38 protein-coding genes and 1 pseudogene are annotated in these 42,845 nt (G+C 33.8%); 4 read left to right on the top strand and 35 right to left on the bottom strand.

Translation table 11 applies throughout. The features are described 5' to 3' along the window. Positions 1 to 398: 398 nt before the first annotated feature. The 4 genes from L2586_RS23610 to L2586_RS23600 all read right to left on the bottom strand — a co-directional run bounded on the left by L2586_RS23610 (position 399) and on the right by L2586_RS23600 (position 4,968). A complete protein-coding gene (locus L2586_RS23610; protein ID WP_235295472.1) occupies positions 399 to 1,691 on the bottom strand; it encodes an aminotransferase class V-fold PLP-dependent enzyme in 1,293 nt (430 codons plus the stop codon). 429 nt (positions 1,692 to 2,120) lie between these two features. Then, positions 2,121 to 3,206, bottom strand: a complete 1,086-nt coding sequence (locus L2586_RS23605) for a Fic family protein (protein WP_235295471.1) — start codon at positions 3,204 to 3,206, stop codon at positions 2,121 to 2,123. A gap of 645 nt (positions 3,207 to 3,851) precedes the next feature. Then, positions 3,852 to 3,980, bottom strand: coding sequence for a hypothetical protein (locus L2586_RS24585; protein ID WP_262914220.1), 129 nt, complete (start codon positions 3,978 to 3,980; stop codon positions 3,852 to 3,854). Positions 3,981 to 4,068: 88 nt separating this feature from the next. Beyond that, a complete protein-coding gene (locus L2586_RS23600) occupies positions 4,069 to 4,968 on the bottom strand; it encodes a LysR family transcriptional regulator (RefSeq protein ID WP_235295470.1) in 900 nt (299 codons plus the stop codon). A 93-nt stretch (positions 4,969 to 5,061) separates the two neighbouring features. Here L2586_RS23600 and L2586_RS23595 point away from each other — a divergent pair, with 93 nt between their 5' ends. Continuing rightward, on the top strand, positions 5,062 to 5,658 hold the full coding sequence (locus tag L2586_RS23595; protein ID WP_235295469.1) for an NAD(P)H-dependent oxidoreductase: 597 nt from the start codon (positions 5,062 to 5,064) through the stop codon (positions 5,656 to 5,658). Positions 5,659 to 5,738: 80 nt separating this feature from the next. Here L2586_RS23595 and L2586_RS23590 read toward each other — a convergent pair whose 3' ends face one another. Then, the gene (locus L2586_RS23590) at positions 5,739 to 6,158 is read right to left on the bottom strand and encodes a winged helix-turn-helix transcriptional regulator (protein WP_235295468.1); all 420 of its coding nucleotides are present in this window, start codon (positions 6,156 to 6,158) and stop codon (positions 5,739 to 5,741) included. A 91-nt stretch (positions 6,159 to 6,249) separates the two neighbouring features. Between L2586_RS23590 and L2586_RS23585 the strand changes: the two genes are divergently transcribed. Further along, on the top strand, positions 6,250 to 6,693 hold the full coding sequence (locus L2586_RS23585; protein ID WP_235295467.1) for an SRPBCC family protein: 444 nt from the start codon (positions 6,250 to 6,252) through the stop codon (positions 6,691 to 6,693). Between the two features lie 135 nt (positions 6,694 to 6,828). Here L2586_RS23585 and L2586_RS23580 read toward each other — a convergent pair whose 3' ends face one another. The 11 genes from L2586_RS23580 to L2586_RS23530 form a co-directional block, all read right to left on the bottom strand. Continuing rightward, positions 6,829 to 8,001, bottom strand: coding sequence for a serine hydrolase domain-containing protein (locus tag L2586_RS23580; RefSeq protein ID WP_235295466.1), 1,173 nt, complete (start codon positions 7,999 to 8,001; stop codon positions 6,829 to 6,831). Between the two features lie 116 nt (positions 8,002 to 8,117). Then, on the bottom strand, positions 8,118 to 8,264 hold the full coding sequence (locus tag L2586_RS23575; protein ID WP_235295465.1) for a hypothetical protein: 147 nt from the start codon (positions 8,262 to 8,264) through the stop codon (positions 8,118 to 8,120). 155 nt (positions 8,265 to 8,419) lie between these two features. Continuing rightward, on the bottom strand, positions 8,420 to 9,217 hold the full coding sequence (locus L2586_RS23570; protein WP_235295464.1) for a hypothetical protein: 798 nt from the start codon (positions 9,215 to 9,217) through the stop codon (positions 8,420 to 8,422). 86 nt (positions 9,218 to 9,303) lie between these two features. Then, positions 9,304 to 9,936: a class I SAM-dependent methyltransferase gene (locus L2586_RS23565; RefSeq protein ID WP_235295463.1), complete on the bottom strand. Its 633-nt coding sequence runs from the start codon at positions 9,934 to 9,936 to the stop codon at positions 9,304 to 9,306. 88 nt (positions 9,937 to 10,024) lie between these two features. Beyond that, positions 10,025 to 11,011 carry a PDDEXK nuclease domain-containing protein gene (locus L2586_RS23560; RefSeq protein ID WP_235295462.1) on the bottom strand — a complete coding sequence of 329 codons (987 nt, stop codon included), beginning with the start codon at positions 11,009 to 11,011 and terminating at the stop codon, positions 10,025 to 10,027. 267 nt (positions 11,012 to 11,278) lie between these two features. Continuing rightward, the gene (locus tag L2586_RS23555; RefSeq protein ID WP_235295461.1) at positions 11,279 to 13,135 is read right to left on the bottom strand and encodes a T9SS type A sorting domain-containing protein; all 1,857 of its coding nucleotides are present in this window, start codon (positions 13,133 to 13,135) and stop codon (positions 11,279 to 11,281) included. 348 nt (positions 13,136 to 13,483) lie between these two features. Next, positions 13,484 to 14,380, bottom strand: coding sequence for an alpha/beta hydrolase family protein (locus L2586_RS23550; RefSeq protein WP_235295460.1), 897 nt, complete (start codon positions 14,378 to 14,380; stop codon positions 13,484 to 13,486). A gap of 164 nt (positions 14,381 to 14,544) precedes the next feature. After that, positions 14,545 to 15,894, bottom strand: coding sequence for an amidohydrolase family protein (locus tag L2586_RS23545; protein WP_235295459.1), 1,350 nt, complete (start codon positions 15,892 to 15,894; stop codon positions 14,545 to 14,547). A gap of 309 nt (positions 15,895 to 16,203) precedes the next feature. Further along, positions 16,204 to 17,484, bottom strand: coding sequence for a hypothetical protein (locus L2586_RS23540; RefSeq protein ID WP_235295458.1), 1,281 nt, complete (start codon positions 17,482 to 17,484; stop codon positions 16,204 to 16,206). Positions 17,485 to 17,965: 481 nt separating this feature from the next. Further along, complete coding sequence (locus tag L2586_RS23535) at positions 17,966 to 18,802, bottom strand: alpha/beta fold hydrolase (RefSeq protein WP_235295457.1); 837 nt, start codon at positions 18,800 to 18,802, stop codon at positions 17,966 to 17,968. 1 nt (position 18,803) lies between these two features. Beyond that, positions 18,804 to 19,625 carry an alpha/beta fold hydrolase gene (locus tag L2586_RS23530; RefSeq protein WP_235295456.1) on the bottom strand — a complete coding sequence of 274 codons (822 nt, stop codon included), beginning with the start codon at positions 19,623 to 19,625 and terminating at the stop codon, positions 18,804 to 18,806. Between the two features lie 70 nt (positions 19,626 to 19,695). On the opposite strand from L2586_RS23530, the gene L2586_RS23525 reads away from it, so the two are divergent. Beyond that, positions 19,696 to 20,145, top strand: a complete 450-nt coding sequence (locus L2586_RS23525; RefSeq protein WP_235295455.1) for a winged helix-turn-helix transcriptional regulator — start codon at positions 19,696 to 19,698, stop codon at positions 20,143 to 20,145. Between the two features lie 411 nt (positions 20,146 to 20,556). Here L2586_RS23525 and L2586_RS23520 read toward each other — a convergent pair whose 3' ends face one another. The 7 genes from L2586_RS23520 to L2586_RS23490 form a co-directional block, all read right to left on the bottom strand. Then, positions 20,557 to 21,873, bottom strand: coding sequence for an APC family permease (locus L2586_RS23520; protein WP_235295454.1), 1,317 nt, complete (start codon positions 21,871 to 21,873; stop codon positions 20,557 to 20,559). Positions 21,874 to 22,264: 391 nt separating this feature from the next. Continuing rightward, complete coding sequence (locus tag L2586_RS23515; RefSeq protein ID WP_235295453.1) at positions 22,265 to 22,924, bottom strand: DUF4386 domain-containing protein; 660 nt, start codon at positions 22,922 to 22,924, stop codon at positions 22,265 to 22,267. Between the two features lie 290 nt (positions 22,925 to 23,214). After that, the gene (locus L2586_RS23510; RefSeq protein ID WP_235295452.1) at positions 23,215 to 23,808 is read right to left on the bottom strand and encodes a hypothetical protein; all 594 of its coding nucleotides are present in this window, start codon (positions 23,806 to 23,808) and stop codon (positions 23,215 to 23,217) included. A gap of 92 nt (positions 23,809 to 23,900) precedes the next feature. Beyond that, positions 23,901 to 24,446 (bottom strand): hypothetical protein, encoded by a 546-nt coding sequence (locus L2586_RS23505; RefSeq protein ID WP_235295451.1) that lies wholly within the window; start codon positions 24,444 to 24,446, stop codon positions 23,901 to 23,903. Positions 24,447 to 24,456: 10 nt separating this feature from the next. Then, on the bottom strand, positions 24,457 to 25,494 hold the full coding sequence (locus L2586_RS23500) for a serine hydrolase domain-containing protein (protein ID WP_235295450.1): 1,038 nt from the start codon (positions 25,492 to 25,494) through the stop codon (positions 24,457 to 24,459). 86 nt (positions 25,495 to 25,580) lie between these two features. Continuing rightward, entirely contained in the window at positions 25,581 to 26,681 is a 1,101-nt protein-coding gene (locus tag L2586_RS23495) for an acyltransferase family protein (protein WP_235295449.1), read from the bottom strand. 23 nt (positions 26,682 to 26,704) lie between these two features. Further along, complete coding sequence (locus L2586_RS23490) at positions 26,705 to 27,301, bottom strand: ankyrin repeat domain-containing protein (protein ID WP_235295448.1); 597 nt, start codon at positions 27,299 to 27,301, stop codon at positions 26,705 to 26,707. A 234-nt stretch (positions 27,302 to 27,535) separates the two neighbouring features. On the opposite strand from L2586_RS23490, the gene L2586_RS23485 reads away from it, so the two are divergent. Then, on the top strand, positions 27,536 to 29,623 hold the full coding sequence (locus L2586_RS23485; RefSeq protein WP_235295447.1) for a helix-turn-helix domain-containing protein: 2,088 nt from the start codon (positions 27,536 to 27,538) through the stop codon (positions 29,621 to 29,623). Positions 29,624 to 29,751: 128 nt separating this feature from the next. Here the strand turns inward: L2586_RS23485 and L2586_RS23480 are convergent, their stop codons facing one another. The 12 genes and pseudogenes from L2586_RS23480 to L2586_RS23430 form a co-directional block, all read right to left on the bottom strand. Further along, positions 29,752 to 30,735 (bottom strand): SRPBCC domain-containing protein, encoded by a 984-nt coding sequence (locus L2586_RS23480; protein ID WP_235295446.1) that lies wholly within the window; start codon positions 30,733 to 30,735, stop codon positions 29,752 to 29,754. Then, positions 30,732 to 31,052: an ArsR/SmtB family transcription factor gene (locus L2586_RS23475; protein WP_262914219.1), complete on the bottom strand. Its 321-nt coding sequence runs from the start codon at positions 31,050 to 31,052 to the stop codon at positions 30,732 to 30,734. The genes L2586_RS23480 and L2586_RS23475 overlap by 4 nt, the downstream gene beginning before the upstream one ends. 2 nt (positions 31,053 to 31,054) lie before the next feature. Continuing rightward, the gene (locus tag L2586_RS23470) at positions 31,055 to 31,621 is read right to left on the bottom strand and encodes a dihydrofolate reductase family protein (RefSeq protein ID WP_235295445.1); all 567 of its coding nucleotides are present in this window, start codon (positions 31,619 to 31,621) and stop codon (positions 31,055 to 31,057) included. A gap of 160 nt (positions 31,622 to 31,781) precedes the next feature. Continuing rightward, complete coding sequence (locus tag L2586_RS23465) at positions 31,782 to 33,344, bottom strand: serine hydrolase (protein WP_235295444.1); 1,563 nt, start codon at positions 33,342 to 33,344, stop codon at positions 31,782 to 31,784. A gap of 775 nt (positions 33,345 to 34,119) precedes the next feature. Next, positions 34,120 to 34,869 carry a hypothetical protein gene (locus L2586_RS23460; RefSeq protein WP_235295443.1) on the bottom strand — a complete coding sequence of 250 codons (750 nt, stop codon included), beginning with the start codon at positions 34,867 to 34,869 and terminating at the stop codon, positions 34,120 to 34,122. 79 nt (positions 34,870 to 34,948) lie between these two features. After that, positions 34,949 to 35,287 (bottom strand): hypothetical protein, encoded by a 339-nt coding sequence (locus L2586_RS23455; RefSeq protein ID WP_235295442.1) that lies wholly within the window; start codon positions 35,285 to 35,287, stop codon positions 34,949 to 34,951. Between the two features lie 96 nt (positions 35,288 to 35,383). Continuing rightward, the gene (locus L2586_RS23450; RefSeq protein WP_235295441.1) at positions 35,384 to 36,106 is read right to left on the bottom strand and encodes a DUF6090 family protein; all 723 of its coding nucleotides are present in this window, start codon (positions 36,104 to 36,106) and stop codon (positions 35,384 to 35,386) included. An 873-nt stretch (positions 36,107 to 36,979) separates the two neighbouring features. Beyond that, a complete protein-coding gene (locus tag L2586_RS23445; RefSeq protein ID WP_235295440.1) occupies positions 36,980 to 37,978 on the bottom strand; it encodes a hypothetical protein in 999 nt (332 codons plus the stop codon). Between the two features lie 439 nt (positions 37,979 to 38,417). Next, entirely contained in the window at positions 38,418 to 39,458 is a 1,041-nt protein-coding gene (locus tag L2586_RS23440; RefSeq protein ID WP_235295439.1) for a ligand-binding sensor domain-containing protein, read from the bottom strand. 103 nt (positions 39,459 to 39,561) lie between these two features. Further along, complete coding sequence (locus tag L2586_RS23435) at positions 39,562 to 40,008, bottom strand: helix-turn-helix domain-containing protein (protein WP_235295438.1); 447 nt, start codon at positions 40,006 to 40,008, stop codon at positions 39,562 to 39,564. Between the two features lies 1 nt (position 40,009). After that, positions 40,010 to 40,198, bottom strand: a pseudogene (locus tag L2586_RS24905) (type II toxin-antitoxin system HigB family toxin); the annotation flags it as partial. Between the two features lie 795 nt (positions 40,199 to 40,993). Then, a complete protein-coding gene (locus L2586_RS23430) occupies positions 40,994 to 42,262 on the bottom strand; it encodes a thrombospondin type 3 repeat-containing protein (RefSeq protein ID WP_235295437.1) in 1,269 nt (422 codons plus the stop codon). Positions 42,263 to 42,845 lie beyond the last annotated feature (583 nt).

The raw sequence follows: 42,845 nt of genomic DNA, 5'->3' as shown, positions 1-42,845 counted from the left end.
TTTTTTTCTAATCTCTTGTCACCATAGAGACTAGTAGAAGATGTAGTTTTCATTATTTATACTTTTTAGTCCTCACTAAATATATAAAAAATTTATAATATATAAAAAGATGTGTCCTAATGACAGACCCTATTCTTTCGGTATATAATACTAAATATCCCTTAATGCCTGCTTGATTTTCTAGAAATCTTCTTCTAGTATTTCTGCTCCAAAAGTACTACGAATAATTTTTAACCAGCTTTCAGATTCTTGAAAGTGCTGTCTGGAAACGTAACCCGGTTATATTTAAAGGTTCTATGTTTTTATTCCTAGTTTTTTTTAGAATTGTTGATCGTTCATTAATTACTCCGTAAAAACCAATCCACCTCTAAGCTAAATTTCTAATCTAGGATGTAACTTTAATCATTAATTTTTTCCAGTGCACGGATACATTGTTTCACTTCCTCTTCTGTATTGATAATACAAGGAGTTAAGCGAGCATAAATCGTTTTATATGGAGTAGTACTTCCGATAATATTAATTTTATGAAGTTTCTGTATGACCTTTTCTGCATCCATACCCTTTACCTCGAAACTATTAATTCCTGATGAAAGCGAATTCGATAGTGGAGTGTGAAGATGTACATGTTTAATATTTCGCATCCCTTCTTTCATCATCGTATTTAGTGCATGCGTACGATTTTGTATTTCTTTTTTACCAATCTCCAAATGGTATTCAAAAGCCTCTTTTAATGCCCACCGATGTTCAAAAGAATGAAATCCTCCTGGTGTTATCTTGGAATTAAAACTCAACTCTTCTTCTGGCATTACTCCCATCCACATAGGATAAGCTATACTAAATGGTGGAATAATCGGGTTCACCATATGCCATGCATCCTTTTTTGCCCAAAGTATACCTGTTCCTCTAGGCCCAAAAAGCCATTTATGAGTACCAGCCGCTAAGAAATCACAGCCTAATTCAGCTACCGTAATGTTCTCAACACCAAATCCATGCACTCCGTCTACACAAAAAAAAATTCGGTCTGATTCAGCTCTAGATTTATTGGCTTCTTTAATTACTGCTGACATTTCCTTTATGGGTAATTTAACACCTGTACTGGAATGAACAAAGGTAACTGCAACGATTCGAGTTTTAGGAAGGATGGCTTTTTTGAGATTCATTAATACCTCATCTTTGCTGGTCTCTGCAGGATTTTTATAAAGCACCACTTGTCTTATCGTTGCTCCATTTCGTTCTGCAGCAAACTCTAATGCTTTTTCTGTCGAATAATGATCATGCGTAGTGGTTAGAATATCGTCCCCTGGTTTTAACTTTAAGCCTGAATATAAGATTGCCAAGCCCATTGTAGTGCTATCTGTTAACGCAATCTCATCGGGACTAGATTCAAGATATTTTGCAGCAGCTTCTAGAACTTCTTCTTCTTTAGTTATTTCGTTATGATGTAAATATTCAACTGTGTTTTCATCTAATCCCATACGATGGGTATCAATTGCTTTTCGAACTTTAGAAGGATGAGATGCTAGTAAGAATTGCGCCATCTGAATTTTGTCAGTATTGAGCTGAAAATCTGCTCTTACAGCATCCCATTTTTCGAGTGTAGCAGTTTTAGTTAAGCGGTTTCCTATCGTAGGAAGTACAGAAGCAGCACCTATAGTGTACCCTGCTTTAAAAAGAAAGTTACGTCTGTCCATTTGTTTTTGATTTTTTGGTGGAGTCTAAATTTAAATAAAATTTATCTCAAATATTACTAAAACTCTTCAATAACAAATTGGATGACGACATTTGGCTTTCATGATATAGTTCCTGTTTATCTTCATCAAATACTTTCTTCAAAACGACCCAGTAGAAATGCAACAAGATTGTGTGAATACTACCTTCGGGTAACTCGGACATGAAACTCCCCAATGCTAAACTACAGTAAGGTACAATAGCTTCATTCAGCTTGGCTGAAATACTTCCAAATTCCGAAAATTCAGGCAATACGGACCTAAGAAGGGAAATATAAATCTTCTTCAGAAGAGGGCTTATATTTATTATAAAAAACAACGGATAGCTAACGGCTCTGCTGCATCCTGAGTACAAGCGATAGCGGCGTATTCCGAGATCGCATCCTGTTAGACTTAGTGACTTTTCTTAAGTAGGGTAATTAGTTCTTTATTAATATATATGACTTCTTTACCAACTTTTTTACTTTCTAATATTCCAATTTCTTTTAGTTTTCTCAAGTATCTGGATGCGGCTTTTCGCTCAACACCTAATTTGCTCGTGATATATTCAATTTTGGTGTAAGGTTGTTCAAAGATATTCTCAACTAATTCTTTTGAATAGATTTTCGGAGCATTTTTTTTGACTTGCGAAATTGTTGATTTTAGTAGTTCTCGAATCGATTGGATTTGAGCAATTGTTTGTTTTGATGTAACTTCTACTGCTTTTAAAATATAAAGAATCCAATTTTCCCATTCTTCACTCTTGTTCACAGCGTTTAGAAGTCGATAATAATCACCTTTATTTTTAATGATATAAGAACTTAAATAAAGGATAGGAATCTCTAATAAATCGTTTAGTATCAGATAAAGGATATTCATAATTCTTCCAGTTCTTCCATTTCCATCGTAGAAAGGGTGTATGCTTTCGAATTGATAATGCAGTATTGCGAGATTGATTAAGGGTGATAATTCTGACTCTGGTTCGTTGAAGTGATTTATGAAATTTGTTAATAATTCCTCAATCTCCTGTTTGTCCTGAGGAGGAGTATAAACTACCTCACCAGTTTGATCATTTTTCAGAACTGTTCCTGGAGTTGAACTAATTCCTGCATTGTTTTCGATAAGATCTTGTTGGATTTTGATTATATCATTTACTCTGATAAATCCTTGTTTTTGTACAATTTCATAGCCAAGGAATATAGATCGTCTATAATTGACAACCTCTTTTATTTCAGATTTAATTTGAGTTTTGTTGGAGGTTAATGCCTCATAAAGCTCATCTGTACTTGTAATTATATTCTCTATTTCAGAGCTGTCTTTTGCTTCCTGTAAAACAACAGCGTTTATAAGCATCTTTTGATTGGGAATTGTTTGTGCTATTCCCTTAAGTTCGGCAATGGCTAAAGATGCTTTTGCAGCACTTCTTAATATTTTAATTGTTTCAACTTTATCTCTTTCTGGAGGAAGTTTGGATAATTTATATGGTGCTCCTTGTCCCATGTTAATTCTTTATGCGACAAATATAGCAAATTTGGTACACATTGATGCATGATGGTGCATATTGGTACATGCTGGTGATTATCCAATTAAGTCTAACGCTCTCATCTACCCACAATTTAATATAAATCACTCCAACTTCCTCAATACTTCTACTAGTCTAATTGTGTCCATAAGCTAAGTTATTAGTCGACCATTAAAACATTGACCATTAAAAAAATCCATCTTACTTATTCTTAAGTATAGGAATTATTCTGTCTTGCAAAACTCTCCATGTTGATTTTTCTGGTTTATCATTTATATTCCAGCCGTTAAAGACGATGATTAAATTGTATTCAGGCGCTACCATTACATACTGTCCGCCATATCCGTTTCCTCCATAAATTTTACTTTTCCCTTCTGAGTGTTCAGGAACCCACCATTGTCAGTTTTTAACACACATGGGTAAATAACGGACTATTACTATTTTGTTAGCGCATTATTTAAAGGTAGATAGTGTAAAAAGAATTCTCATTAGCGTTTATGTAAATGAACTGTGGCGCGTTTCGTCACGAACCTCTCTAAATAAAAACTGGCTATGGAAAATATTGCTGAATTTCCAAGGGTCGACTGACCAAGCCCTTGTTTATGTAAGATGTTGTGCTTTCGTTATTTATTAATTTCTTGTTCAATTTCAATTAATATGGTTTCAATTTCATTTTTTAATCCGCCAAAAAACTTTGTGCCTGCAGCAGATTTGAAATCTTGATTTCCAATTATATTCATAATTTCAACCATATCATTTATTATTCTATAGTATATCGAATCGGCCCCACAAGGTCATCTTAAATTTATGGTTTTCTCATCGCTTCTTGTACTGCATTCATTACATTTTTGATGTAAAAATATTCTTAATTGTATCTAATTCTTTTTTGTATTTCAAATCTGTTCTTGATGCAAAATATAAGGTATTTTCCGTTTTTACTTTTCCTTCCCAAACTAAAGTTATTTGGTTTCTTAAAATTTGCTCTTGACATAAAAAATCTGGAACTAATGCAAGACCGTTTCCATTGTTTAAACATCTTATAATAGAAGTAATATTCGGTAAAATATAGTTTGGCTTGAAAGCGGGTTTCTTATTAAAATTCTCAAACCAAAAACGTCTGAAATGTTCCATTTCGTTTGATGAACTATACCAAACATTTTGAAGTAGTTCGTCTTCCAAATTCCTTAAATTTTTCGATTTAATGTGTTTTTGTATTTTAGTTATATTCGTTTTATTTCCTGCTATTAAAACGATTCTTTCTTTGGAAAACGGAGTATACTCAACTAGTGATTTTTTTTCATTCTGTCTTTTAGGTGTTATTACTAAATCCAAAATGCCATTGTTTAGGTCTTTTATTAAATCCGTATGTGCGCCAAATCTAGCTACTAGGTCAAAGTCTAGTTTGGGAATTTCGGGCTCAATAATAAGTTGAAACATTTCAGAACACATTCCAATGTTGAGAGATGGATTTTTTTCTTGTGTTGTTTTCTTAAAATGCTGTTCTGCTATTTCAAGCTTTTCTAAAGATTCAATAATATATTCATATAAAAATTTCCCGTCTTCTGTTGGAATCATTTTTCTCGAAGTACGTTCAAATAGTTTTTTGCCAACATAAGCTTCCAGTGCATTCAAGTGTACACTAACTCCGGGTTGGGAAGCATATAAAGCAATAGAAGCTTTAGTTAAAGTTCCGTTTTCATATATTTCTTTAAATGTTCTGTACCATTCTAAATTCACCATAGCTATTAAAATATTTATACAAAGGTATGATTTGTATTATTTTTACAATAATAAATATTGCTATAATTTTGCCTCAAATAAAATAAGAGACAAATGAAAAAAATATTTATAATTAATGGAAGTCATCCATTTGCGCATTCTGGTGGAAGATTTAATGAAACACTTTTCACTAATACTATTTCATATTTTGATAAGCTTGAAGAATTTGAAGTAAAATTTACTCAAGTAGGTGAAAATTATGAGGTAAAAGAAGAAGTAGAAAAATTTAAGTGGGCAGATATAGTGATTTATCATACTCCAATTTGGTGGTTTCAATTACCTTTTGGGTTTAAAAAATATATAGATGAAGTTTTTACGGAAGGTCATCAAAATGGAATTTATGTAAGTGACGGAAGAAGTAGAAAAAATCCAAACATCAATTATGGAACTGGTGGTTTAATGCACGGAAAGAAATATATACTTACTACAAGTTGGAATGCACCCAAAACCGCATTTACATTAGAAAATGAATTTTTTAATCAAAAAAGTGTAGATGAAGGTGTTATGTTTGGATTTCACAGAATGAATGCATTTACAGGAATGGAATTATTAGCAACACATCATTTTCACGATATGGAAAAAAATGCAGATGTTCCTTTTGAATTGGATAAGTACAGTACTTTTTTAAATGATTTAATGAATAATTTGTAATTATCTGGATTCGGTTCGAAAAAGCAGTATAACGGAAAAGCATACCTGACGGAGTCGAGCGATAGCTGACTCTGGCATGGTCATGCAATGTTGTGGGTAGTTATTAATCTATTTTTTATTTCTTCAACTGTTTTATCGTAATCAGAATCTATCTTCTTTTTGAAACCCTTTTCCGCATTATTCTTTTCGGTATACTTGGCACCCCAACGATATATATCCATAACAATAGGAACAAGGTCAAGACCTTTTTTTGTCAAGGAATACAAATAGGCAGACCTATTATTTAAATCAACTTCTTTTTTAATAATTCCGTTTTTTAAGAGTCTATTAAGTCTATCTGTAAGAATATTTGTTGATATACTTTCTATACTCACCAATTGATTGAAGTGCCGATTGTCAAAAAAAATAAAATCGCGCAGAATTAACAGAGTCCATTTATCTCCGAAAATGTCCAGAGATAATGTTATTGGGCAATCTGACCTTCTTTTTTGTCCTTCCATTTTTCAAAGTTACAAAAAAGCACTTGCATAATAAAAGTTCTTTTATATATTAGCACTTGTAAAATGCAAGTGCTAATTAAAAATAAAATCTATGTCTTATGCAACAAGTGTTTCAATTAAAGCAAGTTCAGAAGCTATATTTAATGCAATAACCCAATCAGTTCAAGAATGGTGGGGTAACACCAATTCTGTCGTATCAAAATTAGATGATGAGTTTACGACAAGTTTTGATAAAACTTTTTGGAAATTTAAAATTTTAGAATTTAAGTCGAATTCGAGAATTGTTTGGCAATGTATTGATGCAAAGCATATTCATACTGGTTATGATGGAATTGAAGGGGAATGGATTGGAACAAACGTTGAATGGAATTTGGAAGAGAAAAGTCAAAATGAAACCATTTTAAATTTTGCTCATAATGGACTCGTTCCAGAATTAAATTGTTACGAAATATGTTGGCCTGCTTGGGAAAGGTTTGTTACTCAAAGTCTCAAAAGTTTTGTTGAAACTGGAAAAGGAATGCCACATTTGTCTTAATTACCCACAACTCACTCATCTACCCACAATTTAATATAAAACACCCTACTTTCTCAATACTTCTATAAATCTGATTGTGTCCATAAGCTAAGTTATAAATCGCCCTTAAAACATTGACCATTAAAAAAATCTATCTTACTTATTCTTAAGTATAGGAATTATTCTGTCTTGCAAAACTCTCCATGTTGATTTTTCTGGTTTATCATTTATATTCCAGCCGTTAAAGACGATGATTAAATTGTATTCAGGTGATACCATTACATACTGTCCTCCATATCCGTTTCCTCCATAAATTTTACTTTCCCCTTCTGAATGTTCAGGAACCCACCATTGATAACCATATCCTCTTTTGCTTTTGTCGTTAGCATGGACAACCGGGCTGGTCGAAACTTTAACCCAGCTTTCAGAAACAATTTGTTCTCCATTCCATTTTCCGTCATTCAGCATTAACGTACCAATTTTAGCCAAGTCTTCTGCCTTAAGATACAAACCTCCTTCTGTATCAATTTCTCCATTAGGCGTTTCTTTCCAATAGTATTCGGTAATGCCGAGTGGCTCAAATAATTTTTCTTCTGCCCAAGCGTCTATTCGTTTGCCTGTGATGGTTCTAATGATTTCTCCTAGCAGCACAGTTGCTCCACCATTATACACAAATTGGGTTCCTGGCATGGTATCCATAGGTTTACTCAATACATATTCTACCCAGTTGTCACTTGATTCTAGTATAAAACAGTCATTAGTATTGTCATTATGATCAGTTTCTTCATTCCATTGTAATCCACTTCTCATGGTCAGCAAATCCTCTATCGTTATATTTTGTTTTCGTGTATCGGGAAAGGATGTATTATAGCCGGTCAACAAAGGCATTGCTTTGTCGCTTACATCGTATTCTTCATTCAAATCCAACGCAATACCGAGAAGAATTGAGGTGATACTTTTGGTTACAGATTGAAGGGTGTGCAATTCACTTTTCTTGTAGTAAGGGTGCCAACTCGTATTGTTGAAATTGTATTGACGATTGGTTGTGTCATATTTCTGAACAATGGTTTCATAGTCCTGTTCGTATGCATAATCTGCCAATAACTCTTCATTTTGTATGAGCATAAAGCGGTCAATTAGTCCATATTCCCCGTGCTTTATTTCTGAATGAATAGAATCAATCACAGCGGAATGGACATTCTGGGAACTTCCTTTTTGAAGGTCAATGATAGACTCTTTGTCTTTATTTTGTGGGTTACAACCAATTAGAACAATTGCAAATAGAATGGAAAAGGTTAGTGATTTGGTTTTACTTAGAGTTGTTTTCATCGTTTTAATGTTTAATGGGTATAAACTTATGAATTAATAGCGTTAATGAAAACAGTGTTGAAGAACTTATAATCCATTATACGTATTGCTTCATATGTATAACTTTAGGACAATGATTAATTCACATTCAGGAAGAACCTGATATTCTGTTTAGTATTATTGAAAAGATCAACCATTCGATCTTGGCTTAACCAAACGGTTTGATCATCAATTTTTGATTGGTTATGACCTAATTCATATGGAACTATTTCAGTGCTGTCCATAACCCAAAGTTAATATTATGATCTAAAATTTATATCGGTGTATATTTATTGATTTGGACTTATAGGTAACGTGCAATGGTAGACGACGTGCGCTGCGAAGCAAACGTAATGCACAATCTACCTAAAGTTGTGCTCTCGTTATTTTTTTGACTTATTTATTCATCTTTCATATAATATTTTAACGCCTTGATTTCATTAAGATTTAGATAATCTCCCTCAAGGTAGTATTCAAGTGCCAATTTTAAATTTTGATTAGACGCTTCAAGTCCCTTAAAACATTCTATCGCCCAGGATGTTTTATGTCTTAATTCGTAGAGTATTTGGTTGAATTCCGATGTGTTATATTGAGCAATCAATTGATCTCTATCTAACAATTCTACTTCATACATAATGAATTTATATCGTTCGGCACTGAACGATTCATCCACATTGTTAATGTTTTTCTTAAAAAAGAATGGTCGTAATGTACCGATTTTCATTAAATTCCATTCTTCAATTGCTTCTACCACCAATTGTTCTCTCCATAATATATCCCTAAACAGTTCTTGAATTTTGGCATTATTAATTTGGTCAAATTTTGATTCATAATTATCAGTTATTAATGATCTAAATGAATGTGTCCAAATCAATAAATTAATATTTAAAGTTGAATCATCTGGGATTTGTTTTCTTGACTGCTCGTAGAGAGTAAAATTTAAGTCTTGGTATATTTCAAACCAATTTAGTTGTGTTTTCGTGGCATTAGAAGCCTCATCTAAATCCAGAATAGTGGCTTTATAAAATTTTTTTACACTTTCTTCAGCTTTTCTTTCATCATTTTTATTGTTAATCTGTAGTGCTATTAAAATTCCAATAACAACAAGAACTATTTCGCCAATCGAATAGATTAGATATTTGCTGAATTTATTTTCAGAGATTAGTTTTTGGCGAATTTTTCTAAAGATTTTTATCATTGGTCAATGGTTTGTTATAATGTAACACAACGGTCAGTAAATGAGGCGTAGCCTACCTATAAGCGGCTATGATTTCATATACGGTGTTAGCGCCTTTTACTTTTTATTCCTGTAGCTACAAATAATTTGCCTCCTACTTTATTCTCTTTAACAGGTAGATATTCATAATGAAAATTAGTTGTCTTCTTCTCAAGTGTTTGCCATATTTTTCGATTCAAATCTGCTTTTGCAATTTTTTCAACCAACCAAGTATTGAAGTTTCTTTTTTCTGCAAAGACATCCACAATCACAATTCTCCCGTTTTCTTTTAATATATCAAGCATCTTATCTAAAACTACCTCCCATTCAGGAATAACAGAAAGCCCTAATACACAAATAATTCTATCAAAACTTAAATCCTTATTAATCTGTTTTTTAATGAACTCTGGAGTCAATTCTCTTGCATCTGCTTGAAATAATGTAATATCATTCCAGTTATTTTTCTTAATAAGAGATTGCCCTTTTCTCAGCATTCCTTCTGAAAAGTCAGTCCCGTAAATTTCTAATTCTTCATTGGTCGCTTTTATATGCTTAAAATTGGCTCCTGTTCCACAAGCAATATCAATAAGATTCTGTCCTGATTTTAAGTCCAATAATTCAATTGCCCTTACTCTACTTTTAAAGTATAGTTTCTCTAATGAAGAGTCATAAATATTTGAAAATACGTCATACCATTTCATAATCTTCTTTTTCTAATTGCAGATTGCGCGGATTAGCTGAATCCTGAGGACGACCGAAGGAAGTCTTCAGTGATCTCGGCCTGTTCTACTACGTTGTTTTGTTTCTTATTTCTTTTCTTTTTATACGCTCGCGTGCTTCCATTAAAGATTGATGTAATTTATCTTCTAACACTTTTTTAGGTGGCAATTCCGTCCAATATTCCGCAACCATTATTCCATCTTTATGCATTTGAAGGAGTTCTATTTGTTCTTTACTCGCTTCAGCACATAGTATTAATCCAATTGGAGGTTCTTCATCTTCTTCTTTCTCATATTTATCCAACCATTTTAAATACAATTCCATTTGGCCTTTATGTTGTGCTTTAAATTTCCCGATTTTCAATTCAATTGCTACCAACCTTTTAAGTCTTCGATGGTAAAAGAGTAAGTCAAGATAGAAGTCTTCTCCGTCAATTATCATTCTTTTTTGTCTCTCTATAAATGAAAAGCCATTTCCTAATTCTAAAATGAAGTGTTCTAATTCTTTGAGAATTGCTTTTTCTAAATCATATTCTAGATAGCCATCTTTGAGTTCTAGAAAGTCAAGTAAATATGGATCTTTAAAAATTCCTTTATATTGGTTTGAAGTTTTTGTTAGTTGGAGGTCGGCATTATTGCTTCTTTCGAAGGATTTTTTAGCAATTTGTTTTCTCAATTCTCGTACACTGTATCCATTCTCAATTGATTGAATTGCATAAAAAGTTCTCGAATCTACTGATTTGATAGGAATAAGGCTTAAAAAATGAGACCATGACAATTGTCGTGACAGTGTAACGACTTTTTCAAAATCGCTAAATTGTTGAGCAAATTGGATCATTCTTCTAAGATTCTTTTCTTCATAATTCCTCCCGAATTTAGATTCTAATTGTCGTGATACTGTCGCGACAATTTGCTTTCCATATTCAGCTCTTGAATTTTGAAGTGTACTGTTTAAAACTTTATTCCCGATTTTCCAGAATAGAATTGTCAGTGAACTGTTCGCGTATGAAACAACATAAGATTTGGTATTTTCTACCAGATTGATCAATTCATCCAAAAGTTCTTGATGATCTGTGTTCTGTATATCTTTCATGAATTGGATTTGCAATTATATTCATACGAAGATATTGAAATCATTTTAATGTGATAATGTCTTTTAATGGAGTAGAACGGTTCTGATGCATCCGGAGTACAAGCGATAGCGCAGTATTCCGAGATCGCATCCTGTTATCTCTCGGATTTCTTCTTTGCTTTTATTGTTATTTATTATTTTCATAATTTTAATTTAGATCATAAATTATTCTATTTAACAATTAACAGTTGGTCACTTAATTATTTTCTTAACTATAAAGCCATCTGACGATTCTAAGCGCAGTAAAAAAAATCCACTACGTAGGAAATCAAGATCATTTATTGTTTCATTCATTACTTGGCCACTTTTAAGATGTCGTCCATCAAAACTTAATATCGAATAAACTATTCCATTTTCAACTCCATCCAAGTGTATCGATGTTGTGAATGGGTTAGGATAAATATCGAATTCCTCATCGGATGCTAAATCACTTACTCCGACAGAGGCTCTTTGCCTTGCTAAAAAATTAATACTATGAACATCCAAATTTGTTTGAAAACTACCCCCAATAAATAGTTCACTATCTAAGTATGATAGAGTGTTCACTGCTTTATCAAAAATCGCAATGGGTTCAATACGATTGCTAACTATGTCGTAGGTTGCAAGATGACTTCCATTTGTTAATCCAAGCGAATAATCAAAGTCACCCCCAAATACGAATTTGTTTCCTGAATCATAAGCGATTGTATTAATCGAATAAGAATCGTTTCCGTAATCATTCACATATAATGGTTGTAATGTTGAATTAAAATATCTACTTATACATATCGTATTTAAATCAACTTGATTGCTGCATGTTCCTCCAAAAATTATCGCGCCACCTATATTTACCACAACGTTTACTGTATCACTGATATCATCACTAATTCCAAACCAGAGATCAGAATAATTTGCTTTAAATAGCACATTATTCACAGTAAGAGAAGTATCAATTTCATTATTAGAATCATACACTATTACGGAGTCTAAATGACCAACATGGACCCTTCCATAGCTACTTCCAATAATATCCAAAATCACCCCTTTTACCATGGCTTTTTTCTCCCAAGTATTATCTTCAAGAAAATGCCAAATCTCTTGTTGTCCTGGAATGGAGTTATGACTTATCGCCATTTCAAATTGATATCCTACACCACCTTGATTCGCAGATGTACATATAGCGCCCTCTCTGTTTGGTATATTTAGATAAATCCAAGAGGAGCCATCATACATTGCTCCAGCGTATATTTCTCCATTGTAATTCAGTTCACCAAAAACGTAAATGACTCCTGATAGATGAATAATATCATTAATTGTTCCATCGACCCCAGTACCCAAGCAATTAAGTTGATCATCTAAATAAACTCCGATATTTACGCAGGGTAAGTTATTCAACTCAGTGAAGTCGCCTGCAATCGTTAGGCTTTCGTCCCAATAGTTAAATTCTATCTTATTGACACTCCCGTTTGTGCCTCCAAGAACTTGTTCCATATTTGCTATTGGCATATAAGCAGGTTGAATCCATTTAAGCTCTTCTAAAGTGAATCCAAATTCAGTTGCCCACTCCTTAAGCCCATCAGTGCTGATATTTTCAATATAATCGTAGTTATGATCCTTGCTGACTTTGGCTAACAGTTGGTGGTCACCAGAAAGATAAATCATTTGTCCAACGGCACAATTTGTTCCAAGATTATCTACAAAATATGGTTGCCTATTAACATGGTATTTATTTATAGGAAAGATTTTTTTGTCCACATATTGCTGTAATCCATCTAGTAAAAACAAACGGTTCGCAATTTGTGCAGAATTTAGTCTTCTCGGCCTAATAGATTTGAGCTGTTGAATCACCAAATTGAGGTGTAGTTGAATCCTGTCAGTATCTGAACTAAAAGAAATGGTACCTTGAGGACAAACATCTCTATGCTTAAACCATTCTTTATTGACTTTAGAAAGGTGGTTGAAGTACGAATTCGATAGGTCGTAATCTTCTGCAGAGATTGATAAGTTGAAGCTTATGAAAATCATGAGGAGGCCAGATCTAGCAATCAATCTAAAATGTTCAATGATCATTGGTTGTGTTTTTACTTCTAATTAAAATATACCATATTTTCGTAACATTCAACAATTTGTTGGTTTTTAGATTTTCTGAGAGATAACTCACTCATCTACCCACAATTTAATATAAATCATTTTAACTTTCTCAATACTTCTACAAATCTAATAGTGTCCATAAGCTAAGTTATTAGTCGACCATTAAAACATTGACCATTAAAAAAATCTAAATTAAATATCCTTCATCGAATTTATTATTCAGCATAAAAAACGCAACCCACTACACTAACGGGGAATAATAAGAGAAGGGTTGCGATGGAGCGCTCACTTCTCTCCTATTGCTATAGACAGTGTCATCAGCTATTTTCATAACCGATTATTAAACCATTTGATGACCTCTATACTCAATTCCTCTTTCTTACCTGTAAACGTGTGATCCGTTTCGAATTTCATCAGAACATGGTCATATTCTATTTCTTCCAAAAGATGCGAAATATTTACTGCCTGTTCATAAGGACATCTCCGGTCTTCTGTTCCACATAATATTAGCAGACTACTTTGCTTACTTAATTCGTCAGCCCAATACACAACAGAGCGCTTTTTTAATTCTGCTTCTTTATTTTTCCAATAGTTCGGTATAAAATTGGCAAATACTTTTTCTTCTAATAATGGTCTAGATTCTGCTATTTTGAATAAATCTGATGGACCATTACCTACGATCGCTGTTTTTATTCTATCGGTATTTTGTAATGCTAAATAAGTCATTAATCCTCCTCTCGACCATCCAAACATTCCAATTCTGCTCGTATCAGCCTTATTGATTTCTTTTATTGTTTCTGTTAGATATAAAACATCATTGATATCTTCCCCTCCATACTCTTCTTGTTTTCGATAATTACTAGCAATAACAAGATAGCCTTGCGCAGCTAATTTAGCTGTGAAATAGATTAATGTCGAAACATCTAATTCGGCAAAATCTGCATTTCCTCCTCTGTTAAAAATCACTACAGGGAAGACTCCTTCTTTGTTAGGTTCTACGGTTATTCCTTTGACTATTGCATCGTCACTTTGGTAGGTGATAGCATAAAAGCTAAGGTGCTCTAAATATTTGTATTCGGTTGCCAAGGTATCGTTATTTGAAAATTGGTACCAATATTTAGTAGTACTAATGTCAATTAAAGTCTTAGACAATAGTTTCCCATTTTGACCAAATACAAAACTAACCCAAATGGTTAATAGTAAGGTGGTTAAGGTTATTTTCATAGTGGTTATACTTATTCTTAGGAAGTCACTCATCTAGAACGTCAATATTTTTTGTCTCCGTTTTTTTTATCCATTTAAGTCTCTGGATTAGCTTGGCTTTCCATCTGTATTGCAAATCGCTTCTACTTAGATACTTCATAAATGTAATTGTCATTCACTTTAGTTTATTCTTCGACCGAATATCGTTTTCCGTTTTTATAAACTGTTTTCACACTTCTGAGGTTTTCAATATTTTCTAATGGATTTTCCGTAAGAATTACAAAATCTGCTTGCTTGCCTACGGAAATTGAGCCATGAGTTTTTTCAATTCCAATCACGATAGCATTATTCAACGTTGCTGCTTTGATGGCGTCAATTTCAGTGAGACCAGATTCAACAAGAAATCGAATCTCATCCTGAACCCACTTTATAGTTCGCGTAAAGTCCGTTCCGGCTGAAATGGTAACCCCATTAAGATAGGCAGCATTAGTAATGTTATTAACCCATTTATTCATAGCCGGAATATTCAATTTGATCGCTGGTGGCATATTGCTTTTTGGGCTTATTTTATTTTCATTCATTTTACCATCCTGATTTTTGGATTGGACTTTTTTCCAAGCTGAGATAGTTGGTTCGAAGATGGTTCCCTCTGCTTTCATTGACTGGAGTAAATCCACATAATCCTGAGATAAGACGTCTGCATTTTCAAAATCTTGAACTGGTATAAAGTTACGTACCGCATTATGAAATGAGTTAGGAACTGTTTCTGCCTGTTCTACTATCATTCCCACACCATGAGAAATAGCATCCACTTTTGCATTTACAGCATCACTTGGTTTACTAGGAAAAATAGCTGCATGACTCCACACTTTTAATCCTTGCCTATGAGCTTCTTCAGATATGACTTTTAGTAAATCAGGAGAAATAGAAGCATAGGCTTTAATTCCAGTTACTCCGAATTCCTTTGCCTCAGAAATTACCTCTTTCAGGTTTGTACTATCGTGGACAACTCTCATCCAGGGCGCTTCTCCTGCATTAATGCCTTTGTTTGCAAATTTTGTACGTGGATCTACTAAGAATTCGGGACCAAAGAAGGTTGCGGAATAATATATATTGGGAGATTTTATTGATCCATTTGCAATCTTCTGATTAAGTTCCTGATAAACTCTGACATCGCCACCCATGTCCCTTAAAGAGGTAACCCCAGAAAAAAGAAGTTTTTCTAAATCAGCAGTTCTATTTTGATTTGCAAAAAGATGAACATGCCCGTCTATAAGACCAGGAATAATATAATGATTTGCCATATCGACAATTTCAGCACTGGTTGGAATTTGCTGAGAATTGCTCGGGAAAACTGATGTTATTTTATCATCACTAATGATGATTGTCATATTCTCTAATGACTTAGAGTTTTCCACATCTATTAATGTAATATTTGTAAATGCAGTCGATTCAGAGTTATTTGTCTGAGCTTTGCTGTTTGGAATAACAATTATGAAAATTAACAGTGCGTAAATATTCTTCAATTTATCCATATTAATGTCTTAAGATTATTTATATACGCCAACATCGCTTGCGTGGCAATCGACGTGCTGACGAACGAAACATAATCGTTATCACTGCGTGTACGTGCCTGACATTTTTGGCTACTAGAAAGATAGCGAATTATTATAGAGGATGCAAGTTCAGAAAACCTGATTCGGTTACTCAAGTTCTTCTTGTTATTTCTTCCTTGCATTTAGGCTCTACTAGATTGCATAAAAAGGACTAAATTTTTCTAACTAATTCTTTTAGAAATATTGCGGTAACTCCCGTTCTTTCTGGTCCTTTTCCAATTTCATTTTTTAATCAGGACAGCTGACCTTTTTTAGTTGGGGTTTCCCATTAGCATCTATATTTATTTCATAGCATTCACCTGCATCAGTTTTGTAAATAAAAACATCACATTGGTCAAAAATATAAGTAGAAGAATCCGGACAGCACTTTTCTTCACATTCTTCTCTCAGACTTTTGATATCTACGCAACAGTCAAGATTATTTGCAATTGTTAATTGATTTTCCAAGACGTTATCGTCGAGACTACATATAAAGGGCAAGCGACAGGAAGATAATTTTTCGTTCCCCTTAATCACTACAGAATCGGAGATAGATTTTATAGATCGGAGAAAATCGAGATCTTCAAAATGAGCATTATTGACTATTTTCAGAGAATTTATCTGTTCCAATTTTGGCATTTTAACGGCTACGAAATGACTGTTTTGAGTATTAATAATGCTTAATTCACCATTGATATCTACCAATTCTGGTAGTTCAATAGAATGCAACTTAGCAATATCTGAGATTATTAAACCGCTATCCGATTCTTTGTTTCCTGTTCCTATTATTCTTAAGTTTTCAAATTTGATAAAAGCACCCAATGGAATATTTTCAAGTCTAACATAATTCCCAACAATTTCTAAATTTGGAAATTGACTTACACCTTGTGTAACTGAGTTGCTAATATCAATATGTCTATTAATCTTAACCAAGCTTGGCCATGCCAGCATTCTTAATCCTCTATTATCGATGATTTCGATAGAGTCGATCTCATCTATGTTAGGAGGAAAAAATGCATAAAGTTTAGGATTGTTCTTTATTTCTACAGCATTCATTTTTAGATTTGCAACTGTTTCTATATTTAGACTCCCAATAACATTATTATTTTTCAAGCTCAAATGCCCCTGAACACTTTCCAAACGTCGCAATGAAACAAATTCAAGACTATCGTTATTTTCTATTACAATGCTCTTTACCTCAAGAAGAGAATCTAAAAAAACCGTTGCTGGTGAATTAATATTCCGAATGAGCAAATTACCTGCAACTTGCTTCAAAGATGGCAAACTAAAATAGGTATTATGCTCTTCGAGTTCTAGATTTTCTATCTTGAGATCTCCAAGAATTACTTCAATGTTTCTTAACTCCTCGATTGAACTTATTCCATTGATCATCACATTTCCTTCCATTACACGCTTGTTCCCCAGAGACGCGATTGTTGTATCTGAAGAAATCAAATAGTTTTCACTCTGTGCTGATAGAAAAACAAAGTACAAACTGAATAATAGTACAATCAAAAATCTACATGTCATCAAACCTTATGTTAAGCGAATAATTCAAAAAAATAATACTTACCCTTGCTAAGTTTCTGTTGCATTTAGCATTAACTTCATGTAATACTTCGCACAATTTTGATTAAGGTTGCACGAAATACTAAAGGAACAGATAACCAGAACAAATCTAAAATCCAGTTATTTCCATAAGTCTGCAAGTGTTAATTAGTATTCTGCTTGTATGATTGAGTGTAAGACTATAATCTAAGGCTTGATGGTACTTTGATCATTATGTTTGTGCATATTGATAAGTATCACCTCCACTTATGGGTTTTCATTTAGTTTTTCCAATTAGCATCTGCCACTAGCAATTCTATGGGGACAACCTAGCAAATGCCTTACATACTGTTGTTCAACGTTTTGTAAGCCTAATTAGAAAGTCAGATGGATTTCCAATTTTCACTGGCTAAAACTATAGCATTTAAAGTAGAATTCATCAGCTCAAAGATAGATGATTTCGCTATTTTAAAGTTAAAAAATCCTCAACTGCCTGCCCGAATTTATTTGGTAATTGATGATGAAAAGCATGAGCAGCATTAGAATACAATAATAGGTGACTATTAGGAATTTGTTTAAAAAGGAGAAAAGAATTCTTATCAGAAAATGCAATATCCTCCTTTGAGCCAGCAACCAAAACATCGTGATGGATTTCTTTAATTCTGGTAAAATAATCTTTATCGCTTGCGAAAAAGTTCTTTGTAGCCATTCCTTGTGCTGCCCAAGTAATGGGCTGGGTGGGTTGAATTTTGTTTTTATATTTTTCAATGCGAGAAAGTGAGGCTATTGTATTTTCCATACCTTTTTGATCATCTGTGAAAAATACAGTTTGATGATGCTCTGGCTGCATATCATAGACTTTAGTAGCAACAGCCAAAAATCGTTCTGTTGGATATTCCGTTTGTTCACTTCCTCCAGGACCGGTACCAACTAATATTGCTTTGTGGACTATATTCGGATAATTTAATAGAAAAACCTGAGCAATAAGTCCTCCCATACTCCACCCCAAGATATTTACTTTTTCAAAGCCTAATTGGGTGATAAATTCATACGCAATAGCAGCCATTCCTTCTACCGAATCTTCACTTTTACCATTTGTAGCTCCAACTCCAAAATTATCAAAGGCGACAACCTTATTTCTTTTAGCTAATGAAGAGATAAAAGCCGGGTCCCAATCATTGATGGTTCCTCTAAAACGATTGAATAGAATTAATGGAACTCCTTCCCCAATAATGCGGTAGGCAACTTGAATTCCACGAATCTCTATAAAATTGATATCACTATTAATTACTTTCTCCATTTTAATTATTATTTATTTTATTTTTTAAAATATTATTCAATTCATCAGACCACAAGATTTTGTAGTGGCCTATATTTTTCAGTTTGATAAGCTCACTATTTTCAATGCACTTTGCTGTTCGTTCTGCATCATGAAAAGGTAAAACTTTGTCATCTATAGAATGAACAATGACAACCGAATCTATTGGATTCATTTTTTGACACAGTGTTTTCATATTGATTTCCTCTAATGGCAAATTGGTATCTTTTTCTATTAGGCTGGATAATATTTGAAGTGTTTTTTGAGACACTCCTAACTTTGTTATGATAGAAAGGATAAATTCTTTAAAACTAAAGGGGGTTGTTATAATTATCCATTGATTCAATTTGAATTTTGGATTTTCCAATAAACCGAGTTGAGTAGAAACAGTACCGAAAGAGTGGCTAATAATGAGTTTGGGTTGATGTATTTTTATTCTTGTAGAAGTAAAATCTGCATATTCAAACATATTAGTACTCTTACGACTGCTTTCACCATGAGCAGGTCCATCATAAGCAACTACATGATAGTTCTTGTCTAATAAAATGGATACCAATGCTCCAAAATTCCCAGCCTGACCTTCCCAACCATGTATCAGTAATGCAACAGGGTTTCCTGTCTCTCCCCATGAATATCTTTTTAGTACAAAGCCACGAAAGTCAATAGATAATCTTTCTGATTGGGCAAGAACGCTTTCTTCCCTTTCACGAAGCTTACGTTTTCGAGGCTGAGAAATTTTATTATAAATCAATCGTCCAGCAATTTGAGGGGCTACCTTGTCCAGTATTTTCAGCATTTTTTTCATACCTTAGTTCTAAATTGAAACTCAAATGTAATACATCTGAGTTCTATTTTCAAACTCAAGATGAAATATTATGCAATTTTATAAAAAATCAGAGACCAATAGATTGAATTGTCCTATCCAATTGACCAACCAAATCTTAGGAGATAAATGGGTTTTATTAATACTCAGAGAGTTGTTTTTGGGCAACACAAAGTTTGATGAATTTGAAAAGAACCTAGCGATCTCAAAATCTGTTCTTACAGTTAAATTAAACTTATTAGTACAGCATGGACTAATTATAAAAACGGATTATAAAGAAGAAAAAAAGAGAACCAGAAGCGAATATCAATTATCAAAAAAAGGAAGTGAGCTAATTTTTATGATGGGTGCAATATTGGATTGGGGCAATACAAATTTGGTCAGTAAGGAAGAAACGTATTTAAAAATTATTGATAAAACGGGTGCGCCTGTTAAATTGGTTTTCGTAAATCAGAATAATAAAATACTTTCTTTAAATGACCTGAGTTTTGAGTTGTCTTAAATGTAAAATATTGAAACGAGAGCAAAACTGGTCTTCACATAGGAATAATATTGGTGATGTTAAAGGGAAGGAACAGAAAGAATACCCTTCAGACGGGAGTGGATGCATTATGGGATCTTAGAATAGCCAAAGTTTTAAAAAACAGACTCCTCTAAAATAGTGTAAAAAGCTTTTTAGATTAGGGACTTCGAACTGCCAAGAACAAATTGCTCTGGTTTTCATCAGCATTATAACCTAAATGTTTAATTGAAACGGAGTGAACCGCTTTCAGGCGAAATTCATCTTCGTAAAATGAAAGGTCTGCTGAATTGTAGCTAGCATGATCAATATATATCGCTGTAATTGTTTTGCGCTTACGGTGATAGCCCAGCTGACCTCATCATTGTTTGTTAGCTTAGAAATGCAATATTTTCAAGCCTTACTTTTTCTATTTTGCATCCATTTCATGAATAAATAGGTTGCACTGATTACAGCAATAAATATCACCGTTGATAAAATTTCCCATTTACTTAAACTTGTAAGCAACCAAACAATGGATACAACGGCAATAACCGGTATCACCAATCCTCCAGGTACTTTAAATGTGTTTTCGGTATCATCTCGCTTCTTCATTCTTAATTTGATTGTAGCTAAAACAACTAACAGATATATAAGAAGTATAGCGGCACTTGCCAATATTGCCAATTGCTGAAAACCTCCAGAAATTGAAAAAAGAAAAATCAATACAGAAAAGCAAATTATCGACCAATTTGGTGTTGCAAATTTAGGATGGATTTCAGCAAGGAATTTTGGAAAAAGACCATCTTTGGCACCCGCAAATAACACTCTGGGCGTATTTAATATATCGGTACTTACCGCACCAAAACAAGAAATTGCAGCAGCAATCAATAACAAACTACCTCCAAAAGAACCAATAATCCGCTCAGCAACCGCTGCTAAGGGCGCATCTTTAACTAATTCCATTTGCGAACCTAACACACCTTGCGTTACTGTCTGCAAAAGTAAATATAGTATAATTACCACTCCGCCGCCAAGTAAAATACCCAAAGGAATGGTACGTTTTGGGTTTTTAATTTCACCACTTACCCCAAGGGCTGTTTCGAAACCGGCAAATGCAAAAAACAAGACAAGAGTCGTGTTCCCAAATGTATTTAATGAAGGCAGATGTTCCCAATAAAGATTATTTCCATTAATATGACTCAGCCCGAAGATGACTATTCCGATCAGTGGTAGTAATTTTATAATCGTAATCCATTTAATAAAAGCGACACCTTGCTTTGCTCCACGAATATTTGTCACCGCCAAAAAGGCGAGAAGTATAAAAAAGAATAATCCACGTATCCATGAATTTGAAAAAATAGGGAAAATTACGGCAAGTGAATCGGCGATAATATTCATCAAAGCGGCACTTCCTAAAATACTCCAGCCGAAAACGGCCAACCAGTTCACTATAAAACCAGCAAAATCGCCAAATGCAGATACCACATATGCATAACTACCTCCAGTCTTTGTTACACGTGTTCCTATTTCTGCATAGCAAAGCATTATGCATGCCATCATAATACCGCAAAATACATAAGCAAATACACTGAATGCACCCAGTTCGACACCAACAATTGCAGGCAATGCAAAAATACCAGCGCCAACTGTTATATTAATAATATTAAGTGACAATCCAGTTACACCTACTACACGTTTTAATTCTTTTTCATTGTTGGTTGAGGCCATAGGTTTTTGGTTTTATGTGCAAACTAGATAAATTATTTAATTGCTTATTATTTTATTCGGCTTTGAATCCAATTTTTAATTGCTAATGCAATCAGGATTCCAATAACCACTCATCCAATTTCTTCTATAGCTTATTTTAGGTATTTCCCCTGTTTTTTTTTTCTATCAATTCATAGCGAATTTTTTGAAAGAATTTCCTCATTGATAGTTGTGGGTTTTTCTAACTAATATTGGGTAATATGTTCTGAATGCCTTTATCCTATTAATCATTGAAGAGGTACATTTGGAGGCAATCGTTTTGACGACTTCTTTTAATTATGAGGGTTAGTACCAAGAGCAGGTAGGCTAAAGGTGAAATCCTTCCTTAACAACTAAATGACTTAAGAATTTCTCAATATTTCACTTTTCCTCCTTTAATAATTAACCAAATGGCAAGTCCTATTTCTCCTATGGTCATGGGAAGTGATAAGATCATTTGTAATATGTCAACAATTTTCGTGTTCGGTATTGTCAATTTAAGTGCAGACAAAACCACGTAGGATATCCCAGCAACTAGTGTGATATACCACAGAATATTTGGTTTCATTGAATGCATTTTCATAAGTAACCCAAGCAGCACGACATGAATTCCGAAAATGATAAGCCCCATATTCCATACAGAGTGAAATAGGTTAAAATTCGACTGGATAGATTCGCTCGAAACTTGCGATGCTAAATATATTTCAGCTAAAAAATAAATGGCGACTGCAAAAATTGCCGTGTAAACTAATCTCAAAATTCCTGCCATTCTGGAAATATTTAAATGGTCTTCTTTGAAAAACTGATACAACAATATGGCTACAATTACGTCTAATATCAGGATGATAAAGAAACCTATCAACATGAATAGGTATAGACTAGATTTGGCATTTATGGCAGTGTCGATCAATTTAACACCTTCACCAAGATCAAATTCAGGAAGGGCATATCCTATTGAGAAAATGGCTACTAGCGCCATTGTTATTAGCGACCATCCAGTTAGAAGGGCTGTTTTTCTTTTATTTAATTTCATTTTAATATTATTGATAATTTAGCTTCTTTGACAAATTCTAATGCTCCATAAACGGGCAGGCGATTTTGTCAAAGAAGGATTGTTTTTTGATTAAACCGTATTAACTGCTCGACAATATTCTTTCAAACCCACCATTATTTCTTTAATTACTAGAAGTATTTCTCCGACTGAGTAGAGTAAATATTTGCTTAAGTTGTTACCCAAAAGCATATTTTGCCTGGTTTTTCTAAATATTTTTGTCATTGTTCAAGTTTAGTCCTTTCGGAGGCTAATGTCCAAGGCTAAGAAATTTATTTGGGTTTTGAATATTCAATTAGTTCCTCTACGTAAAGAAAATCACCTTGGTGCTGTGTTAGTTTGATGAAATTTTTGATACTGGGAGCATACAACCAAACTTCTTCTTCATTTGCGTTATAACCTCTTGAGTTTGTTGTTGTACCCATGTACCTTATAGTGTAGGCCATGAATGTTCCAGCTTCAACCGTTTCTTCTTGGTATGATAATATCTCGGCATCTTGACGCTGGCTACCGGTTGTTCCATCTTGACTTGTCCAGTTGCTTTCATATTTCCACTTTTTACCAACTTTGAGAGGCCAGTCGTACTTTTGTGTTTCACTTTCTTCAGGTTTAACAATATCAGTAACAGGGATGGTATCCTTTCCGATTGTCATGCATAGGATTCCCTTCTTTCTGACGATTACTCTCGTATCTATTCCATCTGAGCGTACCTCTCCCTCCGTTGTGATGCCTTTATACTTCCACACCCATTTCTCTCCTACTTGATAATCAGCTAGAGTCGCTTGATGAGTAATAACAGATATCGTTGATCTATTACACGAACAAAGCGCCACTATCGTTAAAATTAAAGCAATTTGACTTTTCATAATTAAGTATTTCAATTGTGCCTACTTCTCTTTTATACCTTTTTTCGGCTTGTTCAGGTCACTCTTTTTTTGCAAGTATTACTAAGATCACATTAGAATCTATATCCAATATTGAACTGTAAAGCTAGATTATACCCCAAGTCATCGAAAAAGCCTTGCTCAGCAAATGCTTCATATGGTATTTCAGATTTCTTACTAAAGGTTAATACTCCTGCAGTCATGTTCGTTCCAAGGGAAACATTTTTAGAAGCTTTGATTTCTATACCATATCCTCCATTTAAAAAAAGAAAATTGTAAGTGCTAGGATAATAAGTTTCTCGCTGGTCATGGATGTAGGAAAAACGGGTTAAAAGGTAAAGACTAAACTTTTTTGCTGTTCCATTCGGGAAGTACTTATAAGTCAGATCGCCGCTCAGGATTTTTTGCTCCATTAATATGAAAGGATTAAATCCGAAACCCGCTTCAAATTGACTTTTCCCTGCCTTGTAAGTTACACTAGGAATAATTCGAAGTGGTCTAAGCTCACTATTATAGCTTGAAGTCAGACCAAAGCCGAATCTTCCTGAAAGCTTATTCGATTGTGCATAAGTCAATGAGTAGGACAATAATACTAGACTAAGAATAATATACTTTTTCATAATTTGTTTTTTAAATTTCATTTTCAAGTATCCTCACAATTCTTTTGTAGATACCTCTAAGCTTAAGCCAGAACCATTCCTTGCTACTTGTATTTACAAACTGTATAACCACTGCATCAATATCACTATGATAGCGAGCTATGCTTGTATAACCGCCCAGCCAACCTGTATGCTCATACTCGTATACGGATGTATAGATTGCTTGTTCTTCAGCACTAAATAAAGTACCATCGATAAGCGCTCTTAAAAAGATTCCCACATCTTCTGCTGTGGCAATCATGGATCCTCCAGGTCTTGTATGATTCACTGATTTTAGATCGGGATCATAACCCTTGTAGTAACCGCTCATAACATCATTAGAGTCGACTTCACTGTACAAGTGGAAGGTATTCGTCAGTCCAAGAGGTATTAAAATTTCATTTGTTATATATTCATGATGAGAATAACCCAAGGTCCTGTCAAGAATTTCTGCAATTAAAAGGTAATTTGTATTTGAATACGCATACCTCTTATTAGGTCCAAAATCAGCGGGTTTATCATATATTAAAGCTGCAGATGACAAGTAGCTTTCTTCTGTATCACTTTCAAAACCAGGCTCAAAAATATAATCAGGTATCCCGCTTCTGTGCCTTAATAGCATTTCCAGTGTTATCTGATCAGCATTCTCAATTTCTCCTTTGACTTCTGGAATTAGACTTCCAAGCGTTTGATCCAGGGATAAGGAATACTCTGCCACCAGTTTTGCAGTGCTTGCAGCAATATATAGTTTGCTGATGCTTGCTATTCTGAACAATAAATGTGGATTAGCAAGGGTCTGCTCTTCTCGGTTATTAAAGCCAGCACTGTAGAATGAAGACTTCCCAGCTTGATTGACGTAAACAATCATACCATCAAAGTCACCTTGTACTGCTTTATCCATCTCCTCTTGAATGGATTCTGATGGATAAAATAGGTTCTTTGAACATCCCATCAGAAAAATAGATATAAGAGCAATCCCTGGGATTAGGAATTTAAATATTCTTAACTGTATTTTCTTTAAATTTTTCATAATTATAGTTTTTTAAGTTTCATAAAATCGACTTATGCCAGAGTTACTTTTAATTGAATTTCAATCAATTATAGTAATAGTGTCCCCTATTTTTTAACAATGGGTAGCGTTGATTGAGCAAGTTTTCTCGAAGGAGGAATGTACATTTTTAGACCAAATAATGGTCGCAAGAAGTTGATCCTTCTGATGATCAATTCATAAATGAAGTAAGTCCAAAAAAATGTAAATAGACATATCCCACTAAATTGTAGCAAGGGATGAATATCTAAGGGTAAAATGACCAATGCTCCCGCGAACAAAACGAACATATGAATGATATATATAGGGTATGCCGCTCGGCTAAGATAGGTCAATGCAGCGCTTGGCTTGTTAAGGTATCGATGTGCAAGACCAAAGACACCCAGAATCCAGCACGTAGACTCAATAGCGATAGAATAGCTAGTAGAAAGCAGCTCAAATTGCTTGAATCTAATAGTGAATAATACAGATGCGATAACAATGTAAAGCCATTTATATTTTGAAACAGTTTTCCAAAATGAACGGCCACTGTACATAATAAGAAACCCAAAAAAGAAGGCAACAAATCCTACCCAGAACCCATGCCATGTTTGAGCATACAACTCATACATCTGTGGTCTGATTGCCACCAATTCCAATACTGCAAATAATGATATTGAGAGTGGCCCTATTGCAAATGACATGATCTTCGAAATAGCTTTCTTAAATCTGCTAGCATTCTCCTTTTTGAGATATGCAAAAAATGGCAAAAAGATTATTACATAAAAGAAAATATTGCCCAAGAACCATAGATGACCTATATGCGAATAGTACTGCAGATCCATATTATAATATTTTTGAAAAACAAACATATGCAATGGAGTAATGGCGATGTAACCGAAGGCAAAAGGCAAAAGTATTCTTTTCGACCTTTCGATGATCAACTGCTTCCAATTTCTCTTTCTCATTGCGAAATACATACCCATACCAGACACATAGAATAGAAGAGGAATTCTCCATACATTAAGTAAAGTCATAGGTATCCAAATGCTCTCAACGCTTTCATCACTTCTGATGAATCCAATGAACATAGCCCATGGCTGAAAAATAATAGCAATATGATAAATCAGTAATAATCCTATTGCGATTACCCTTAACCAATCGATATCATGTCTTCTATCCGTATTCATAATAGTTTGATTTATAGAGTTGATTATTGTAACATTAAAGCAACGATGGGACGGGCCTCTTGCAACGCTTGCATATCCAATTCAAAACCCATCGGAGACAGCTGCTTGACTAGCATATCATAGAAAGGTTTCACCTCTGCAAAATCACCAATTACTGTCTCACGTGGACTGGCACCAAAATTATTCTTTATCGTTTTGTCTGCATTTGCGTCTATTAGTAATTGGACAATCTCGATCCTACCAAAAAACGCAGCAGTATGTAAGGCAGTAGAACCATCTTTATTCTGTATAGTAAGATCAGCCTTAGCGGCTATAAGAGCTTTTACAATTTCCGATTTATTAAAAGTCACCGCAGTCATTAAAGGCGTTGAATCACTCATCGCATCCTTCTGATTAATATCAGTTCCTGTTTTGATGTGTTGTCTGACTGCGTCCAGATCTCCCATAATTACAGCTGTATGTATATTGATGTCGGGCTTGGCCTCCGATTTATCAACTGCAGCATTAGCCACTTTCGATCCAGTTCTCTTTTCAGATTGTGAGCAAGCACTTGCCATTAATAGGAGTAGAAACAGAAAGTGTATGTTGACTTTATATGAATAAATATTTAGGATTTTCATAAACGTTTTTTAATTAATAAATACTGAAATTTTGTTCTCTACAAAGATGAGCCAAGAGCACCGTTGAAGACAAATACCTATGCAGCCTTGTGTATGAAGTTTGATGATAGCTATGAAAATTATGACGCAGGAGTATAAATTATGACGCAATTGTCCATTTTCTTCTAGATTTCACAGAAAATATGCAACTTACGATCTGAATAGGATTCGTCTTATGTATAACTAAAAAACCACATGTCTAGCAACTCGTTTGAAAAGAAATTCATAGAAGAAGCGGAAGCTATTATTCTAGATAAAATGTCCGAAGAACAATTTGGGGTATCAGAATTAGCTACGCTTATGAGTATGAGTCGTTCTAGTCTTCTTCGAAAAATAAAAAAGCAAAGCAATCTTAGTGTAAGTCAATTTATTCGTAAGATTCGCTTGCAAAAGAGTATGGAGATGCTGGAAAATACAGATCTTACGATTTCAGAAATTTCTTATCAGGTTGGTTTTGGCAATAGTTCTTATTTCATTAAATGTTTTCGAGAGGACTACGGCTATTCACCAGGAGAAGTTAGAAAAAGAGGCTTTAATAAGGAAATTTCTGATGAGATTACGCCATCCAAAGTCCCAGAGAAAGAAAGTTCTTCTTTTTTCAATCAATTTCGATGGCCACTTATCGGCACAGTTATTATAATTTTAGTTCTATTCACAGTTCTACTGACCCAAAAAAGTAATTCAAAGGTAGAAACTGCAAACACCAAGAAATCAATTGCAGTACTTCCTTTCAAGAATATGAGTAGTGACTCTAGCAATCTCTATTTTGTAAATGGTCTCATGGAATCTTCGCTTAACAATTTGCAAAAAATAGAAGATCTAAGGGTGATAAGCAGAACTTCGGTAGAAAAATATAGAAATACAGATAAGAATACCAAGGAAATTGCAGAAGACCTCAAGGTAAGATATCTTGTGGAAGGCAGTGGCCAGCGTGTGGGTGGCCAAGTATTATTGAATATTCAATTGATAGATGCAGAACACGACACACCGATATGGTCACAACAGTACAAGCATGAGGTAGTCGATATTTTTTCTCTGCAAAATGAAATAGCTACGAAAGTAACAGCTGCGATAGAAGCTAAGGTAAGGCCATCGGAGTTGGAACAAATCGATAAAAAACCAACAGAAAATCTAGTAGCTTATGACTTCTATCTGCAGGCCCAAGAAGCAAGTAAAGAAGAGAGTCAAGAAGGTTTAGAAGAAGCAATACGTCTATATAAGAAGGCCATAGAAGAGGATGTACAATTCTCTCAATCTTATGCACAGATTGCGATTGCTTACTATTATCTTGACCTTAATCGTGCTGATAAGCAATACACCGAGGTCATTAATAATAACGCTGATAAAGCCTTACTTTACGATTCCAAGTCTGCTGAAAGTCTTGTAGCTAAAGCACTTTACTATATGAACGTTGGTGACTATGCTTTAGCAGTACCACATTTGGAAAAAGCACTAGAGTACAATCCTAATTCATCTACTGTCGTCCAAATTCTTTCAATCATATATTCATATGCTATTCCCAATACTTCAAAATATCTTAAATATGCATTAAAAGGCATCAAGCTAGACATCGCAGCTAATGACTCCATCGGCAAAAGTTTTATCTATCTTCAACTCAGTAACGCACTCATTCAAACAGGATTTGTGGATGAAGCCGAAGAATATATCAATTTATGTTTGGATTACAATCCCAATAATGAATATGGTCCTATATTGAAGATTTTCATACAATATGCACAAGATCAAAATACAGAAAAAACCACGAGAATGCTCGTCAAGGAGTGGAATAGAGATACAACTAGAATGGACATATTACAAGAAACAGCTAAGTTTTACTATTATCAAGAGCAGTATGATAGCGCCTTCTTTTACTATAGAAAATTTGTCAGCGTCAAAGAGCAATATAACTTAGATATCTATCCTCAAGAAGATCTAAAAATTGGCCTTGTATATGAGAAAATGGGATTTATAAATGAAGCCAAGGCGTTTTTTGATTCATATACTCTTTACTGCGAGAATGATGATTCAATCTACCAGCCTGCCAGTATGGCGCTGAAATATGTCCATGAAGGTAAAATTGAACTTGCTTTAGATCAACTAAAAGAATTTTCAACAAAGAATAATTTCCAATATTGGTTTTTGCTTTTCCACGGAAAGGATCCTCTTATTATACCACTTAAGAAGCATCCAGAATACCATTCAATTATGAAAAAAATAGACGCTAAGTTTTGGGAAAATCAAGAGCAACTCAAACAAACATTAAAGGATCTAGTTCTTATATGAGCCTTCTGCCTAAGCAATTTCTAGATTTGTCATTTTAATATACTTTGATATTTGTGTCTATTCTCGTAATTCATCCAAAGTAGGATAAGCTAAAAAAGGATAGAGAGTATATTAAATTTTATATCTCATTATTCTTTGCTTATGTAATTAATCATCCAATTGATACCAAACCTGTCCGTAAATCCTCCAAAGTAAGCACCAAAAAACATATCTGCCATTGGCATTGTAATGTTACCCCCAACAGAGAGTTCATTGAATAATCTATCGGCTTCTTCTCTTGTTTCGGGTTCAAGACAAATATGCATATTGTTTCCACTTGTCAATGTAAAGCCCATTTCTTTTGGTGCGTCTGTGCCCATTAATATATGCCCACCAACTATTGGAAGTTCAACGTGCAAAACCATTTTCTTAACGTTATCGGCAACGGGAGGCCAATTCTCGCTACTTGCAGGCACATCTTCAAAACGTTCAATGCCTTTACCTATAAACTCAGTTTTGAAAATAGATTTATAAAAATTGAAAGCTTCTTCCGTATTACCTGCGAAGTTTAAGTAAGTTGTTACTCTTGCCTTATTGTTTGATTTATTTTGTTTACGGAGGTTAAATTGTGCTTCAATGTACTGGTCTAGGTTTTCCATAGCCATAGTAAAGCCTTCTTTAAAACCCATTGCGATAATTTTTTCTAAATCAGCAAGGCTCTCGTATTTGGCAGTAATGGTCACAAGTGTTTTTTCTCCATCTTCTTTAAACTTATTCGTCCATTGGGTTCTGGGCATACTTTGGTTAACTACTCCGTTTTCATCACAGAATGCGTCTAAACCCGAAAACATTTTTTGATGTGCAATTTTGATATAATCATTTTTACACCAATGACATTCTTGCGGGTTTTCACTTTCGGAATTGTACATTTCATACAGCCAAGTTCCACCTTCACGAAAATCCATAGATTTTGTTCTTGTTTTATAGGGTTTAGGTGCCCACCATAAGTCAAGAATTTCAGGATTTGTCCAAGCTTCCCAAACCAATTCAAGGTTTGCAGCAAATTCGCGTTCCACATTGACAATGTTCTTTTCTTTATTAACTATGAAGTCAAATTTTAAGTTTGGGTTCATTTTCCTTTTGATTTTAATTGTTCTAAAACGGTGTCTAATTGGTCAAAGCGTTTTGCCATTAGCTGTTTAAATTGCTCCAGCCATTTTTCTAGGTCTTTCATCTTGCCTGCATTTAAGTGATAATGAATTTCTCTGCCTTTTTGCTCTTGTGTGAGTATTTCACACTCCGTAAGGATTCGCAAATGTTTTGAAACAGCTTGTCTGCTTGAATCAAAATTTTCAGCTATGGCATTGGGTGTCAATGCACCAACAGCCAAAAGCATAATTATGGCTCGTCTTGTTGGGTCCGCAATTGCTTGAAAAACGTCTCTACGCATAATTATATTGGTTTATAAACCATTGCAACAATCCCACAATCAAACTTTTGGACATCATCAAGATTAAATTTTTGCATTTCGGACAACTCTTTAAAAATAGGCATTCCGTTACCAATGGCAGAAGGGTTAACAAATAAATGTAACTCATCAATAAGTTTGTTTTTAATGAGTGCAGAAACGAACTCACCACCACCATAAGCTATAATATCTTTGCCTTGCATATTCTTTAAACTAGTAATTACTTCGACCAAGTCACCCTTAGCAATTTCAGTGTTTTCCCAAACTGAGTTGTCAAGTGTTTTGGTGAATACAATCTTTTGTGTTGAAGCAAACTTAACACCGCCTTCATACTCTGGATTCTTGGGATCTTTAGCAACATTTTCCCAATGTGGAATAAATCCTTCAGCCAATTTTCTACCTAAAACTATTGTATCTACAGGTTCAGTAAGCTCTCGTACATAGTTTAAAATGTCTTCTGTCCAAGGGAATTTCATCCAATCCATTTCTCCATTTTGTCCAGAAATAAACCCGTCTATGGTCATTTGGACTTGTAATTTCAATTTTCTCATTTTTCAAGTTTTATTCATTTACGAAACCAATCGGTTGCAAACATACGTGCAACTTTCCAGTTTCGCAATTTTTTCCTAGATTTTTTTGTTTAAATTTTAATGAGGAAAAGAAATATTTTTCAGCAGTGTGTTCTTAACAATGTATAGTAAGAGACCTAGATTACTCTATAATTTTTATCAAATTTAGATCCTGAAAGTCAAAACTAAAATCAATCGCTGGAGAAATCCCCTTCATTGTAGCCGATAATCCATTCCCATTTTCATCTAACTGGAAGGATATAAATGCATCACAATCCATGTCTTGGTAGTCCCAAGCAATAGCAAATGTATTCGCCTTGTAAAATTTCATTTCACCTTCCAATTTTGGCGACCTAAGAGATTTGAACCACAAATCACCGTCTTTTTCGTAAATGACAACCTCGCCAAACCAATTGTCTTTATAACGGCCTATATAATTTCTAAAATCTATTTTAATTTTTTTTGACTTTTCAACTTGTTCCCAAACTGCGTTAACGACGGCTTCAGCTTCAGCATCGGAATGTGCCAAACGCTCTTCTGCCCAAACTAACCAATCGAATTCTTCTGCTCCGATAATTTCATCTTTTATCTCATTCGTAAGCGTGATTAGGCTTAAACCTCCTGGAGCAGAATTGGTAAGGACGATAATACCAGCATTCAATTCTGGAATCATTGTCACCATAGATAACATCCCTGGTAAACCACCAGAGTGATTAATAACGCTATATCCTCCTTGATCTTGAATTAAAAAACCAAGTCCATAACCCGTGTAATGACTGCTATATACGCCCCACCCTCTTGGATCGGAATTGATAATAGTATGAATCTTCCACAGCTCTTTATGATTGCTTCTTGAAATTAAAGTATCGTTTAAACTTTCTCCGTACAAGCCATTATTCAGATGCATTAGAACCCATTTACTCATGTCCGTAACATTAGAATAAATTCCTCCCGCTGCACCAAAACCACCACCATTATTGGAGTATGCTCCGATTTCTATTATCTCGTTATTTTCCGTTTTGTGTGGAAAAGCTACGTTCGGATTATTGGCAATGTTTTGATAAAGTCCAACAGAACTGTTCATTCCTAATTCTGCCATTATTACGTCCTGTACAAAGTTGTCCCAGCTCTGACCACTCACTCTGTGAACCACTTCTCCGGCTACCATATATAAAAGGTTATCATAATCATATTTAGTTCTAAAATCAGAAACAGGAGTTTGGTATTTAAAACTTGCAATAACGTCATCAATTGTAAAATCAGATCCATCAGGAAAGAACATTAAGTCTCCTGCACCTAAACCAAGTCCACTTCTATGGGTTAGCAGATCTAGTATCGTGAAGTTAGCAGTTACGTAAAAATCATACATTCTAAACTCAGGAATGTGGTCGATCACTTTGTCTTCCCAAGCTATTTTGCCTTGATCAACTAGTATTCCTAAAGCTGTGGATGTAAATGCTTTGCTGTTGGAAGCAATTGCGAACAACGTGCTCTCATCTACCAAAGTATTTGAGTTTTTGGAGGCAATTCCGTACCCTTTTAAATGAGTGATTTCACCATCTTGAATAACTCCAATAGCGACACCTGCCTGAGGGAACTTATTCATGGATACTTTGACTAACGAATCAATAAATTCGGATGATACCATACGCTGAGAAAAACTTGCGAATGGCATTAAGAGAAGCAGAAAAATAATTTTATTCATAGCATTCATAGTATTGATTGAGGTTAAGAGTTCAGTGATATGCAATAAGAGTGGTTGCGATGAAAAAGCTATTACTCTATATTTATTGTTGTGCTTTTGTTATTTTTAGTTTTAAAATCTCTAGGTTCGTCTGCACTTTTCTAAGTAAATCGAGCCTGTCAGTTTCACTGTAACATTTAAAATAAAATATTCGAATAGTTAAAAGACCATTAAACATTCCATAAAGCGTTTTTTAAATCTACACTCTCCCAATAGTCTTCTTGAAGATACCCTTGAATAGCAAATGTATCGTTTGGTTACTTAAGCATAAATGCCTCCAATAAATTATAATAAATTTACAAATTGATATTTAGAGCACCAATATTTAAATCTCTATCCGTGTAATAATTTTGTACATTAATAGCCAAATCATTCCCTATTAAGTCTATCGTACCAGTTGATTCTAACGACTTAAATGTTGTTTCACCTAATTCTCTTACACCGTTTAAACTAATGTAGTATTCATGTCTAATAATTTGTATTAACGTATCTAATTAAGAGGTTTGGGCTGCATCTACTTTTTCCAATTGAAGTTTCAAGTCACTTTAAGATAATCTAAAGTTCCTAAATAGATTTGGTTTATTAAAGCTATTTTCATTCAAAGTTGAATTAGGTCGATAAGGTCACCATAATGAAGGAAACCGGTTGGTGTACATCAGCTTTTATAGCGATAACGTTGGTGACTATATGACAAGATTTTGTACTTGCGTTATTTTATTTATGAATTTCATGATAATTAACTGATTTCAGAAAGCGCTGTTCTTAATTCTACGAGCGCTTTCAGCATACCATTATTCATTTTAATAGTGGATTTTAAATAAATTAATCTTCCATAAATAGCATTCCAAACTTTAAGATTATGAAATAATTTGCTGTAATCAACTTTAGGCCCACCTTTAGGTCTATCATTTTCATTAAATAACCAACTTGGCAAATTAAAATCACCATAGTTTAAGTTTTGCTGTATAAAGGGACTTACATTGTTTACATAATCACTATCCAGCACTTCATCCCAATTTTTACCTCTAATCAATCCAATTTTCACACTTTCAAAGTGACGTTTAAGTTGTGGGTCTTCAATTTTAGATAAGTATCCTTTGTTCATGAATTCGTCAAACAATTCCATCGAATAGTCATTAGCATAAGCGGTATTTAGAGAACCGATCTTGGCTTTAAATTCATCGATATGATCTTCTTTTTTCGCATTTATGATCTCTAAGCAACGCATTAAATCATTTGCTAAAGCGTTTAATTGATCTATGGATTCATTTTGCTCTTTGATATCAGCTTCTAATGTAGTATAAAGCTCCGTATAGTAGGAATTCATTGTATTTTGTTCTATCCGTACTTGATTCGAATTGCTTACTTGAATGGCAATTAAAATTCCAATCACGACAAGTAAGATTTCTCCAAGAGCATAAAGTAAATACTTACTGAATTTATTTTCAGAGAAAAACTTTTGTCTAATTTTTCTAAAGAATTTCATCATTGGTTATTTTGGCTAATTTAATGAAGCACAACCTATCAATTTGTATGGACAGTGGCATGGCAAAGGCTTTTCTTTTTTAAGTCAAGTGATTGGAAAATTCCATTTCTAGATTTTCGGTTTCACTAATTTCTTTACGTAAAAACATCACAAAATCCTGTTCTATCAATTCTCCGTTTTTTCCAATCAGTAATGTTTCTATTATAGCAGGTCCAACACCTTTATTTTCAATTGTAAATGTATATTCTTCAGAGTGTATTCCGTTATGTCCAATTTCTAAATGAGGATAAACAGACATATATTGCTGCTTTCGAATCAGATTCGTTTGGTAAAAAAAGACAATTAGGGTGCACAAGCTCAAAAGGATAGCACTTAACCCTAACAATCTGTCCATATTTGGAAGCTTCAGTTTTTTCATTCTAATTGTTTACAACGTCCAAGCGCATGGTAAGTATGAGCGATAACGAAATATTCACTCATGCATACTGTTGTGCTTTCGATATTTTTTATTCAGTTATTGTTCCAGTTCTTTGTCAATTTGAGAAATAATGTCCTTGAGGCTTTCCTGGTTTATGACAAATGTTCTCCAATAATAAAAATTCTTTGATTGAAAATAAATATTAAGATCAGCAATTAAATACTCATCCGTTAAGTCACTTAGGTTTTTATATGGCTTATAAGCTAATATATGAGCATATTTATAATTTATATCAGATGATTCCTGCCTCAAGATTTCAAATAGATTCTCATTGGTAGGTGCATTAAAAGTATAAAACCTTTGAATATTTGAATATAAAGTGTCATTTACTATAAGGTCAGAATTGCCATCAGCAATCATTGCATCGTAGGCACTTGTGCTTGACCGAAAGGGCATATCATATCCAAATAATTCCGAATAAGATATTTTGCTAATAGTATCAAAGCCTTCAAAGGGAGTTATTTCTATTCGAGGATTAAATGAAGGTAAAACCTTTTTAAAGTACATAATCTCTCTTCCCCAATAAGGTTTTAATTCTTCGATTAACTCTAAATCTTTAATCATATCCGAACGAATTTCTTTCAAAATAGTGGTAGCTTTCATTTTGCCCTTTTGAACTTCATTCCAGTTATTAATCTGCAATGCAATCAAAATACCAATGACAACAAGTAAAATCTCGCCAATTGCGTATTTAATGTACTTTCTAGTTTTGCCTTCTATAAGCAACTTTTGCCGAGTTTTCCTAAAGAATTTTATCATTGATTATTTTGGTTTTTTTTAATAAATCACAACGTCAGACCGTGCAAAAAGTAGCATATTATTTAAAGATAGACAATGTATTGATTTGTGCTACATCATGATGCAGGAGAAATAATTATTTGATGTGAGCTGTTATTATAGCTCTTGTTGTATAAAAATAATATAAGGCTCTTATTAGAGCTAATTTTAATGCATTTAGGTCAATATGGAATTTTGATACTTGGCTTTCGTTATTTTTTTTTTAAAATTTTTTATTTAATCATCCTTCATATAATAATTTAACGACTTGATTTTCTTAAGATTTGGATAATCTCCCTCAAGGTAGTATTCGAGTCCCAATTTTAAATTTTGATTAGAAACTTCAAGTCCCTTAAAACATTCTATTGCCCAGGATGTTTTATGCCTTAATTCGTTTAGGATTTGGTCGAATTCCGATGTGTTATAGTGATCAATCAACCTATCTGTTTATTCCTATGTGTTTGACCCCCTAGTTCTTGAGGTTTGACCCCCTATGTGGATACCTCCCTTTTTAAATTTACAATTTTATTTTAGATCTGTTTCTGAGGCTTTCCCCTTTAAGATCAATTCTATGTGTTTTCGGGACAATTCAATCTAAGATTGCATCAGCAATAGTTGACTCATTTAGATAAACATGCCACGAGTTTAAAGGAAGTTATGAGCTAAGATTTTCGCTACCTTTACGCCTTCCAGCAGGGTAAGGTTCTGTGAGAGGTTTAAGAGTGAAAGTCCTTTTCACATACTATATATTTATGACTAAATACTACTATTTGGACTTATGATGTTTTTCTCCAACAGAAATAACCATTTCAAAATGCTTACTGGGCATGACCGTTGTATGCTTTATAAGCAGCTTTATTGATTTCTTAATTCTGCAATTATCAATTTATTCTCTTCATTAAGCAGTCCCATTTGCTTATTTCTTATTACTTTAAATTTTATTGATTTCTCTGTCGAATCGTATTCTTCAAGATAATTAATTAGAGGTTTTGAAGAATCATACTTCTTCCTTCTTATATAGTTTGTACAATTCTTATACGCAAGTAAAATAACTACACCTTCTATTTCTTCTTTTTTTTGATTAGAAAAGGCTTTCCAAAAGTGCTTCTCATTTGTAATATGATTGCTCCCAATTATCAATATTGATTTGGACAAATCTTCATTTGGTATTTCCAATAGATTTTTCAGAATACCGATATCACGTTTTTTCGAGCTTATACCAAAATCAGCTTGAAATACTGGATTATCCAATATTTGTTTTATTACTTTTGAGCCTTGGCCCATAACTTCTTTAATCAGGTCTTCGTTTTTATAATATTCTGATTTCGCAGATAACAATATATTTTTAATTTTATTTGGCGATGTTTTACTATCAATTTCCTTTAATTTATTTATGAAGGCATCTATTTGAGTATTCTTTAGGTTTCCAAATAAGCTTGCAAATAAATACTCCAAACATACACCTCTCTCAAAATCAATTCCTTTGAATCTTATTCCAAGACTATCATGTCTAATTGACTTTAAGAATTCCCTATAGTTTTTTCCTCTTGCTCTTGTATAGTTCAACACAGATACATCTCCACTCTCTAAATACCAATTTATTAATGTTGCTTCTGAAACTCCTCCTTCATACAATATACTTTGATAACCTTCTTTTGCTTTTTCTGAAATTACGTAATTTTCTAATTCATAGGTTCCACCTACCTCATGAGCTTCTCCGATTATTATAAATGCCTTATCTCCACCCACTTCAACCATTGCTTTTTCAAAACTTAATTTGTCTATGTTACCTTGACCAAGGATTTCTACATGAGTTAAAAGAACAAGAGTCAGTACTTTTATAAAATTATTCATTTTCTTTCTTTTTATGTATTATAAGGGAGATAATTCACACGTCTTCGGGGACATCGTTCACACTTTTAATCTTGTTAAGCTTAAATATTGTTCTTTCTCGACAAACTGCTTTTCATCGGAGTATCCTAAAAGTACATTACGATAATATACATTCCAAATGCCATCTCCAATTTCTTGTACAGCAGTATATCTTCCTACTGCTACTCTTGAGATAAACAACCAATGGTATGCTCTCCATCTTGCTGAATAGATAATTAATTAGAGTCAATCTGTATTTTTTTATATCGGTTTTTTTGGTTGATTTAACGGTTAGTATATGAAAAGTAGGCGATTTCGAAGCACAAAATTTTCAGTTAATCACAAATTTTGATACGAAGCAAAGCTCTTGACTTGATTGATGTTTCGCCTATATTTTATATACATAGTTAGCTGCTGCCTTTTATTCATTTTTCAATTGGGTTAGGTCTGTCAATTTCTCTCCGTCATATTTCCACAAATTTCCTTTTCTGCCGCCGAACCAAATATTCCCATCATTATCTTCTATGATTGTCCTTATCGAAATTCCTGATAATTTGTCTAAAGATTTGAAATTTCCATTTTCAATATAGCAAAGAGCTTCTCTATCGCTACCTAACCAAATTATTCCGTCTGAACTTTGGAATATAACGGTAACATTATTACTGCACAAACCATTACTTTCATTAAAGTTTCTAAAGTTTTTTCCGTCAAACTTATCCAATCCACCATTTCGATTTCCATTTGTTCCTATCCAAATATTCCCTTCTTGGTCTTGATAGAGATAACGGACCATATTATCACTTAATCCACTTTCCGTTTTGAACTCTTGGAATGTTTCGCCATCGTATTTTGTTATTCCGCCATTACTCATTGAAGCAAACCAAATGTTTCCAATTTTGTCCCGTATAATGCTTTGTATGACATTGTGATGAAGACTGTCTTCATATTTTCTGCCTTTCTCAGCTAAAATATTCTCAAATGTTGTTCCGTCATATTGGTAAGCACCACCACCTGAAGTTCCAATCCAAAATATTCCATTATTGTCTTGAATTATTGAATTGGCTTGATTGGGGTTGACCGTTGGGTAAATATCTTTGTACCATTCGCTACTTGTGTCAACGTAGGGAAGTGAAATTTGTGTAAACACCTTGCCATTGTATTTGCACAATCCTTTATTTGTTGCCAGCCAGATTATCCCTTTGTCATCTTCTATAATGCTCCAAATTTGATTAGAACAAAGACCTTTATCTTCATTAAAATTTGTGAATTTTTTTCCGTCATATTTATAGAGTCCTTCGGTTGTTGTCCCAAACCATAGGTTTCCATTTTTGTCTATTAAACTGCTTGTAACAATGTCAGCACTCGTATAAACTTTAGGTTCTTTTAATTCAACAGACTTCTGTTGCTGTCCGTCACAAGAAAAAAAGAGAAGTAAAGTCAATGTTGAAATCAGAAAGTTCATTATTTTGTTTTTGTTTTTTTAGGTTGCAGAGAACGTTAAGAGGATATGCTTCGAGACGACGAAGGAGGCATGATCGTCTTCGCAGCATGTTATGTAGAGCCTCTTAGGCTGTTTGTTTGATCTTTTTCTTGGTATTCTTATAAGCAGCATTTGTAATTTCTTTATTGGTTGGAACTTTTAATTTATAAGGTCTATTAAACGCTTCTTGCCTTAATTTGAAATAGTTGGACAGTATTCTAATTGTTCCTTTTGAAAGACCAGTTTGGTAGTTTAGAATTTTGGAAACGGTTCCTTTTGAAAGCTTTAGTATTTCTGCCAAATCTTTTGCCTTTAATTGGTGATCTTTCATTAAAGATTTGAGGATTTGAATTGGATCAGAAGTTGGAGCTTCATAATTTTCTTTATCCCATTTTTCTATCAATAAAGTCAAAAGTTCGATTTCATCTTCGTTGGAAACGTTTTCATTAAATACCAATTCTTCAAGGACGTCACAATACTTATAATATTGATCTTCAGTTTTAATGATACTATATTTCAATTCTGTTGACATGTTAGTATAGTTTAATTGTGTATTGTAAATCACCATCGAATAATTTCGTGTATTCCGCGTGCGTCCCAATCCACATAATTAATAGATGGACTTTTGTCTTGCTAAAATGGAATTTGCATATCATTCTATAATGGTTTCCTCCAATAATACATACTATCCAGCTCGAACTTTTACCAAGAATATCAGCCGAATTATAAGTTTGTTAGATATCATTAGGGTTTGACCAGTCAGCATGTTGTAGTTTAATCAAACATTCTTCAAAATATTTCTTACTATTCTAATTCTTGAATACATACTTTGTTATTTTATGCTGTTTGATTCGTCTTATTCTCATCAATCCAAAAATAGTAAAAGTTTCAGTAACTGAAACAATAACTCAGGAATAATAGTTTGAAGATTCAGAGTAAGTGCTATTTTTCAGCTTGCACACTACGATATAGCCATAAGCTGAGGAACGACGATAGGAGTTCTTCATTCTGCATGGTATGTTATCTCTCGGATTTTCTCTTGGCTAGGAATTCTTTTGGACTCATCACAGGTATTTTTGAATATTTAAAGTCTTTTATTTAGGTTTCTTGAAATTATGAAATTGGCTTTTAATGCTAATACTGTGTAGTACTGAATTCCATCTTCAAAATCTTTGAAATTAAGATCGTACAAGGCTAAATCAATAACCTTATCATTAGCGATCTTGATTCAACGATAACTTTGAATTTTCCAACAATTGATCATGCATCATTTAAATTCATTACATCGTTGAAGATATTGTGTGTGTTGAGAAGACTCGTTCTTTATACGTGTAAATTTTCAAATCAAACACGCATAACTCAAGAGTGGAAATGTAAACCTTTTTCTGAGAGATAACATCAGGTATACGTCGTTACCGACGTTAGATTAATTACCAATCAAATGATATTATTTTGATAATTATAGCACTGCAGTTGGTACACTAATGCTATCAAATGTTGTCATCCAGAAAATGTTATTACTCGTCACACACAATTTGCTGTGTCTTCAAAGCGCCTAACAAATCAATAGTCAAACGATAGCATGTCGAATCTATTCCTCTGATTACCAATCCATTCAAGTCATCGATAAATAAACTGCCAGTTATATGTAATGATGCTTTAGGATCCGTAGTATTAATACCAATATTTGTAGATGGACTTGTTTCACATGCATCTCCGATTCCATTAAAATCACTGTCTTCTTGATTGCTATTAGGTGTAAAGACACAATTATCACATGCATTTCCTATGCCATCCTGGTCAATGTCAGATTGGTCAAAATTTGCATCGTATGGGCAATTATCGACGTCAAAAGCCCAACCATCCTGATCATTATCATTAAAACAAAACTGAATAGAACCACCATTGCTACAGTTAGCTCCATTGTTAGAAAGTACAACCATACCTACAATTCCCTGACTTTGCCAAATTTTTAATTGACAACATTCTAGAAAAGATGGGCAGAGATTAATTTCGAATTCGTCTCGTATCTCTTTAATCCTGGGAAGATTAATACGCCTAAAATTCGGGTTATTTTGAATCAAAACAGCTTCCGATATGATTTCGATTTCATTAAACGGATCAAAGATATTGATTAGATTTGGGCAGTCAAAAACGTTGATTTCCGACATAAATTTCAGTCTCTTTAGGCCAAAAAGATTGACAATAGGTAATGACGACATTGTAAATGGTCCATCTATTTGCCTTAAAGATTTGAACCCGCTGATATCCGTAGTAGGTTGACTAGAAATCTCGAATGATCCACCTATATGTTGTAAATTCTGAAAGCCTACAAAAGCCTCTGTACCACCACCTATGAAATTGAGATTACCACCAATACGCTTTAAAGCGTTAAAACCCGTAATGGTATCTAATCCGCGAGAAAGTAAAACATGACTGCCACCTATATATTCAAGTGAATTAAAGGTGAGTTCTTCACCTAATGTTGTTTCATATAAGAAGTTTAAATCGCCTCCTATATATCGAACTACATTAGTAGCTGAATGTCCTTCTACTATGATAAAATTTTCAAAGGTGAGATTACCACTAATATATTTCACCTGAGAAAGGAAAGAGATGTCTGAAATAAATTCACCAATCTGAATATTTCCACTGACAGAATCACAGCCAGAAATGATAAAATCGTCAATATCACTTTGGTTCAAAAAGATGGTCGTAGGACACGTTGTAGCTAAAGAGAATTCCCAACAAGTAAAGACGATCACAAGAGCAAGAAATGTTTTCATAAATGAAAGGTTAGTGGTTTTCAGTTGTACTAGTTTATAAATCGATCTATAATTAGAGTCAATGTGACTGCTTTCTGATTCTGCTTTCCATTTGAACTGCATTAGAAGGAATCGTTGTATTTACTTCAGGTTTGAACTGAGGTGGCTATAAACTGTTAGAATTTTCTGAAGAGTTTTCCGTCATATCATTTTCAGCGGCAGAAATTTGATGGTATTGCAACTCAGATTATGGTGATCTTTTTGGCATTTTGTAAGTTTTTATTACATAATTAAATTTTAGGCTATTTAATTTTATCTAAGTTACGTATAAATCCATTGATAGTCAAGAATTTATTTAGTACACCGAGCTTGTATATGTCAATTGAAAACTTACAAGTACAATAAAAACAAAGAAGTGACAAGTTTAAAAGTTATTCAATTTATAATAATTCTGATTCATACTTGCTTTGATCTCAGTTGCATATTCCTGCACCTTTGACCCCTCGATTCCTATCGGTTTGACCCCTCTGATTCTTGAGGTTTGACCCCTCAAAAGTAGAAGAATGTTAATAACATTCTTACGGTTTGACCCCCTAAGAATGTG

The sequence above is a fragment of the Portibacter lacus genome (genome assembly GCF_021533215.1).
Classification (GTDB): domain Bacteria; phylum Bacteroidota; class Bacteroidia; order Chitinophagales; family Saprospiraceae; genus Portibacter; species Portibacter lacus.
The sequence above is the reverse complement of the archived record's forward strand: the minus strand, read 5'-3'. Positions and strand labels throughout refer to the sequence as shown.

Coding starts and splice junctions, on each gene's coding strand:
- L2586_RS23610 (WP_235295472.1), bottom strand. CDS start 1,691: ATGGACAGACGTAACTTTCTTTTTAAAGCAGGGTACACTATAGGTGCT.
- L2586_RS23605 (WP_235295471.1), bottom strand. CDS start 3,206: ATGGGACAAGGAGCACCATATAAATTATCCAAACTTCCTCCAGAAAGA.
- L2586_RS24585 (WP_262914220.1), bottom strand. CDS start 3,980: ATGGTTGAAATTATGAATATAATTGGAAATCAAGATTTCAAATCTGCT.
- L2586_RS23600 (WP_235295470.1), bottom strand. CDS start 4,968: ATGGTGAATTTAGAATGGTACAGAACATTTAAAGAAATATATGAAAAC.
- L2586_RS23595 (WP_235295469.1), top strand. CDS start 5,062: ATGAAAAAAATATTTATAATTAATGGAAGTCATCCATTTGCGCATTCT.
- L2586_RS23590 (WP_235295468.1), bottom strand. CDS start 6,158: ATGGAAGGACAAAAAAGAAGGTCAGATTGCCCAATAACATTATCTCTG.
- L2586_RS23585 (WP_235295467.1), top strand. CDS start 6,250: ATGTCTTATGCAACAAGTGTTTCAATTAAAGCAAGTTCAGAAGCTATA.
- L2586_RS23580 (WP_235295466.1), bottom strand. CDS start 8,001: ATGAAAACAACTCTAAGTAAAACCAAATCACTAACCTTTTCCATTCTA.
- L2586_RS23575 (WP_235295465.1), bottom strand. CDS start 8,264: ATGGACAGCACTGAAATAGTTCCATATGAATTAGGTCATAACCAATCA.
- L2586_RS23570 (WP_235295464.1), bottom strand. CDS start 9,217: ATGATAAAAATCTTTAGAAAAATTCGCCAAAAACTAATCTCTGAAAAT.
- L2586_RS23565 (WP_235295463.1), bottom strand. CDS start 9,936: ATGAAATGGTATGACGTATTTTCAAATATTTATGACTCTTCATTAGAG.
- L2586_RS23555 (WP_235295461.1), bottom strand. CDS start 13,135: ATGATCATTGAACATTTTAGATTGATTGCTAGATCTGGCCTCCTCATG.
- L2586_RS23550 (WP_235295460.1), bottom strand. CDS start 14,380: ATGAAAATAACCTTAACCACCTTACTATTAACCATTTGGGTTAGTTTT.
- L2586_RS23545 (WP_235295459.1), bottom strand. CDS start 15,894: ATGGATAAATTGAAGAATATTTACGCACTGTTAATTTTCATAATTGTT.
- L2586_RS23540 (WP_235295458.1), bottom strand. CDS start 17,484: ATGACATGTAGATTTTTGATTGTACTATTATTCAGTTTGTACTTTGTT.
- L2586_RS23535 (WP_235295457.1), bottom strand. CDS start 18,802: ATGGAGAAAGTAATTAATAGTGATATCAATTTTATAGAGATTCGTGGA.
- L2586_RS23530 (WP_235295456.1), bottom strand. CDS start 19,625: ATGAAAAAAATGCTGAAAATACTGGACAAGGTAGCCCCTCAAATTGCT.
- L2586_RS23525 (WP_235295455.1), top strand. CDS start 19,696: ATGCAATTTTATAAAAAATCAGAGACCAATAGATTGAATTGTCCTATC.
- L2586_RS23520 (WP_235295454.1), bottom strand. CDS start 21,873: ATGGCCTCAACCAACAATGAAAAAGAATTAAAACGTGTAGTAGGTGTA.
- L2586_RS23515 (WP_235295453.1), bottom strand. CDS start 22,924: ATGAAATTAAATAAAAGAAAAACAGCCCTTCTAACTGGATGGTCGCTA.
- L2586_RS23510 (WP_235295452.1), bottom strand. CDS start 23,808: ATGAAAAGTCAAATTGCTTTAATTTTAACGATAGTGGCGCTTTGTTCG.
- L2586_RS23505 (WP_235295451.1), bottom strand. CDS start 24,446: ATGAAAAAGTATATTATTCTTAGTCTAGTATTATTGTCCTACTCATTG.
- L2586_RS23500 (WP_235295450.1), bottom strand. CDS start 25,494: ATGAAAAATTTAAAGAAAATACAGTTAAGAATATTTAAATTCCTAATC.
- L2586_RS23495 (WP_235295449.1), bottom strand. CDS start 26,681: ATGAATACGGATAGAAGACATGATATCGATTGGTTAAGGGTAATCGCA.
- L2586_RS23490 (WP_235295448.1), bottom strand. CDS start 27,301: ATGAAAATCCTAAATATTTATTCATATAAAGTCAACATACACTTTCTG.
- L2586_RS23485 (WP_235295447.1), top strand. CDS start 27,536: ATGTCTAGCAACTCGTTTGAAAAGAAATTCATAGAAGAAGCGGAAGCT.
- L2586_RS23480 (WP_235295446.1), bottom strand. CDS start 30,735: ATGAACCCAAACTTAAAATTTGACTTCATAGTTAATAAAGAAAAGAAC.
- L2586_RS23475 (WP_262914219.1), bottom strand. CDS start 31,052: ATGCGTAGAGACGTTTTTCAAGCAATTGCGGACCCAACAAGACGAGCC.
- L2586_RS23470 (WP_235295445.1), bottom strand. CDS start 31,621: ATGAGAAAATTGAAATTACAAGTCCAAATGACCATAGACGGGTTTATT.
- L2586_RS23465 (WP_235295444.1), bottom strand. CDS start 33,344: ATGAATAAAATTATTTTTCTGCTTCTCTTAATGCCATTCGCAAGTTTT.
- L2586_RS23460 (WP_235295443.1), bottom strand. CDS start 34,869: ATGAAATTCTTTAGAAAAATTAGACAAAAGTTTTTCTCTGAAAATAAA.
- L2586_RS23455 (WP_235295442.1), bottom strand. CDS start 35,287: ATGAAAAAACTGAAGCTTCCAAATATGGACAGATTGTTAGGGTTAAGT.
- L2586_RS23450 (WP_235295441.1), bottom strand. CDS start 36,106: ATGATAAAATTCTTTAGGAAAACTCGGCAAAAGTTGCTTATAGAAGGC.
- L2586_RS23445 (WP_235295440.1), bottom strand. CDS start 37,978: ATGAATAATTTTATAAAAGTACTGACTCTTGTTCTTTTAACTCATGTA.
- L2586_RS23440 (WP_235295439.1), bottom strand. CDS start 39,458: ATGAACTTTCTGATTTCAACATTGACTTTACTTCTCTTTTTTTCTTGT.
- L2586_RS23435 (WP_235295438.1), bottom strand. CDS start 40,008: ATGTCAACAGAATTGAAATATAGTATCATTAAAACTGAAGATCAATAT.
- L2586_RS23430 (WP_235295437.1), bottom strand. CDS start 42,262: ATGAAAACATTTCTTGCTCTTGTGATCGTCTTTACTTGTTGGGAATTC.